Annotated in this window: 51 protein-coding genes (1 of these 51 cut by a window edge); 7 read left to right on the top strand and 44 right to left on the bottom strand. The window is 74.2% G+C overall.

Annotated features, from left to right (window positions below; all coding sequences use genetic code 11):
- Positions 1-460, bottom strand: the 5' portion of a protein-coding gene (locus tag ABD254_RS12445) for a ribosome maturation factor RimP (RefSeq protein ID WP_344248732.1). Its footprint begins 143 nt before the window's first position; the window shows 460 of its 603 coding nt (coding positions 1-460); its start codon is at positions 458-460; its stop codon lies beyond the left edge, outside the window.
- Positions 461-674: 214 nt separating this feature from the next.
- Here ABD254_RS12445 and ABD254_RS12440 point away from each other — a divergent pair, with 214 nt between their 5' ends.
- Complete coding sequence (locus tag ABD254_RS12440) at positions 675-1,778, top strand: DUF4439 domain-containing protein (RefSeq protein WP_344248731.1); 1,104 nt, start codon at positions 675-677, stop codon at positions 1,776-1,778.
- 17 nt (positions 1,779-1,795) lie between these two features.
- On the opposite strand, the gene ABD254_RS12435 is transcribed toward ABD254_RS12440, so the two are convergent.
- A complete protein-coding gene (locus ABD254_RS12435; protein WP_344248730.1) occupies positions 1,796-3,601 on the bottom strand; it encodes a proline--tRNA ligase in 1,806 nt (601 codons plus the stop codon).
- Positions 3,602-3,669: 68 nt separating this feature from the next.
- Here ABD254_RS12435 and ABD254_RS12430 point away from each other — a divergent pair, with 68 nt between their 5' ends.
- On the top strand, positions 3,670-4,563 hold the full coding sequence (locus ABD254_RS12430) for an Fpg/Nei family DNA glycosylase (protein ID WP_344248729.1): 894 nt from the start codon (positions 3,670-3,672) through the stop codon (positions 4,561-4,563).
- Between the two features lie 14 nt (positions 4,564-4,577).
- On the opposite strand, the gene ABD254_RS12425 is transcribed toward ABD254_RS12430, so the two are convergent.
- The 9 genes from ABD254_RS12425 to ABD254_RS12385 form a co-directional block, all read right to left on the bottom strand.
- Positions 4,578-5,768, bottom strand: a complete 1,191-nt coding sequence (locus tag ABD254_RS12425) for a glycine C-acetyltransferase (protein ID WP_344248781.1) — start codon at positions 5,766-5,768, stop codon at positions 4,578-4,580.
- Positions 5,768-6,835, bottom strand: coding sequence for an L-threonine 3-dehydrogenase (tdh, locus tag ABD254_RS12420; RefSeq protein ID WP_344248728.1), 1,068 nt, complete (start codon positions 6,833-6,835; stop codon positions 5,768-5,770). Before tdh ends, ABD254_RS12425 begins: the two co-directional genes overlap by 1 nt.
- Positions 6,832-8,127 (bottom strand): Gfo/Idh/MocA family protein, encoded by a 1,296-nt coding sequence (locus ABD254_RS12415; protein WP_344248727.1) that lies wholly within the window; start codon positions 8,125-8,127, stop codon positions 6,832-6,834. Before ABD254_RS12415 ends, tdh begins: the two co-directional genes overlap by 4 nt.
- Complete coding sequence (locus ABD254_RS12410; RefSeq protein WP_344248726.1) at positions 8,127-9,557, bottom strand: M60 family metallopeptidase; 1,431 nt, start codon at positions 9,555-9,557, stop codon at positions 8,127-8,129. The genes ABD254_RS12415 and ABD254_RS12410 overlap by 1 nt, the downstream gene beginning before the upstream one ends.
- Positions 9,558-9,649: 92 nt before the next feature.
- Positions 9,650-11,887: a galactose-binding domain-containing protein gene (locus tag ABD254_RS12405; protein ID WP_344248725.1), complete on the bottom strand. Its 2,238-nt coding sequence runs from the start codon at positions 11,885-11,887 to the stop codon at positions 9,650-9,652.
- Positions 11,884-13,851 carry a DUF2264 domain-containing protein gene (locus tag ABD254_RS12400; RefSeq protein ID WP_344248724.1) on the bottom strand — a complete coding sequence of 656 codons (1,968 nt, stop codon included), beginning with the start codon at positions 13,849-13,851 and terminating at the stop codon, positions 11,884-11,886. The genes ABD254_RS12405 and ABD254_RS12400 overlap by 4 nt, the downstream gene beginning before the upstream one ends.
- A complete protein-coding gene (locus tag ABD254_RS12395) occupies positions 13,848-15,473 on the bottom strand; it encodes an extracellular solute-binding protein (RefSeq protein WP_344248723.1) in 1,626 nt (541 codons plus the stop codon). Before ABD254_RS12395 ends, ABD254_RS12400 begins: the two co-directional genes overlap by 4 nt.
- Positions 15,474-15,528: 55 nt before the next feature.
- Complete coding sequence (locus ABD254_RS12390) at positions 15,529-16,500, bottom strand: carbohydrate ABC transporter permease (protein WP_344248722.1); 972 nt, start codon at positions 16,498-16,500, stop codon at positions 15,529-15,531.
- Entirely contained in the window at positions 16,497-17,486 is a 990-nt protein-coding gene (locus ABD254_RS12385; protein WP_344248721.1) for an ABC transporter permease, read from the bottom strand. The genes ABD254_RS12390 and ABD254_RS12385 overlap by 4 nt, the downstream gene beginning before the upstream one ends.
- A gap of 156 nt (positions 17,487-17,642) precedes the next feature.
- Between ABD254_RS12385 and ABD254_RS12380 the strand changes: the two genes are divergently transcribed.
- A complete protein-coding gene (locus ABD254_RS12380) occupies positions 17,643-18,647 on the top strand; it encodes a hydroxyacid dehydrogenase (protein WP_344248720.1) in 1,005 nt (334 codons plus the stop codon).
- Entirely contained in the window at positions 18,647-19,714 is a 1,068-nt protein-coding gene (locus tag ABD254_RS12375; RefSeq protein WP_344248719.1) for a LacI family DNA-binding transcriptional regulator, read from the top strand. Before ABD254_RS12380 ends, ABD254_RS12375 begins: the two co-directional genes overlap by 1 nt.
- Before the next feature lie 31 nt (positions 19,715-19,745).
- On the opposite strand, the gene ABD254_RS12370 is transcribed toward ABD254_RS12375, so the two are convergent.
- The 4 genes from ABD254_RS12370 to dxr form a co-directional block, all read right to left on the bottom strand.
- Positions 19,746-20,684 carry a GNAT family N-acetyltransferase gene (locus tag ABD254_RS12370; RefSeq protein WP_344248718.1) on the bottom strand — a complete coding sequence of 313 codons (939 nt, stop codon included), beginning with the start codon at positions 20,682-20,684 and terminating at the stop codon, positions 19,746-19,748.
- Positions 20,685-20,743: 59 nt separating this feature from the next.
- Complete coding sequence (gene ispG, locus ABD254_RS12365) at positions 20,744-21,886, bottom strand: flavodoxin-dependent (E)-4-hydroxy-3-methylbut-2-enyl-diphosphate synthase (RefSeq protein ID WP_344248780.1); 1,143 nt, start codon at positions 21,884-21,886, stop codon at positions 20,744-20,746.
- A gap of 94 nt (positions 21,887-21,980) precedes the next feature.
- A complete protein-coding gene (locus ABD254_RS12360; RefSeq protein WP_344248717.1) occupies positions 21,981-23,300 on the bottom strand; it encodes a M50 family metallopeptidase in 1,320 nt (439 codons plus the stop codon).
- Between the two features lie 68 nt (positions 23,301-23,368).
- Positions 23,369-24,553 carry a 1-deoxy-D-xylulose-5-phosphate reductoisomerase gene (gene dxr / locus ABD254_RS12355; protein WP_344248716.1) on the bottom strand — a complete coding sequence of 395 codons (1,185 nt, stop codon included), beginning with the start codon at positions 24,551-24,553 and terminating at the stop codon, positions 23,369-23,371.
- 199 nt (positions 24,554-24,752) lie between these two features.
- On the opposite strand from dxr, the gene ABD254_RS12350 reads away from it, so the two are divergent.
- Complete coding sequence (locus ABD254_RS12350) at positions 24,753-25,523, top strand: hypothetical protein (RefSeq protein ID WP_344248715.1); 771 nt, start codon at positions 24,753-24,755, stop codon at positions 25,521-25,523.
- Between the two features lie 16 nt (positions 25,524-25,539).
- On the opposite strand, the gene ABD254_RS12345 is transcribed toward ABD254_RS12350, so the two are convergent.
- Positions 25,540-26,781, bottom strand: a complete 1,242-nt coding sequence (locus ABD254_RS12345) for an MFS transporter (RefSeq protein ID WP_344248714.1) — start codon at positions 26,779-26,781, stop codon at positions 25,540-25,542.
- Between the two features lie 70 nt (positions 26,782-26,851).
- Between ABD254_RS12345 and ABD254_RS12340 the strand changes: the two genes are divergently transcribed.
- Positions 26,852-27,235 carry a MerR family transcriptional regulator gene (locus ABD254_RS12340; protein ID WP_344248713.1) on the top strand — a complete coding sequence of 128 codons (384 nt, stop codon included), beginning with the start codon at positions 26,852-26,854 and terminating at the stop codon, positions 27,233-27,235.
- Positions 27,236-27,308: 73 nt separating this feature from the next.
- On the opposite strand, the gene ABD254_RS12335 is transcribed toward ABD254_RS12340, so the two are convergent.
- The 7 genes from ABD254_RS12335 to rpsB all read right to left on the bottom strand — a co-directional run bounded on the left by ABD254_RS12335 (position 27,309) and on the right by rpsB (position 33,443).
- Positions 27,309-27,860, bottom strand: a complete 552-nt coding sequence (locus ABD254_RS12335; protein ID WP_344248712.1) for a DivIVA domain-containing protein — start codon at positions 27,858-27,860, stop codon at positions 27,309-27,311.
- Positions 27,857-29,035 carry a dual-specificity RNA methyltransferase RlmN gene (gene rlmN / locus ABD254_RS12330; protein ID WP_486326996.1) on the bottom strand — a complete coding sequence of 393 codons (1,179 nt, stop codon included), beginning with the start codon at positions 29,033-29,035 and terminating at the stop codon, positions 27,857-27,859. The genes ABD254_RS12335 and rlmN overlap by 4 nt, the downstream gene beginning before the upstream one ends.
- A 25-nt stretch (positions 29,036-29,060) precedes the next feature.
- Entirely contained in the window at positions 29,061-29,960 is a 900-nt protein-coding gene (locus tag ABD254_RS12325; RefSeq protein WP_344248711.1) for a phosphatidate cytidylyltransferase, read from the bottom strand.
- On the bottom strand, positions 29,960-30,517 hold the full coding sequence (gene frr / locus ABD254_RS12320; RefSeq protein WP_344248710.1) for a ribosome recycling factor: 558 nt from the start codon (positions 30,515-30,517) through the stop codon (positions 29,960-29,962). Before frr ends, ABD254_RS12325 begins: the two co-directional genes overlap by 1 nt.
- Before the next feature lie 96 nt (positions 30,518-30,613).
- Positions 30,614-31,360 carry a UMP kinase gene (gene pyrH / locus ABD254_RS12315; RefSeq protein WP_425553771.1) on the bottom strand — a complete coding sequence of 249 codons (747 nt, stop codon included), beginning with the start codon at positions 31,358-31,360 and terminating at the stop codon, positions 30,614-30,616.
- A gap of 203 nt (positions 31,361-31,563) precedes the next feature.
- Entirely contained in the window at positions 31,564-32,403 is an 840-nt protein-coding gene (gene tsf / locus ABD254_RS12310; RefSeq protein WP_344248708.1) for a translation elongation factor Ts, read from the bottom strand.
- Positions 32,404-32,516: 113 nt separating this feature from the next.
- Positions 32,517-33,443, bottom strand: a complete 927-nt coding sequence (gene rpsB, locus ABD254_RS12305; protein WP_344248707.1) for a 30S ribosomal protein S2 — start codon at positions 33,441-33,443, stop codon at positions 32,517-32,519.
- Positions 33,444-34,050: 607 nt separating this feature from the next.
- Between rpsB and ABD254_RS12300 the strand changes: the two genes are divergently transcribed.
- The gene (locus tag ABD254_RS12300; RefSeq protein ID WP_344248706.1) at positions 34,051-34,743 is read left to right on the top strand and encodes a M23 family metallopeptidase; all 693 of its coding nucleotides are present in this window, start codon (positions 34,051-34,053) and stop codon (positions 34,741-34,743) included.
- 156 nt (positions 34,744-34,899) lie between these two features.
- Here ABD254_RS12300 and ABD254_RS12295 read toward each other — a convergent pair whose 3' ends face one another.
- From ABD254_RS12295 to ndk, 21 genes are all read right to left on the bottom strand, one after another.
- Positions 34,900-35,841 (bottom strand): tyrosine recombinase XerC, encoded by a 942-nt coding sequence (locus ABD254_RS12295; RefSeq protein ID WP_344248705.1) that lies wholly within the window; start codon positions 35,839-35,841, stop codon positions 34,900-34,902.
- Between the two features lie 190 nt (positions 35,842-36,031).
- A complete protein-coding gene (gene dprA, locus ABD254_RS12290; protein ID WP_344248704.1) occupies positions 36,032-37,399 on the bottom strand; it encodes a DNA-processing protein DprA in 1,368 nt (455 codons plus the stop codon).
- Positions 37,392-38,930 (bottom strand): YifB family Mg chelatase-like AAA ATPase, encoded by a 1,539-nt coding sequence (locus tag ABD254_RS12285; RefSeq protein ID WP_344248703.1) that lies wholly within the window; start codon positions 38,928-38,930, stop codon positions 37,392-37,394. The genes dprA and ABD254_RS12285 overlap by 8 nt, the downstream gene beginning before the upstream one ends.
- Positions 38,930-39,349 carry a YraN family protein gene (locus tag ABD254_RS12280; RefSeq protein WP_344248702.1) on the bottom strand — a complete coding sequence of 140 codons (420 nt, stop codon included), beginning with the start codon at positions 39,347-39,349 and terminating at the stop codon, positions 38,930-38,932. The genes ABD254_RS12285 and ABD254_RS12280 overlap by 1 nt, the downstream gene beginning before the upstream one ends.
- 123 nt (positions 39,350-39,472) lie before the next feature.
- Positions 39,473-39,772 (bottom strand): DUF2469 domain-containing protein, encoded by a 300-nt coding sequence (locus ABD254_RS12275; protein WP_013838354.1) that lies wholly within the window; start codon positions 39,770-39,772, stop codon positions 39,473-39,475.
- Positions 39,769-40,596: a ribonuclease HII gene (locus ABD254_RS12270; protein WP_344248778.1), complete on the bottom strand. Its 828-nt coding sequence runs from the start codon at positions 40,594-40,596 to the stop codon at positions 39,769-39,771. Before ABD254_RS12270 ends, ABD254_RS12275 begins: the two co-directional genes overlap by 4 nt.
- Positions 40,597-40,691: 95 nt before the next feature.
- A complete protein-coding gene (gene lepB, locus ABD254_RS12265; RefSeq protein WP_344248701.1) occupies positions 40,692-41,516 on the bottom strand; it encodes a signal peptidase I in 825 nt (274 codons plus the stop codon).
- A gap of 158 nt (positions 41,517-41,674) precedes the next feature.
- Complete coding sequence (rplS, locus tag ABD254_RS12260; protein ID WP_344248700.1) at positions 41,675-42,034, bottom strand: 50S ribosomal protein L19; 360 nt, start codon at positions 42,032-42,034, stop codon at positions 41,675-41,677.
- Positions 42,035-42,207: 173 nt separating this feature from the next.
- Positions 42,208-43,002 (bottom strand): tRNA (guanosine(37)-N1)-methyltransferase TrmD, encoded by a 795-nt coding sequence (gene trmD / locus ABD254_RS12255; protein ID WP_344248699.1) that lies wholly within the window; start codon positions 43,000-43,002, stop codon positions 42,208-42,210.
- A 1-nt stretch (position 43,003) separates the two neighbouring features.
- The gene (gene rimM / locus ABD254_RS12250; protein ID WP_344248698.1) at positions 43,004-43,579 is read right to left on the bottom strand and encodes a ribosome maturation factor RimM; all 576 of its coding nucleotides are present in this window, start codon (positions 43,577-43,579) and stop codon (positions 43,004-43,006) included.
- Between the two features lie 128 nt (positions 43,580-43,707).
- Positions 43,708-43,947, bottom strand: a complete 240-nt coding sequence (locus ABD254_RS12245; RefSeq protein ID WP_344248697.1) for an RNA-binding protein — start codon at positions 43,945-43,947, stop codon at positions 43,708-43,710.
- Entirely contained in the window at positions 43,947-44,366 is a 420-nt protein-coding gene (gene rpsP, locus ABD254_RS12240) for a 30S ribosomal protein S16 (RefSeq protein WP_344248696.1), read from the bottom strand. Before rpsP ends, ABD254_RS12245 begins: the two co-directional genes overlap by 1 nt.
- A 207-nt stretch (positions 44,367-44,573) precedes the next feature.
- Entirely contained in the window at positions 44,574-45,686 is a 1,113-nt protein-coding gene (locus ABD254_RS12235) for an amidohydrolase family protein (protein ID WP_344248695.1), read from the bottom strand.
- Positions 45,687-45,763: 77 nt separating this feature from the next.
- A complete protein-coding gene (gene ffh, locus ABD254_RS12230; RefSeq protein WP_344248694.1) occupies positions 45,764-47,398 on the bottom strand; it encodes a signal recognition particle protein in 1,635 nt (544 codons plus the stop codon).
- Between the two features lie 64 nt (positions 47,399-47,462).
- The gene (locus tag ABD254_RS12225) at positions 47,463-49,280 is read right to left on the bottom strand and encodes a [protein-PII] uridylyltransferase family protein (RefSeq protein ID WP_344248693.1); all 1,818 of its coding nucleotides are present in this window, start codon (positions 49,278-49,280) and stop codon (positions 47,463-47,465) included.
- 1 nt (position 49,281) lies between these two features.
- On the bottom strand, positions 49,282-49,620 hold the full coding sequence (locus ABD254_RS12220) for a P-II family nitrogen regulator (protein WP_344248692.1): 339 nt from the start codon (positions 49,618-49,620) through the stop codon (positions 49,282-49,284).
- Positions 49,617-50,927 carry an ammonium transporter gene (locus tag ABD254_RS12215; protein WP_344248691.1) on the bottom strand — a complete coding sequence of 437 codons (1,311 nt, stop codon included), beginning with the start codon at positions 50,925-50,927 and terminating at the stop codon, positions 49,617-49,619. The genes ABD254_RS12220 and ABD254_RS12215 overlap by 4 nt, the downstream gene beginning before the upstream one ends.
- A 173-nt stretch (positions 50,928-51,100) precedes the next feature.
- Positions 51,101-52,255, bottom strand: a complete 1,155-nt coding sequence (ftsY, locus tag ABD254_RS12210; protein WP_344248690.1) for a signal recognition particle-docking protein FtsY — start codon at positions 52,253-52,255, stop codon at positions 51,101-51,103.
- Positions 52,256-52,330: 75 nt separating this feature from the next.
- Positions 52,331-52,663: a hypothetical protein gene (locus ABD254_RS12205; RefSeq protein ID WP_344248689.1), complete on the bottom strand. Its 333-nt coding sequence runs from the start codon at positions 52,661-52,663 to the stop codon at positions 52,331-52,333.
- A gap of 10 nt (positions 52,664-52,673) precedes the next feature.
- Positions 52,674-56,288, bottom strand: coding sequence for a chromosome segregation protein SMC (gene smc, locus ABD254_RS12200; protein WP_344248688.1), 3,615 nt, complete (start codon positions 56,286-56,288; stop codon positions 52,674-52,676).
- Between the two features lie 159 nt (positions 56,289-56,447).
- Positions 56,448-56,921: a nucleoside-diphosphate kinase gene (gene ndk, locus ABD254_RS12195; RefSeq protein WP_344248687.1), complete on the bottom strand. Its 474-nt coding sequence runs from the start codon at positions 56,919-56,921 to the stop codon at positions 56,448-56,450.
- Positions 56,922-57,032: the final 111 nt, after the last annotated feature.

Here is a 57,032-nt window from a genome sequence, read left to right as displayed (position 1 = left end):
CGACCCGGACGCGCGAGCCGTCGTCGAGCACCAGCAGGGCGTCGGACGCCGCGTCGGTCCCGCCGTCTGCCGCACCGTCCGCGACGTCGACCAGGCGGCCGGAGACCGTCGCGCCGTCGTGCAGCCGGAGCGTGACCAGCCGCGTGCGGGCCCGCCTGAAGTGGCGGACCTCGGTGAGCGGTCGCGAGGTGCCGGGCGTCGAGACCTCGAGCGTGTAGGCGCCGTTCACCACGTCCCGCTCGTCGAGCGCCGCGGACAGCGCGCGGGAGGTGTCGCCGAGGGTGTCGGAGTCGAGGCTGCCGACGGCGTCCTCCGGCAGGTCGACGGTGACGCGCACGACGGACCGGCTCCCCGCGCGGGTCACCGCGACGTCCTCGAGGAAGAGCCCCGCGCCGTCGACCACCGGTGCGACGACCGCCCGCACCGCCTCCGCCGTCGTGCGGCCGTGCTGCGTTGCCATCGCTGCCTCCCGTGGGTTCACGCCGTGTGCTCCCCGCGCCGGGACGTCCCGCGGCCGGTGTGTCGTTGTGCAGCGTCCAGCGTAACGAACCTGGCGGACCGCACGAACCGCAACGGGCCCCTGGGGCACCCGACGGCGCCCCGCCGGACGAACGTCACACCCGCCGGTGGCGGCACTCCACCCGCCCGCCGCGGGCGTGACATCATCGGGCTCGATGGACGCGCACCACTCCCCCGGACCGGCCGGCCGGAGCCGGCACCGTCGCCGGCGCTCGTCGGCGGTGCTCGGCGTGCTCCTGGTCGCCGGGCTGACCGCCGGGTGCGGCGTGCGGCTGGAGGCCCCGCCGGTGGCCGAGCCCGTGCCGGACGCCCTCGAGATCGTGCGGCGCACCGCGGTCTCCGACGCGCTGCTCGTCGCCGAGCGTGCCGAGGCCGCGCTGGAGGCGACCCCCTCCGGCCGGGAGCGGTTGATCACGGAGCTGACCCGGATCGCGGCCGACTCGCGCGTCCAGGCGACAGAGCTCGGCGGCGTCTACGACTCGGGCCTCGCGACCGACGAGCCGACGGGCAGCCCGGCGGGCTCGCCGTCGCAGGAGTCCGGCAACGTGCCCGACGTGGTGCAGGCGCTCGTGGACGCCGCCGCCCGCAGCCGGACCGCGGCGGGTACCACCACCGACGGCCCCCTCGCCCGCCTGCTCGCGTCGGTCGGCGCCGCCCAGACCGTGTCGGCCGGACGGCTGGCGGACCTCGCGGATGTGGCCGGGCCGGAGCCGCTCGACCCGCAGGTCCCCGAGCCCACCGGCGAGGGCCGGGCGGCCGAGGAGGCGACGCCGGGCGGGACGCCGTCGGCCGAGGCGTCGCCCATGCCGTCCGCCGACGCGACGAACACCGCGGAGGCCGTCCCCGAGGGGCTCACCGCAGAGCAGCTGAGCACGCTCGTGGCCTCGGAGGACGCCACCGGTTACGCCCTGCGGCTGCGCGCCGCGATCGCGGACGGCACCCGGCGCGCACGCCTCCTCGCGCGGGCGGGAGCCCACGACGACCGCGCCCTCGGCTGGGCCCTCGTGGCCGGCACGCAGGACAGCGCGCAGGACCCGCGCCGCGCCGCGTACACCGTGCCGCGGGTCGACGACCAGGGGGACAAGGCGCTGGTGCGCACCCTCGAGGACGGGCTCGCCACCGACTACGCCACGCTGGTCGGCACGACCGCCGCCGGGACCCGCGGCGTGCTGGTGGACCTGCTCGTGGACGCGGCGGTCGGGCTCGACGACTGGGGCGCCGAGCCCGAACCGTTCCCGGGCCTCCCCGAGCAGGAGTAGCGCGAGGGGGCCGCGGCTCAGGCGCCGAGCAGCTCCTCGACGCGCCGCGCGACGACGCCGACGGCATCGGCCACCGGCACCTGCTCCGCCTGGCCCGCGCGCGGGCGCACCTCGACCACGCCGTCGGCGAGACCGCGCCCGACGACGACCAGCAGCGGCACGCCCAGCAGCTCGGCGTCCGCGAACTTCACCCCGGGCGAGACCTTGGGCCGGTCGTCGTAGATCACCTCGACGCCGGCGTCGGTCAGGCCCGTCGCGATCCGCTCGGCGGCCTCGAAGACGTCCGAGCCCTTCCCTGTCGCCACGACGTGCACGTGCGCGGGCGCGACGTGCGCCGGCCACGCCAGACCCTTCTCGTCGTGGTTGCCCTCGGCGATGGCGGCGACCGCGCGGGTGACCCCGATGCCGTACGAGCCCATCGTGACCGTCACGGCCTTGCCGTTCTCGTCGAGCACCTTGAGGTCGAGCGCCTCGGCGAACTTGCGGCCGAGCTGGAACACGTGGCCCATCTCGATCCCGCGCGCGGTCTCGAGGACGCCGTCGCCGTTCGGGCACGGGTCTCCCGCCCACACCTCGGCCACCTCGATGGTGCCGTCGGCGGTGAAGTCCCGGCCCGCGACCAGGTCGATCACGTGCCGGCCGGGCTCGTCCGCGCCGGTGACCCACCGGGAGCCGGACACGACCCGCGGGTCGACGAGGTAGCGGATCTTCGAGGCGCTCTCCTCGCCGAGCGCGCCGGGGCCGATGTAGCCCTTCGCGAGCTCCGGGTGCGCCGCGAAGTCCTCGTCGCCGAACGGGGCGAACTCCGCCGGGTAGAACGCCGCCTCCATGCGCTTGACGTCGACCTCCCGGTCGCCCGGGACGCCGATGGCGATCGCGTCGACCTGGCCGTCCGGGTGCGTCAGACGGAACAGCACGTTCTTCAGGGTGTCGGCGCCGGTCCACGGGCGGTCGGCGCGCGCGAAACGCTCGTTCAGGTGGTCGACCAGGGAGTCGATGGTGGGCGTGCCGGGCGTGTCCTCGGCGTGCGCCGCGGGCGTGCCGTCGTAGGGCACCGGCTCCGGCACCGGGAGGCGCGCCGCCTCGACGTTGGCCGCGTACCCGCACGTGCGGCACTCGACGTACGTGTCCTCGCCGATCGCGGACTTGGCGAGGAACTCCTCCGACCGCGACCCGCCCATCGCACCCGCGTGGGCGGAGACGACGACGTACTCGAAGCCCAGGCGGTCGAAGATGCGCTGGTACGCGCCGCGGTGGTTCGCGTAGCTGGCGTCCAGCCCGGCGTCGTCGACGTCGAAGGAGTAGGAGTCCTTCATGATGAACTCGCGCCCGCGGATCAGGCCGGCGCGCGGGCGGGCCTCGTCGCGGTACTTGGTCTGGACCTGGTACAGCGCCAGGGGCAGGTCCTTGTACGACGAGTACAGGTCCTTCACGAGCAGGGTGAACATCTCCTCGTGCGTGGGCGCCAGGAGGTAGTCGGCCTGCTTGCGGTCCTGCAGGCGGAAGAGGTTGGGCCCGTACTCCGTCCAGCGGCCGGACGCCTCGTAGGGCTCGCGCGGCAGCAGCGCAGGGAAGTGCACCTCCTGCGCGCCGATCGCGTCCATCTCCTCGCGGACGATCCCCTCGACCTTGGCGAGCACCCGCAGGCCGAGCGGGAGCCACGTGTAGATCCCGGGCGCCGCGCGGCGGATGTAGCCCGCACGCACGAGCAGCCGGTGGCTGGCGACCTCGGCGTCGGCCGGGTCCTCGCGCAGCGTGCGGACGAAGAGGCGGGACAGGCGGAGCAGGTCGCCCTTGTGCTGGCGGGCGGACGCGATCGACATGGGGGCAAGCCTAACGGCGCGCCGACGCAGCGATTGTCGGTGTCGGCGACTGCGGGCAGCATGGGCCCATGCCCGAGCTGCCGGAGGTCCAGGCGCTGGCCGAGTTCCTCGCCGAGCGCACGACCGGGCACGCCGTCGTCGCCGCCGACGTCGCCGCCATCGCCGCTCTCAAGACCTTCGACCCGCCCGTCACCGCGCTCGTCGGGCGCACCGTCACCGGCTGGACGCGCCACGGCAAGTGGCTCGACATGAGCGCCGCGGCCGGCGACGGGGACCGGATCCACCTGATGTTCCATCTCTCCCGCGGCGGGTGGGTGCGCTGGAAGGAGACGGCGCCGACGACGCCCGTCAGGCCGCGGATGGGCGGGTCGTCGCGCGGTCCCGCGCTCGCGCTGCGCGTGCGGCTCGACGACGGGTCGGGCTTCGACCTCACGGAGGCCGGCACCCGCAAGCGGCTGGCGGTGCACGTCGTGCGCGACCCGCAGGAGATCGAGCAGGTGCGCACGCTCGGGGTCGACCCGCTGTCGGACGCCTTCACCCCGGCCGCCGTGGCGGCCCTCCTCGAGGCGAAGAACCAGCAGGTCAAGGGCCTGCTCCGCGACCAGCGCGCGATCGCCGGCATCGGCAACGCCTACTCCGACGAGATCCTCCACGTCGCGCGGTTCTCGCCGTTCAAGCTCTCCCGGTCGTTCACCGACGACGAGGTCCGGGCACTGCACGACGCGACCGTGACCACCCTGCGCGACGCGGTCGCGACGTCGTCGGGCAAGCCCGCCGCCGAGCTCAAGGACGCCAAGCGCGCCGGCATGCGCGTGCACGGCCGCACCGGCCTGCCCTGCCCCGTGTGCGGGGACGCCGTCCGCGAGGTGAGCTTCGCCGACCGGTCGCTCCAGTACTGCGCCACCTGCCAGACGGGCGGCCAGGTCCTCGCCGACCGCCGGATGTCGCGGCTGCTGAAGTAGCCCGTCCGCGCAGGTCAGGCGCTCGCGACCGCCTGGCGCGACGCGACGAACGCGTCCACGCAGGCGCGCACCTGCTCCGGCGTGTGCGCGGCGGACAGCTGGACCCGGATCCGGGCCTTGCCGCGCGGCACCACCGGGTAGCTGAACGCCGTGACGTACACGCCGCGCTGCTGCATCGCGTCGGCCGTGCGCGCCGCGAGCACGGCGTCGCCGAACATCACCGGGACGATCGGGTGCTCGCCGGGCAGCAGGTCGAAGCCCGCGTCGGTCATGAGCCGGCGGAACAGGGCGGCGTTCTCGGTCAGCCGCGCCCGCAGGTCGCCCGAGCGCTCGACGAGGTCGAGCGCCGTGAGCGTGCCGGCCACGATCATGGGCGCGAGCGTGTTGGAGAACAGGTACGGCCGCGCACGCTGGCGCAGCAGGTCGACGATCTCGGAGTGCGCCGCGACGTACCCGCCGGACGCCCCGCCCAGGGCCTTGCCGAACGTGCCGGTGAGGATGTCCACCCGGTCGGCCACCCCGCACAGCTCGGGCGTGCCCCGCCCGCCGGGGCCCATGAACCCCACCGCGTGCGAGTCGTCGACCAGCACCAGGGCCTCGTAGCGGTCGGCCAGGTCGCAGATCTCGCGCAGCGGGGCGAGGTAGCCGTCCATCGAGAACACGCCGTCGGTGACGATCACGACGTGCCGGGCGCCGCCGTCGCGGGCCGCGGTCAGCTGCGCCTCGAGGTCCGCCATGTCCCGGTTGCGGTAGCGGAAGCGGGCCGCCTTGGACAGCCGGATCCCGTCGATGATCGACGCGTGGTTGAGCTCGTCGGAGACGATCGCGTCCTGCGGCCCGAACAGCGTCTCGAAGACTCCTCCGTTGGCGTCGAAGCAGGACGAGAACAGGATCGCGTCGTCCGTCTCGAGGAAGCCGGCCAGGCGCCGTTCGAGCTCGGTGTGCTGGTCCTGGGTACCGCAGATGAACCGCACGCTGGCCAGCCCGTAGCCCCAGGTGTCGAGGGCGTCGCGCGCGGCGGCGAGGATGCGCGGGTCGTCGGCGAGGCCGAGGTAGTTGTTGGCGCAGAAGTTGAGCAGCTCGGCGCCGTCGGCCCGGATGCGAGCCCCCTGCGGCCCGGCGATGCCGCGCTCGTGCTTGGTCAGACCCGCCCGGTCGATCTCGGCGAGCTGGCTCGCCACGTGCTCCTGGAACGTCCCGTACATCACCGCGCCGCCTTCCCGTCGCCCGACCAGTCCGTCCAGTCGAGCACCACCTTGCCGCCGTGCGCCGACGCCGCGGCCGCGAAGCCGTCGGCCCAGCGGCTCGCCGGCAGCCGGTCCGTCACCACCGACGCGATCGCCGAGCGCAGCGTGGCGCTCGTGCGCAGCATCGAGTCCATCGCCTGCCAGGTCTCGAACATCTCGCGGCCGTAGATCCCCTTGAGGGTGAGCATGTGCGTCACGACCGTGCCCCAGTCGACCGCGACGGGCTCCGACGGCAGGCCCAGCATCGCGATGCGCCCGCCGTGGTTCATGTTCGCGATCATCTCCGGCAGCGCCCCCGGCGCGCCGCTCATCTCGAAGCCCACGTCGAAGCCCTCGCGCAGGCCGAGCTCCCGCTGGGCGTCGGCCACCCGGGCGGTGCGCACGTCGAGCGCCGCGTCGGCGCCCATCGCCTTCGCCATCTCGAGCCGGGCCGGGCTGACGTCCGTCCCGACCACGAGGTGCGCGCCCGCGTGCCGGGCCACGGCGATCGCCATGAGGCCGATCGGACCGCACCCGGACACGAGGACGTCCTCCCCGATGACCGGGAACGCCAGCGCGGTGTGCACGGCGTTGCCCAGCGGGTCGAAGACCGCGGCCACGTCGAGGTCGACGTCGGCGTGGTGCACCCACACGTTGGTCGCCGGCAGGACGACGTACTCGGCGAACGCGCCGTCGCGATGCAGGCCGAGGCCCTGGGTGCGGATGCACATCTGGCGGCGCCCGGCGCGGCAGTTGCGGCACGTCCCGCAGACGATGTGACCCTCGCCGGAGACGAGGTCGCCCACGGCGACGTCGTGCACCAGCTCGCCCACCTCGACGACCTCGCCCACGAACTCGTGCCCGGGCACCAGGGGCGCGGCGATCGTGGAGGCCGCCCAGTCGTCCCAGCGCTCGATGTGCAGATCCGTGCCGCAGATGCCGGTGCGCAGCACGCGGATCTTCACGTCGGCGATCCCCGCGGTCGGCTCCGGCCGCTCCACGAGCTCCAGCCCGGGACCCGGGCCGGGCTTGAACAGTGCTCTCATGCAGTAATCTCCCCGGCACCCGTCGTCGCGCGCGTCGTCGCTTGCGTCATCACGGGGGGAACTGTCTCACGATCCGGATCCGCGGCGGCAACTCGCGAGGCGACCCGCGCGCCCGGCTGCCCGGCGTCGAAGTACGCCACGGCCTCGGGGTCGAGCAGCGGGACGTCGAGGGCGCACCCCGACCCGCGCAGCGACTCCGTCGCGCGGATCCCCGCGGCGACCGCCTCGCGCGCGGCCACCGGCGAGGTCGACGTCGTCCCGCCCTCGGCGACGAACCGCACGAACTCCGACACCAGCGCGACGTCCGCCCCGCCGTGCCCGCCCGACGCCTCGGGGACCACGAACACCTCGTCCGGCTCGGCCCGACCGCGGTGCCGGCGGTCCCACAGGTGCACCTCGGCCCCCGACGTGTCGCCCATGTTCTCGATCCGCCCGTGCGTGCCGATCACGGTGTAGTTGCGCCAGTAGTCGGGCGTGAAGTGGCACTGCTGGTACGACGCGAGCACCCCGTTGCCCAGCAGCATGTTCACCTGCGAGACGTCCTCCACGTCGACGACCGGGTGCACCTCCTGCTCCGTCGGGGGCCAGTTGTCGAGGGAGAACCAGTCGGGCATGCGCTCGCCGGAGCGGTCCCGCCGCCCGGTCAGGCCGGCGTACAGGCTCGCCGCCCCCACGGCCTGCACCCGCGCGGAGTAGGCGCCCGCGAGCCAGTGGATGACGTCCAGGTCGTGCGCGCCCTTCTGCAGCAGCAGGCCGACCGACCGGGACCGGTCCGCGTGCCAGTCCTTGAAGTAGAAGTCCCCGCCGTGGCCCACGAAGTGCCGGCACCAGACCGCCTTCACCTCGCCGATGCGCCCGGCCGCGACGAGCTCGCGCATGAGGACCACGACCGGCATGTGCCGCATGTTGTGGCCCACGTACAGCCTGCTCCCGGTGCGGCGGGCCATGGCCAGCATGGCGTCGGTGTCCTCGAGCGACGTGGCGAGCGGCTTCTCGCAGAACACCGCGACGCCGGCCTCCAGCGCCCGCAGGGTCGGCCCGACGTGCCGGTCGTCCGGGGTCAGGACCATCGCGGCGTCGACGCCGGCCAGGGCCTCGTCGAGGTCCGTCGTCAGCAGGGCGCCCGGGAAGTCCGCGCCCGCCTTGGCCAGCGCCGTCTCGCTCGGGTCGCACACCGCCGCGACCACCGAGCCGTCGCCGGGCCGGTGCGCCTCGCGCGCCACGCTCCCGCGCAGGCCGTAGCCCACGACGGCGATCCTCAGGTCCGTCGGTGCCCCCGGGGTCGTCCCCATCAGACCAGGCCGTTCGCGCGCCGCAGGCGCGGCGAGGCCAGCACCTGTGCGGCGAGGGCGGCGCCGTCGTCGTCGCGCAAGGTCGTCGGGTCCACCTCCGGCTCCGGCAGCGCGAGCGCGGCGATCCGGTCGTCGAACGACGGGTCGTACCTCAGGCCCCACCGGGCGAAGAACGTGCGCAGGTCGCGCCCCGCGGCCTTGGAGTAGTACAACGCCAGCATCCCGAGCCGGTAGTCGTTGTCCGAGTAGTCCCCGGAGTCGGGCTGCTCCTCCCGGACCAGCTTGTGCACGGCCGGTTGGAACTGGTCCCCGAACGCCAGGCGCAGCTGCTCGAACATCACGAGCTTCTCCATCACGGTGAACGTGGTGAGGAAGTCGACGTCGGGGGTGCCGATCTTGGGCGGCGCGGACTCCCAGACGGGCACGCCGTCGTTCTCCGGCACGTGCAGCCGCGGTGCCTGCCCGTACTTGGCGAAGGCCGCGTTCACCGCCAGCGAGTAGAGGTTGACCGTCACCTCGGTGAGGTCGGTCGGCTTGTACACGGTCTGCTGGTGCTGGTGGCCGAGCTCGTGGTACGGCCCCCAGCCGCGCAGCCGCAACGCCTCGACCGTCAGCAGCCGGTCCTGGATCGGGGCCGGGAACAGCATGTGGCCGTGGGTGGCGAACGCACCCACGTTCGCGATGCTCTCCGCGCGCGTGACGAAGTGGTAGCGGTGGGTCAGCCGGGCGTGAGTAGGCGTCTTGTCGTCGAGGCCGGCGACGTTGTCCTCGATCCGGACGATCTCCTCCCAGGTCTCCATCAGCTGGGCGTGGTTCTCGCCGCGCCACCGCAGGGCCGCCTCGCGCTGGATGCTGAGCATCGCGTGCGCGCTGACCAGCTGCACGTACGGCGTCTCGCGCCGGTCGAGCTGGTTCTGGAACTCGTCCTCGGTGGTCTGCCCGTAGATGAAGAACGGCATCGGCTGCGCCGTCGGGCCCAGGGTGGCCTTGAGGTATCCCTTGCTGCCGAGCACCTTCCAGTAGACCGGGCCGCCGTACGGGTCGGCGATCGTGACCCGCCGACCGGTGATCGGGTACGTGCGCGAGGCGCGCTTCTCGACGTCGACCTCGGCGTCCGGAGCCCCGACGACGATGCTGGCGCCCTCCGCGGCGCTGTTCGCGGCGACGGTGACCGTCAGCTCGACGTTCGGCGGGAGGTAGTAGCCGGTGGGGTGCAGGTCGCTGGCGGACAGCGACTGGTACGTGCGCAGGATCTCCACGTCGCGGGCCGAGACCTCGGCGGCCACGAACTGGGTGCGACCGGCGGTCGCCGCCGACATCGCCTCGGCCCGGGGAGCCTGGGTCGCCAGCAGGGCGGTGGCGCCCAGCCCGGCGGCGCCGGCGAGCACGCTCCGGCGCGAGAGGGAACGGGACTGCGGGGTGCTCGACATCGTGGTGCGTCCTTTCGTTCTGCGGATGGGGAGTCGTTCGCGGGCTGGGGTACGCGGGTCGGGTGCTGCCGAGCCTCTCGGAGCCGGCACGCTCACCGGCGAGGGATCGGGTGGTCACCCGGTCGGACGGCGACGGACGAGAGCGCGACCGCGCCGTGCGCGCGGCGGACCGTCACGTACCGGCCCGTGGCGCCCACCTCCACGACGGTCGGACGCCGCACGAGGCCGTCGACGGCGACGCTGGCGGTGACGTCGCCGGCCTCGTCCGCGAGCTCCACGACCACCTCCCGCGTGGCCATCGACTCGGCGTTCCACAGCTCGACCGCGCCGACGGCGCGCTCTGCGCCGAGGTCGACGCGCCACCACGAGCCGCGCTCGTCGGCCGTCGCCGTGTCCGTGCTGGTGTCCCGGTCCAGGGCGACGGCGGCGGCGTCCTGGCGGGACGCGACCTCCGGCGCGCCGTCGGACTGGCCCTCGGCGAGGCGCGAGAGGTCCTCCGTGGTGCGGGCGGTGCTCGCGGCCACCGACGACTGCGTCGCCGCGCACCCGCGCGCGAGGTCGACGGCGCCTGGCCAGACGGTCTCGTCGGCCTCCGCACCGGCGGCGACCGCGACCGCGAGCGCCTCGGGCGGGAGGGCGTCGAGCCGGAGGTGGTCGCCGTCCGAGCCCGAGCCCTCGCCGCCGAGCGCGGGCGCGTCCGTGTCGGTCCAGTTGCCGCGCGACCGGTTACGGACGCCGTACGACGCCCAGTTCGAGAGCCACTTGTAGCCGACGCGCGTGACGACGTTCTCCTCGACCCGAAGGTGCGAGGACTGCTCGTCGAGATAGATCCCGTTCCCGTCGCGCTGCGTCCCGCCGTAGCCCGACCGGTCGATGTGGTTGCGGGCCACGACCGTCCCGGGCTGCGCGCCCTGCGTGTAGATCGCGCCGCCGTCGTGCATGCCGGAGGCCGCGCGCATCACGCCGGTGATGCGGTTCGCCGTGACCCGGTTGTCCCGGAGCACGCTCTCGCGCACCTCGGGCTGGTTCCAGCCCCAGCCCAGCGAGATCCCGGAGTACGGCAGGTCCTCGAGGGTGTTGTGGTCGAGGGTGAGCCCGGCCACGTAGCCGGCCCAGATGCCGACCGCGTCCGTGTACCGCTCGCCGGCGCGGCGCACGACGCAGCGGCTCACCGTGTTGCCCACCGACTGCAGGTCGGCGCCCGGGCGCGGCTCGGTGTCTCCGACGTAGAGCGCGCCCGACCCGACGTCCTCGAACCGCGACCGGGTGATGGCACTGTCCCGGGTGCCGTGCTCCAGGACGGCCCCCGCGCCTGCCAGCCTGGTGAACGTGCAGCCCTCGACCGTGACGTGGCGACCGCGCCGGACCACCAGCGCCGCGGCGGGCTTGGTGTAGAAGCGGCCCGCCATGTCCTCCGGGCCCTCGGGGCCGGTCAGGGTGAGGCCGGCCTGCGCGCCGATGTACCCCTCGTCGGTCACGCTCTGCGCGTAGGCGGCGTGGGCGAACGCCAGGCCCTCGAGCCGGACGTGGGCCGCCCCGTCGAGCACGAGCAGGTTCTCGGTCACCGGCACGACGGCGTCGGACCCCTCCAGGTCCTGACCGGGGAGCGGCAGGTAGGTGACGGTCCGCGCGACGGGGTCCCAGACGTGGTCGCCGGGCTCGGTCAGGAGCTCGATCGCATTCTCCACGACGATGCCCCCGGCGAACTGGCGCCCGTCGACGGCGGTGGTGTCCCAGTACGGACCGACCCGCCCGGTGCCTCCCGTGGCGTTGGTCCAGCACGGCTCGGGGAACGTCATGACGTCCCCCTCGACCCCGGCGACAGGGAGGTGGAACGTGCGCCACCGGACCTTGACGACGCACGTGACGGCCTCCGGGCGCGTCCACCGGTCGATGCCGAACGCCCGCGCGCCGGTGAGGCCCGCCTCCACCGCGAAGCTGACGTGCGCCGGCTGCGGGGCGCTGCGGGCGCGGGGGCTGCGGCGGCCGTCGACGAACAGGTCGGTCGGGGTGATGCCGTCCGGGACGGTCGCCAGCCAGCGCCCGTCGTCGCCGGGGCGCCACCGGAGCGGAACGCCTCCGCAGAGCAGCGCACCGGGCCCGGACCACGTCACGGTCCGGCGCTCGTCGCCAGAGTGCTCGGGGCCGAGGCGCACCGGCTCGGCGAGCCGGTAGGTCCCGGCGGCCAGGCGGACCTCGACGTCCCGGTCGGGTTGCTCCGCGAGCGCCGAGGCGAGCCGGTCGGCGGTCTCCGGGAGCGACTCGTGCGGGGCGACGCGGAGCACCACGGGCACCGCCAGGCCGGTCGTGTCGGTCGTGGGGGCGGTCATCGGGGCCCTTCTGGTGCGGTCGCGCCGTCCCAGGGGACGAACGAGGCGAGGTCGGTGGTGGTCTCGGCGCCGTCGTCGGCCCAGCGCACCCGCACGGCGGTGCCCTCGACGGCGACGTCGACGACGTCGTCCAGGTCCGCGGACGCGAGGTCCTCCGCCGTCGAGCCGGGATCGAGCCGGAGCAGGTGGAGCGCGACGTGGACGTGGTCGCCGGCCGGCTGCGTGCCGGTGACGTACGGCGTGGCGGAGCAGGTGCCGAGGGCGTTGGTGCCCTCGTCGCGGCGCAGGCCGGAGCCCGCGTACCCGTGCAGCGGAGCGACGGCGGAGAGCACGCCACGGGCGCCCCGCGCCCAGCGACCCCCGCCGGCCCAGGTGCCCGACTCCGGCGGCGCGTCGGCCGCGACGGCGTGCGCGCCCTCGCGCACGGTCCGCTCCTGGGCCGTGCGGACGAGGTGGCAGCGCACCTCCCACGGCCCGTGGACCACGCTGACCGTGCGGACGGCGGCGCCGGGGACCGGCCGGCGGTCGAGGTGCGGCAGGTGCACGGAGCCGCTGACGGGGCCGTCGACCCGGATCCCGCGCAGGTGGGTGCGGCGTGAGGCCGTCCCGTCCGCGTCGAGGATCGCGAGGTGGCCGTCCACGTTCGCGGCGAACGCCTCCCCCGTGCCGGGCGCGGTGTGCGTGGAGTAGGACAGCTTGGCGTAGTGCGGGTCGTCCACGTCGGGGGTCGGGTCGAACGCCATCGTGCCGTGGTCCGACCCGTGGTTCACGAGCCGGCTCACGCCGCCGGCGCGCACGACCGTCCACCCGAGGTCACGGAGGGGCATGACGTCGTCGGCCACCTCGCCGTCCTGCTCGACGGCGGTCCACACCTCGGCCTCGGGCGGCAGCGCCAGCCCGAGGAACCCGACGCCTGCGTAGTACGGCGACCCGAAGCCGCTGTACGACTGGGTGGTGCCGTCGTGCGGCCCGTACCAGCCGAGCGAGGGCGGGCCGTGGGTGCCGACCCCGTGGTCGACGAAGTCCTTGAGCACGCCCGACGCGAGGCGCCGCCACCGGCCCGGGGCCAGCGGGGACACGCCGGAGATCTCGGCGCACCAGCCGGCCGCCAGCGCGGCCGTGCGGTAGGTGAGGGACCGCCCCACGTGCAGCAGCGCCCCGTCCGGCGCGACGAACCGCTCGAACGACGCGGTGAACGCGGCGAGCCGCTCGAGGTGCCGCTCGCCCTCGGCGGTGCCCGTCGCGTCGTTCATCCGGTACCAGGCCCACAGATACGGGTGGATGGCCCAGGCGCTGTAGTAGTCGAACCGGTGCTCGGGGCCGTCGGTGTACCAGCCGTCGCCCACGTACCAGCCCTCGACGCGCGCCACGCGGCGCGCGCCGTGCCCGGGCGTCTCCTCCCCGACGGAGCGGAGGAACCCCTCCGCCATCGCGGGGAAGAGCTGCCAGTTGTTCTCCCAGGCGTCGAGGCGCGCGTGGTGGCGCAGCCACCGGGCGACCTGATCCTTCTCCGCCGGCGCCAGCGGGTCCCACAGGCGCGCCCGGGCGAGATGCAGCGCGAACGCCGCGTTGGCCGTCTCGACCAGCGGCTGGGTCAGGCCGACCAGGGGCGGACGGCACGTGACGGCGAGCGGCCACTCCTCCGGCCCGCCCGGCGTGGTCCCGGCGACGAGGGCGTCGCGGTACCAGGCGGCGATGGCGGCGGCCGCGGCGTCGTCCGGTGCCGCACCCGCGATGCGGGCGGCGGCCAGGACCATGCTGCGGCAGACCGTCTCCATGCTCTCCCGGCGCTCGCCGTCGCGGGTGACCCGGCCCGGCAGTCGCGGGAGCGCGCGACCTGGCGAGGCGTGGTCCCGGACCCACCCGAGCCAGTGGTCCGCGACGCCCGACCAGTGGTCCCGGGTCCAGCCCGTGACCGGGGCGGCGAGGGCGTCGGCTCCTGGCAGCCGGAGGGAGCGGGTCACGCCGCGAGGCCCTGCTCGTACTCGCCGCGGATGGTGTCGCCGCCCTTGGACGCCCAGGTCGCGATCGCCTTCTCGAGGTCTTTCATCGTCTTCCGGCCGGCGATGACCTCCTGGGCGGTGTCGGAGACTGGCTGCGACAGCGTTCCGCCCTTGTCGGTGTTGGTGGGGCTGTAGATGCTCGCGACGGGGTTGGGCACCGAGATCGGGATCAGGGCGGAGTACCCGCCGTGCACGGCCCGGGTCTGGTCCTCGTGGCCGGGGAAGTAGACGGCCTGCTGCGGCGCGGCGAGGTACTTCCACGGCACGGCCACGTCGGACAGCCCGCGGTCCGTCGGGATCGGGTTGTTGCCCGCGTCCATGTCGTAGTCGACGCCCTCGACGCCGTAGTTGAGCAGGAGGTACTCCTCGGAACCGAACGGAGCGGCGAGGAAGTTCGCGACCCGCAGGACCCGCTCGATCTGCTCGGGCTCACCCTTCTTGAGCATGACCGGGCTGAACAGGACGTTGTCCTGGTGGGTCTGGGCGGCGCCGCCGTCGTGGCCGAACGGGACGAACGGGGCCGGCGCGAACGTGTCGCTCGCCGAGGGCGCGTAGGTGGCGTACCCGGGGAGGCCGTCGTAGATGATCGCGGTCTGGCCGCCGACGAACTTGTTGACCATCTGGTTCTTCTCCCAGGCCTCCGAGCCCGGGACGAAGTACCCCGCCTCGCGCACGCCCGCGACGTACTCGATCATCGCGAGGTACTCGTCGGTCTCGAAGTCCTTGACGAGCTTGCCGCCGTCGACCCGCCACTCGTAGGGCACGCGGAAGACGTGGCGGAAGGGCGTCAGCCCGAAGCTGGTGGACCCGAGCGCCCACCGGTTGCGCGACGGGTCGGTCAGCTCGCCGAGCAGGTCGAAGAACGTGTCGGCGTCCGCGATCTCGGCGGTGTCGGTCACGCCGACCTCCTCGAGCCGCTTCGCGTTGAAGAAGCCGGAACCGCCCGTCACGGCGCGCGGGATGGGGAGGTAGTAGAGCTTCCCGGCCATGACGCACTGCTCCCAGAACAGCTCGGGGATCGCCGCGAGGTTGGGGTACGCCTCGATCGCGTCGCCGCCCAGGTGCGGGGTGAGGTCCTCGCACGCCTTGTCCAGGAAGCCCGCGTGGTCCTGCATCGTGGTCGCGTACAGCATCATGTCCGGAAGGTCCCCGCCGGCGACGGTGGTCGAGAACCGCGACTCGTAGTCGGCGTCGGAGACGGCGTTGATGTCGAGCGTGCCGCCGAGCCGCTTCTCGACCTCCTGCCACGCGGGGTTGTCGGCGCGGCCGTTGGGCACCGTCGCGAAGAACATCGAGATGGCGCTGATCGTCTCCCCGGTCAGCGGGACGTCGCTGACCGACCGGAACGGCTCCGGGTAGGAGAAGAAGCCGGGCGGGACGCCGTCGGCGGTCCCCGGGAGGTCGGGGGTCAGCCCCTGGAGCGGCACGTGCTTCGGGAGGAGGGCGTCCTCGGCGTTGGAGACCTGGCCGGTGCCCTCGGAGCGGGTCCCGCAGGAGGCCAGGGTCACGGCGAGGGCCCCGGCACCGGCCAGCCCGAGGAAGTTTCGGCGCGACAGGGCCGAGGCGGAGATCGCGGCAGACATCTGTGGTGCTCCGTTCGTAGTGAGGATCGTGGCGGCGGCGCAGCGGTACGGCCGGTCAGCCCTTGACCGCGCCCGTGATGACGCCCTTGGTGAAGTAGCGCTGGAGGAAGGGGTAGACGACGACGATCGGGACGAGGCTGACGACGACGACCGCCATCTGGATCGCCTGCGTCGGTGCGGCCATCTCGGAAGCCATGGCCGCGTTGTCCGCGACGGGCTGCCCCAGGAGGACGTACTGCCGCAGGATCATCGACAGCGGCCACTTGTCCATGTCGAGGTAGAGCATGGCGTTGAAGAAGGCGTTCCAGTAGGCGACGCCGTAGAACAGCGAGACGACGGCGAGGACCCCCTTCGAGAGGGGCAGGACCATCGTCAGGAGGATGCGGAAGTCGCCCGCGCCGTCGATCCGCGCGGCTTCGAAGAGCTCCTGCGGCAGCCCCATGAAGAAGCTGCGGACCACGACGAGGTTGAACGCCGAGATCAGCACGGGAAGGACCAGCGCGGCATAGCTGTCGAGCAGCCCGAGCTCACTGACCACGAGGAAGTTCGGGATGATGCCGGCCGAGAAGAACATCGTGAAGAGCACGGACATCAACCAGAAGCGTCCGCCGACCACGCGCGGACGGGAGAGTCCGTAGGCCATCAGCACCGTGAAGGTGACGGAGCAGAGCGTGCCGATGACGGTGATGCCGATGCTGCGCAGCAGCGCGTCGGTGACGACGCCGCCGCTGAGGATCTGCTCGTACGCGGCGAACGTGGGGCTGTCCGGCCACAGGACGAGCCCGTTCTTCTCGACGATCTCCTCCTGCGACGCCAGGCTCGTGGCGAGCACCGCGAACATGGGATAGATCGCGAGGAAGCTGATCGCCGTGAGCGCGAGCCCCTTGAGGGCGGTCGCGGGGAGGCTGGGCTCTTCGTCCCAGACCGGGCGGCGGCTGTTCCTGCGCGCCCGCGGGCGAGGCCGTCGCGGCTCGGCGACGGGGCCCGGCGCGCTCTCGGTGCGGGGGTCGCGGGTCGTGATGGTCATTTGCGGTAGATCCCGTCCTGTCCGAAGAGGTGCGCGAGCTTGTTGGACCCGAGGACGAGGGCGAACCCGATGATGCCCTTGACCAGGCCGACGGCGGTGGCCGGACCCCACTCGCCGTCCTGGATGCCGTGGTAGTAGACCCACGTGTCGAGAACCTCGGCGGCCTCGGGGCCGACGGCGTCGCGCTGCAGGATGATCTGCTCGAACCCGACCGAGAGGATCGTCCCGATCTGGAGGATGAGCAGGAGGATGATGACGGGCATGATGCCCGGGAGGGTCACGTGCCACGTGCGACGCCACTTGCTGGCGCCGTCCATGGCAGCCGCCTCGTAGAGCTCGCTGTTGATGTTGCCCAGCGCCGCGAGAAAGATGATCGTCCCCCAGCCGGCGTCCTTCCAGATGGTCTCGATGACCATGAGGAACGGGAAGAACGCCGGCGAGGTCATCGCCGAGAAGGGCGGGAGGCCCAGGGCCTCGAGCAGGTTCGGCACCACGCCCATCGGGCCGAGGAGCTGGGTGAAGATCGAGACCAGCAGGACCCAGCCGATGAAGTGCGGCAGGTACACGACGCTCTGGACGAAGCTCCGCACCTTCGGGCTCATGATGCTGTTGAGCAGCAGCGCGAGCGCGATCGGCACCGGGAAGAAGAGCACCAGCTGCAGCACCGTGATGACGATGGTGTTGCGCAGCGCGGCGTAGAAGGTCGGGTCGCTGAAGACCGTCGCGAAGTTCTCGAAGCCCACCCAGACGCTGTTGATGAACCCGATGTAGGGCTGGTAGTCAAGGAACGCGATGACGTTGCCGAACAGCGGCAGCCACTGGAACACGGTGAAGTACAGGAAGCCCGGGACGATCATCGCGAGCAGGACCTTGTCGCGGCGGATCCGCGTGAGGAGCGGCACCTTGTGCGCCTGGGGCGGCTTCCCGACCGACCGTGGTCGGCTCGAGCTGCCGACCGTCGTCGGCTCCACTGGCACCGTCGCCATCGCACGTCCTCTCTGTCGCGCCGCGGACCATCATGGTAACCGCTTGCTATGGTTGAGCACCGTAGGGGATGGATTTCTGGGTGTCAACGGGCGAAACAAGCCCGAAAACTAGCAAGCGGTTGCTATCCTTCAGGCTCCACCGCGCAAAGGAGACACATGGGCGACCACCGGCCATCGGCGCTGCTGCTGATGAACGCCGCAACGTACGACGAGGCGTTCCGGGACGACGCCCGCACGGAGCTGGAGACCCTGCTCGACCTCCGTGTGCCCCTCCCCGTGACCCACCTCGACCTTCCCGACGACGTCGTCGAGCGCGTGGAGATCCTGGTGACGAGCTGGGGCGTCCCCCGCCTCGACGACGAGGCGCTCGCCCGCATGCCGAAGCTCCGGGCGATCTTCCACGCGGCGGGGACCATCCGGCCCTTCCTGTCCCCGGGTGCGCTCGAGTCCGGGGTCACCGTGTGCGCCGCGGCCGACGCGAACGCCGGCCCGGTGGCGGAGTTCACCTTCGCCCAGATCATCCTCGCCCTCAAGCGCGTGGGGCGGCTCGCGGACCGGTACCGCACCCAGCGCCGGCCCCGCGACCTCAGCGGCATGCCGGTCCTCGGGACCCACGGGGTCACGGTGGGCGTCGTCGGGGCGTCACGGGTGGGCCGGAAGGTCGTCGAGCGGCTGCACACCATCGACGCGCGCGTGCTCCTCGCCGACCCGTACGTCGAGGCGTCCGAGGCCCGCGAGCTCGGCGCCGAGCCGGTGCCGCTCGACGAGCTGTGCGCCCGCAGCGACGTGGTGACCTTGCACGCACCGCTCACACCCAGCACGATCGGGCTCGTGGGAGAACGACAGCTGGCCCTGATGCGCGACGGCGCCGTCCTGGTGAACACGGCACGGGGGGGCATCGTGGATCACGCGGCGCTGACCCCGCACGTGGTCTCGGGGCGTCTGGACGCCTGGCTCGACGTCACCGATCCCGAGCCCCTGCCTGACGACTCGCCGCTCTGGGACCTGCCGAACGTCGCCCTCACGCCACACCTCGCGGGCGCGCTCGGCAACGAGGTCTCGCGCCTGGGGGACCAGGCGATGGCCGAGCTCCGCCGTTACCTCGACGGGAGGCCGTTGCGGCACCAGATCCAGGCGGCCGACCTCGCGAGGATCGCCTGATGCCGTCCAGCCGGGGCTCCGGGATCACCCTCGCCGACGTCGCCGCGGCCTCGGGCGTCTCGACGGCCACCGTCTCCCGTGTCCTGTCGGGCAACTACCCGGTGGCGACCCGCACCAAGGCGCGTGTGACGGAAGCCGTGGCGGAGCTCGGTTACGTCATGAACGCGAACGCGCGGGCGCTCGCGCGCTCCCGTGCCGCGACGATCGGCATCGTCGTGCAGGACGTCGTCGACCCCTTCTTCGGCTACATCGCCCGCGGCGTGGAGCGTCGTGCCGCTGAGCTCGGTCTCGCCTGCCTGATCATGGCCTCCCAGGGCTCCAAAGAGCGTGAGCTCGAGCTCGTGGACCTGCTGCGCGCCCACCGGGCCGGCGGCGTGATCCTGGTGGGCGGCTCCGCGGACGACCGTGGGTACCGCACCAAGATGGCCCAGCGTGCCCGCGCCCTCGCCGACGAGGGCGGGAACCTGGTGCTGTGCGGGCGGCCGCCCCTGGGCGAGGGCCTCCCCACCCGGAGCGTCAGCTACGACAACGAGGGCGGCGCGTTCGCCATCACCAGTCACCTGCTCGCCCGGGGTCATCGCAGGATCGCGTACGTCGGCGGCCCGCACCGGCTGTCCACCCACACGTTCCGCCTCGCCGGGCACCGCCGAGCCCTGGAGCAGCACGGGGTCGCGTGGGACGACGACCTCGTCCACGTCGGGCAGTTCAGCGCCGCCTTCGGACGCACCACCCTCACCGAGCTGCTGCGCCGAGGGCTCGACGCGACGGCGGTCTTCGCCGCCAACGACGCCGTCGCCGTCGGCGTGTACGAGGCCGCCGAGGACGCGGGGATCTCCGTCCCGCACGACCTCTCCGTGGTCGGCTACGACGACGTCCCCGTCGCCACCCAGCTCCGCCCCCGGCTCAGCACCGTCTCCGTCCCGCTCGAGGAGCTCGGCCGCCGAGCGGCCGAGCTCTGCATCACCGAGTCCGACGCCCCCGACGCCGACTCCATCGTCGGCACCCACCTCGTCCTGCGCGACTCCGTCTCGGCCCCGCGCGAGGCACGGATCCTGCGCGCCGGCTAGCGCCCCGTGCGGGGCGCCCGCCGCCGACGCCTCAGAACAGGACGGTCGCGAAGGTTCCGACCTGCTCGAAACCCACGCGCCGGTACGTGGCCAGAGCGGGAGCGTTGTACGCGTTGACGTACAGGGACACCACGGGCGCGACGTCGCGTCGCGCCGCGACGACGACGGCGGCCATGCCGGGCGCGGCGAGGCCGCGGCCGCGGAGCACCGGGTCGACCCACACGCCCTGCACCTGGGCCACGCCGCCGGCCACGGCGCCGAGCTCGGCCTTGAACACCACCGGGGAACGGGCCGCGGCACCAGCGCCGGGCTCGAGGTGCACGAACGCGCGCCCCTCCGCCACCAGGGACCGCACGCGCAGCGCGTACGCGCTACCCGGGGTCGCCACGGGCGCGTAGCCGACCTCCTCGGCGAACATGCGCACGCACGCGGGCAGCACGACGTCCACGTCGGCGAGGGTGGCGCGGCGCACCAGCGGGTCCGGCTCCACCAGGGGATCGCCGTCGATGGCGAGCGACGGCTGGTCGGGCCGCACCTCGCGGGCGGGCGGCCACACCGCGGCCAGGCGTTCCCAGAGCGCGAGCGCCACGGTCCGCTCTCCCACGATCGACGACGACCGGCGGCCCTGCAGCCGCGCCAGCGCCGCGAAGGCGTCCACGGCGTCGACGGCGTCCTGGCCCGTCACCGCCGGCGGGACGACGGGCACGAGGTTGGCCCCGGACCAGCACACGGCCGCGAGAGGTCCGGTGGCGGGGAAGCCCCACGCCTGCCCGCCCGCGGCCTCGAGGCCGACGAGGGCGGCCACGTCGAGCCGCGCGGCGGCCAGCACGCCCGTCACCGGGTCGAGCGCGCACACACGCCGTGCCTCGTCGAGGTCGTCGGCCGTGAGCAGGCGACCCCGGGGCGTGCCGCGGCGCGGCAGCTCCTCGGGGCGCCCTCGCGCGCGCACCGCCGACCGCCAGCCGCTCATCACGCCCCCATCGCCGTCATGCGCCCAGTCTCCTCCCGCAGGGGTGGTGGCTCTCCGCCTCAGCCCACCGAGACGACGGGCGCCCCGGCCTGCGCGTCGTTCTCCGGCGCGGGCATCGACTCGGCGATCCGCATGGCCTCCTCGATGAGCGTCTCGACGATCATCGCCTCCGGGACGGTCTTGACGACCTCGCCCTTGACGAAGATCTGCCCCTTGCCGTTGCCGGACGCGACGCCGAGGTCGGCCTCGCGCGCCTCGCCCGGCCCGTTGACGACGCAGCCCATGACCGCGACGCGCAGCGGCACCGTCATGCCCTCGAGGCCCGCGGTGACCTTCTCCGCGAGCGTGTAGACGTCCACCTGGGCGCGGCCGCACGACGGGCACGACACGATCTCGAGCTTGCGGGGACGCAGGTTCAGCGCCTGCAGGATCTGCGTGCCGACCTTGACCTCCTCGACCGGCGGGGCCGAGAGCGAGACGCGGATGGTGTCGCCGATGCCCTGGCTGAGCAGAGCGCCGAAGGCGGTCGCGGACTTGATGGTGCCCTGGAACGCCGGCCCGGCCTCGGTGACGCCCAGGTGCAGCGGCCAGTCGCCGCGCTGGGACAGCAGCTCGTAGGCGCGCACCATGACGACCGGGTCGTTGTGCTTGACCGAGATCTTGAAGTCGTGGAAGTCGTGCTCCTCGAAGAGGCTCGCCTCCCACACGGCCGACTCGACCAGCGCCTCGGCGGTGGGCTTGCCGTACTTCTCCAGCAGGCGCTTGTCGAGCGAGCCGGCGTTGACGCCGATGCGCAGCGACACCCCGGCGGCAGAGGCCGCCTGGGCGATCTCCTTGACCTGGTCGTCGAACTTGCGGATGTTGCCCGGGTTCACCCGGACCGCGGCGCAGCCGGCGTCGATGGCCGCGAAGACGTACTTGGGCTGGAAGTGGATGTCGGCGATCACCGGGATCTGCGACTTCTTCGCGATGGCGGGCAGCGCGTCCGCGTCGTCGGACGTCGGCACCGCGACCCGCACGATGTCACAGCCCGCGGCGGTGAGCTCCGCGATCTGCTGCAGCGTCGCGTTGATGTCGGTGGTGGGGGTGGTCGTCATCGACTGGATGCTGATCGGTGCGTCGCCGCCCACCGCGACCTTGCCCACCTGGATCTGGCGGGTCTTGCGGCGCGGGGCCAGCGTGGGTGCGGGCGAGGCGGGCATGCCGAGGTTCAGTGCGGTCACCGTGCCAGTATCGCGCGTCTCACCGGGTGCTACCCACACGAGCGCCGGGCCACCGGAGCCCGTCGCCCGGTCGTCACGACAGCTGCACAGGATCCACGACGTCCGCGATCATGAGCAGCGCGCCGGTGCCGATGAGCACGACGAACATCACGTAGGCGACGGGCATCATCCGCGCGACGTCGGCCGGCGCGGGGCGCGGCAGCCCCCGCAGCCGCGCGACGGTGCGCTTGGCGCCCTCGTACAGGGCGTTCACCACGTGCCCGCCGTCCAGCGGCAGCAGCGGGATGAGGTTGAACACGAAGAGCGCCACGTTCAGGGACGCGAGCAGGCTCAGCAGGATCTGCAGCGTCGCGACGACAGGCGCGTCGGCCGCGACCACGTCGACCGCGAGCCGTCCCACCCCGACGATGCTCACGACGCCGTCCGCCGACCGCTCCTCGTCGGTGAAGGCCTGGACCGCCGTCTGCGCGACCTGCACCGGCAGGGTCACGATGATCGCCGCCGTCCCCGAGACCATCCGCCAGGTCTCCGCGGGCACGCTCGACAGCGGCAGCGGCTCGTACTCCTGGGTGGGGGTCACGCCGAGGAAGCCGGCGGTCTGGGTCACGGGCTCCCCGGCCGCGTCGACCTCGGCCTCGCCCTCCGCGTCGACGACGGCGACCTCGCGCTCGGCGGTCGTCACGGTGAGCGGCACCTGCGCGCCGTCGCGCTCGACCACCACCGGCACCTGCTGGTCCGGGGAGCCAGCGATCAGGCCGGAGAGCTGGTCCCAGGACGTGACGGCCTCGCCGTCCCACACGACGATCTCGTCGCCGGGCTGCAGCCCCGCCGCGGCGGCGGGCGAGGGGGCGGCGTCCGCCCCGCACACGGGCTCGCCCTGCGCCGTCGTCGAGGTCGGGGTGCACGCGCTCACGGCGCCGACCGTGGTCGTGACCGTCGGCACGCCGATGGCCACCAGCACGACGAACGTGAGGACGAGCGCGATGAGCAGGTTCATCACCGGCCCGCCGAGCATGACCACGAGCTTCTTCGGCGTCGACAGGTGGTAGAAGGCGCGGGGTTCCTCGCCCGGGCGGATCTCGCTCACCGACGCGTCGCGCGCGTCGGCGATCACCTGGCCGAAGAAGCCGCGCGAGGGCCGGGTGCCGGCCGGCGCGGGCGGCATCATGCCGACCATCCGCACGTAGCCGCCGAGCGGGATCGCCTTCACGCCGTACTCGGTCTCGCCCTTGCGGCGCGACCACAGCGTGGGCCCGAAGCCGACCATGTACTCGCTGACCCGCACGCCGAACTTCTTGGCGGGCACCATGTGACCCACCTCGTGCAGCGCGATCGAGACCACGATCCCGAGCAGGACCACGGCGATGCCGACGACGACGGAGAGAACGTCCACGGCCACGAGCCTAGGTCACCCCGGCCCGCCCGCCGTACCCGCGTCGGGCCGCCCGCGTGCAGGAACCGTCAGGAGCGCGCGAGGATCTCGTCGGCGCGTGCACGCGCCCACGCGTCGGCGGACAGGACGCCCTCGACGCTCGATGCGTCACCGCCGTCGTGCTCCTCGACGACCCGCTGGACCGTGTCCACGATGCCGAGGAAGCCGATCGCACCGGAGTGGAAGGCATCGACACCGACCTCGTTCGCCGCGTTGTACACGGCCGGGAAGGTGCCGCCCGCCGCGCCGACCTGCCGCGCGAGCCGCACCGCGGGGAACGCTTCGTCGTCGAGAGGCGCGAAGTCCCAGGACGCCGCCTGTGTCCAGTCCATCGGCGCGTCCACGTCCGCGAGCCGGTCCGGCCAGGACAGGCCGAGCGCGATCGGCACGAGCATCCGTGGCGGGCCCGCCTGCGCGATCGTGGAGCCGTCCTGGAACTCGACCATCGAATGGATCCACTGCTGCGGGTGCACCACCACGTCGATCGCCGAGAACGGGACGTCGAACAACAGGTGCGCCTCGATGACCTCCAGGCCCTTGTTCACCAGGGTCGCCGAGTTGGTGGTCACGACCCGGCCCATCGAGAAGTTGGGGTGCTTCAGCGCCTCGGCGGGCGTGACGTCGCGCATCTCGGCGCGCCCGCGCCCGCGGAACGGCCCGCCCGACGCCGTGACGACCAGGCGGCGCACCTCGCCGTGGGATCCCGAGCGCAGCGCCTGCGCGATCGCCGAGTGCTCGGAGTCCACCGGGACGATCTGCCCGGGTCGCGCCGCGGCCTTCACCAGCGATCCGCCCACGACGAGGGACTCCTTGTTCGCGAGCGCCAGCGTGGAGCCCGCCTCGAGGGCGGCGAGCGTGGGCCGCAGGCCCACCGAGCCCGTGATGCCGTTGAGGACGACGTCGTCCCCCCGCCCGGCGAGCTCGGCGGCGGCGCCCGGGCCGGCGAGCACCTCGACGCGCGCCGCGTCCGCGCCGAGGCGCGCGACGAGGGCGTCGCGCAGGGCCTCGGCCCGGCCGGCGTCCGCCACCGCGACGGCGCCCACGCCCAGCTGCGCGGCCTGCTCCGCCAGGAGGCCGACGTCCGAGCCGCCGGCGCTGAGCGCCGTCACCCGGAACCGCTCCGGGTGCGCCAGGACGACATCGATCGCCTGGGTGCCGATGGAGCCGGTGGAGCCGAGGAGGGTCACGGTGCGGGGGGTCGTGGCGGCAGGCATGCGGCCCATCATCCCAGGCCCGCCGTGCCGCCCGAGCACTCCCGGCGCTCTCCGCGACGCGCCTCCGAGTTCGCGGGAAATCACCCGCGTCGGTGCTTGACTTCTGGACGACGGCCTCCCGCTCCGCTCGCGCCCGGCTGTGAGGCCGGTTACGTTCGCAAACATGCGTACTTATGGCGCGATAGTCGGCAGGCGTCCCGTGGCGGCCCTCGCCGGGCTCGTCGTCCTCGTGACCGGCGCGGTCGTCGCACCGGCCGCACCGGCCGCCGCCGACCGGGACGGAGAGACGCACCGCATCTTCGCGACCCGTGAGGGCCTGGTGGGAAAGCGCACCGCGAACGGCCACAAGATCAGGAAGCTGGACCACTTCGTCGCGCTGCCCTCGCGCCGGGCCCTCTCCGCGAAGGGGTCCGGCGCGTACAGCGTGCGCGTCTGCCGGGCCGACAGCACGCGCTGCGAGTACGCGCCGGTGTGGGACGTGGGCCCGTGGAACACGAAGGACGACTACTGGAGCGCCACCCGGCACGTCGCACGGGACCTGCCGAAGGGCACGCCGCAGGCCTCGGCCGCGTACCGGCTCGGGCACAACGGGGGCCGGGACCTGTTCGGGCGGAAGGTCACCAACCCGGCCGGCATCGACCTGGCGAACGGCACCTTCTGGCACGGCCTGCGCCTGCACGCGAACGCCTGGATCGACGTGACCTACCTGTGGCAGGGTTCCGCGCGCACGGGGATCGTCGTCACCGACGGCAGCCCGCTGAACGTGCGCACCGGCCCCAGCACGTCGTACGCGCGGAGAGGGCTCGCCGCGAACACCGCCCGGGTCCCCCTCCTGTGCCACGCCCGCGGCCAGTGGGTCTCCGGCACCCGCGGCACGACCAACCTCTGGTACCGGGTCGGAGCCAGGAACTGGGTGTCGGACGCCTATCTGAACACCGGCACCGGCGCCGCGATCGCTCCCCGCTGCTGACGCCGGCCGCCGCCGCTCAGACCCCGGCGGCCTCCGGGGCCGCCACACCGTCCCCGGCGCGGACCTCGCCGGGGCGCGACCACGCCCGCGCCCCGGCGGCGAGCGCGACCACGGTCACCCCCACCACGACGGCGGCCGGCACCGGCAGGGCGCCGACGCCGCCCCGGGCCACGACCAGGGACGCGAGCGCCGCGCCGACCGCGATCCCCCCGTTGAACACCACGGGGATGAGCGCCCCGGCGGTCGCCCGCCGGCCGGGCCCGCCCAGCTGCAGGACGAGCGTCTGCGCCAGCGGGGGCAGCGCGCCCGACGACACGCCCCACAGCACGACGACCGCCACCCCGAGCGCCGGGTGCGCGTCCACCGTCACGAGCCCGAGCAGCCCGAGGGCCGTGCCCGCGGCGCCCACGACGAGCGCTGGGGCGGTGCGCGCCCCGAACCGGCCCGCCAGGACGACGCCCAGCGCGGACGCGAGCCCGAACACCAGGAGCAGCGTGCTCACCCCGCCGGGAAGCGCGGACGCCGGGGTCTCGACCATCCGCGTGACGTAGGTGTACGCGCCGTAGTGCCCCACCAGCAGCACCCCCACGACCGCCGTGACCGCGACCATCGGCCCCGCGCCGGACCACGGCCCGGCGCCAGGCTCGACGGCGCGTCCTCCGGCCGAGGCCCCGGCAGTCTGCTCGGCCCCGGCGACGATCGCCCGGACCAGCACCGCGACGACGAGGGTGAGCACGGCGAGGCCGGCGAACGCGGCGCGCCAGCCCACGGCGCGCGTCACGAGGCTCGCCAGCGGGGTGCCGACGACCATGCCGAGCGTCGCGCCCCCGAGCACGACGGCCACCGAGCGGGCCAGCAGCCGGTCCGGCACGAGGTCCGCGACGTGCGCGTTGGCGGTGGCCCACAGCAGGCCGACGGCCGCCGCGCCCACGAGGCGCGCGCCCACCGCGACGCCGTACGCCGGCGCGAGCGCGGTCCCCGCCGCAGAGGCAGCCAGGACGACGAGCGCGACCGCGATCACGGTCCGCCGGTCCCGCCCCGCGACAAGTCGCACCAGCGGGAAGCTCGCGACCACCACGACGGCGGCCCAGACGGAGACGAGCAGGCCTGTGCGGGACTCGTCCACCCCGAGCCCCGCGCTCATCTGCGGCAGCACGGCGGTGGGCAGCATCTCCGCCGTGACCATGGCGAACGTGGCGGCCCCGAGCACGAGCAGGGACGGCCACGGGAGGGCATCGGTCGAGGCTTTCGTCGTCATGCCGACGACGCTAGAGTTTGACATTGATGTCAATGTCAAGTGTGACTCGGATCATGACCGGAGGTGCCGGATGAAGATCGGCGAGGTCGCCCGGCGCACGGGCGTGGCCCCGCGCCTGGTGCGCTACTACGAGCAGCAGGGCCTGCTCACGACGGACCGCGCGGCCAACGGCTACCGCACGTACTCCGACGACGACGTGGAGCGCGTGTCGCGGGTCGCGAGCATGGTCCGCGCCGGCATCCCCACCCGGCTCATCAAGGTGCTCCTCGACATGGAGGAGGCGCAGGCGGCCGACTTCCCCACGTGCCCCCGCACCGTCGCCGAGATGCTCGCGTCCGAGCTCGAGGGCATCGAGGAGCGCATCGCCTGCCTCACCCGCAGCCGGGACACGATCCGCGACGTCCTCGCCCGCACCGAGCACGCGGCGCTGGTCTCGGAGGCCGGGGCGCGCTGACGGCGCAGACGACGGGAGGGCCGCCGACTTCTCGTCGGCGCCCCTCCCGCGGTTATCCTGTCGCCCTCGGGCGTCACTCCACGCCGAGCAGCACCTCGGTCGCGCGGGCGAGGAACCGGTCGACCGGCGCCTCGGCGTACCCGTCCGTGCCCTTCGCCCGGCCGAACGTCGCCGAACGGATCTCCGCGGACGTCAGGGGCTCCTGGCGGTCGAAGTACGCCACGAGCCGGTCGCAGATCGCGTCGACGTCGTCCTTGTCGTACCCCTGCTTGCCGCGCTCGGCCGACGCGAACTTCTCGCCGTCGGGCCGCCCGAGGCGCCCGTAGAGCGTGCGCGCGCGGTCGGCCAGCGCCGCCATCCACGCGTCCTGGCCGTGGGCCGACACGTACTCCGCGCGCTGCCGCGCGATGAACGCCGCCTCGAGGCGGTCCAGGGCGGAGTCGACCTCGTGCGTGTTGTACCCGCCGCGCACCAGGTCGAAGGTCGAGGCCTGGATCGCCGCGTGGGACAGCGGCTCGGGGGTGCGGCCCTCGTAGGCCTGGCGGGCGTGGTCGAAGAACTCGTCGACCTCGTCCTTGTCGTACCCGGTACGCAGCGCGGTGACCGTGCTGAACAGGGAGCTCACTCGTCGTCCTCCTCGGCGGCCAGCTGCCCGCAGGCGCCGTCGATGTCGCTCCCGCGGGTGTCACGGATCGTGGTGGGGATGCCGTGCCCGCGCAAGCGTGCCACAAACTCGTCCTCGACGGCACGCTCGCTCGCGGTCCAGATCGATCCGGGGGTCGGGTTGAGCGGGATGGGGTTGACGTGCACCCAGCCGCGGCCGCGGGCGTTGAGCTTCTCCCCGAGCAGGTCGGCGCGCCAGCCGTGGTCGTTCATGTCCTTGATGAGCGCGTACTCGATGGACACGCGCCGCCCGGTCACCTCGAAGTAGTGCCGCGCGGCGTCGAGCGCCTCGTCGACGCTCCACCGGGTGTTGATCGGCACCAGCTCGCTGCGCAGGTCGTCGTCCGGCGCGTGCAGGCTCAGCGCGAGCGTCACGGGGATGCCCAGGTCCGCGAGCTTGAGCATGGCCGGGACCAGCCCCACCGTGGACACGGTGATGTTGCGCGCCGACATGCCGAAGCCCTCGGGCTGCGGCGCGACGAGGGTGCGGACCGTCTCGATCACGGCCCGGGGGTTCGCGAGCGGCTCGCCCATGCCCATGAAGACGAGGTTGTTCAGGCGGGTGGGGCCGCCCGGGATCTCGCCGGCGTCCAGCGACCTGAAGGCCGCCCGCACCTGCTCGAGGATCTCCGCCGTCGTGAGGTTGCGCGTGAGGCCGAGCTGCCCGGTGGCGCAGAACGGGCAGGCCATCCCGCAGCCCGCCTGCGACGAGACGCACAGCGTGGTGCGGTGCGGGTAGCGCATCAGCACCGACTCGACCTTGGCGTCGTCGAACAGGTGCCACAGCGTCTTGACCGTGGTGCCGCCGTCCGCCTCGAGCTTGCGCGTCGCCCGGATCAGCGGCGGGAACATCGTGGTGGCCAGCGCCTCGCGCGTCGCCTTCGGCAGGTCCGTCATCTGCTCGGGGTCCGACGTGTAGTGCTGGAAGTAGTGCGTCGCGAGCTGCTTGGCCCGGAACGGCTTCTCCCCCATCGCCTCGACCGACGCCGCGCGCTCGGCGGGCGTGAGGTCGGCGAAGTGCTTCGGCGGCTTGCCGCGCCGGCGTGGCGCCATCTGCAGCGCCATGGGCGCGGTCTCGTCCGACGGGCGGACGGCGGGGACGCCGAGGTCCGTCGGGGACGCGGAGGGTGCAGTCATGGGGGAAATCCTTCAGGTGATCGTTCTAGGCGCTCGATGTCGCCATCGTGAGCACGAGGTACACGAACGGCGCGGTGACGACCAAGGAGTCGAGGCGGTCCAGCACACCCCCGTGGCCCGGGAGCAGCGAACCCATGTCCTTCAATTCTAGGTCGCGCTTGATGAGGGACTCGGCGAGGTCGCCCACGGTGGCCGTCACCGCGGTGAGCACGCCGAGCACGACGCCGAGCAGGGGGCCCGCGTCGAGCACGAGCACCGCTCCCGCGACGCCCACGGCGGTGGTGAGCGCGACGGACCCGGCGAGCCCCTCCCACGTCTTCTTGGGGCTCACGGTCGGCGCCAGCGGGTGTCGTCCGAACGTCACGCCGGCGATGTAGCCGCCGGTGTCGTTCGCGACCGCCAGCAGGATGAACAGCGCAACCCGCAGCTCGCCCTGCGGCTCGGCGAGCAGCAGCAGCACGAACCCCGCGAGGAACGGCAGGTACGTGGCCGCGAACACGCCGGCCGCCGCGTCCCGCAGCGCCTGCGGGCCGGAGCCGTCGAGCACGCGCCAGACGACGACGGCCCCCACGGTGAGCACGAAGGCGACGAGCAGGGCCTCCGGGCCGGCGGCGTACGCCGAGACCAGCATCCCCGCGGTGCCCACCAGGAGGGGCAGCAGCGGGATCCGGATGTCCCGCCGCGCGAACGCCTGGCGCAGCTCCCACAGCGCGGCGCCGACCGCCACGACCGCGAGGGCCACGAACGGCTCGGGACGGAACCACAGCGACGCGGCGACCGCGACCAGCAGGAGCACGCCCACGGCGATCGCGGCGGGAAGGTTGCGGCCGGCGCGCGACCGGGCCTCGGACGGGCCGACGGGCGCGCCACCCGCGGGGTCGAGCGGCCCCGGGCCCCCGGCCGGATCGAGCGACTGGTCGGCCATCAGACCTCGAGCAGCTCGCTCTCCTTGCCGGCGAGCAGCTGGTCGATGGTCTCGACGCGCTTCTTCGTCAGCACCTCGAGCTCCTTCTCCGCCCGGGTGACCTCGTCCTCGCCGGCCTCGCCGTCCTTGACGATGCGGTCGAGCTCCTCCTTGGCCTTGCGACGCACGTTGCGCACGGAGATGCGCGCGTCCTCGGCCTTCGTCTTGGCCAGCTTCACGTAGTCCCGGCGCCGCTCCTCCGTGAGCGCCGGCATGACGATGCGGATCGCGTTGCCGTCGTTGGAGGGGTTGACCCCGAGGTCGGACTCCCGCAGCGCCTTCTCGATGGTCGTCATCGAGCCCTTGTCGAACGGGGAGATGAGCACCGTGCGGGCGTCCGGGATGTTGAACGACGCGAGCTGCTGCAGCGGCGTGGGCGCGCCGTAGTAGTCCACGGTGATCTTCGAGAACATGCCCGAGCTCGCCCGACCCGTGCGGATCCCCGCGAACTCTTCCTTGGCGACGTCGATCGCCCTGTCCATCTTCTCCTCGGCCTCGAGGAGGGTGTCGTCGATCACCCGGTGCTCCTTGTCATGGTCTGCCGTCGTGTGGTGACGCCGTGTGGTGGCGCCGGTGTCCTGCGGCCGCGTGCTGCGGCGGTCGGCCCGTCGCCGTCAGCTGGTCGTGACCAGTGTGCCAATCTTCTCGCCCAGCAGGGCGCGGGTCACGTTACCGGTCTCCTCCAGGCCGAAGACGCGCATGCGCACGTCGTTGTCCCGGCACAGCGAGAGCGCGGTGGCGTCCATGACGTTGAGGCCGCGCACCAGGGCGTCCGTGTACGTCAGGTGCTCGAGCCGCTCGGCGTCGGGGTCCGTGCGCGGGTCGGCGCTGTACACCGCGTCGACGCCGTTCTTGCCCATGAGGACCTCGTCGCAGTGCGTCTCCAGGGCGCGCTGCACCGAGACCGTGTCGGTCGAGAAGTACGGCATGCCCGCGCCCGCGCCGAAGATCACCACGCGGCCCTTCTCCAGGTGCCGGATGGCGCGCAGCGGGATGTACGGCTCCGCGACCTGACCCATCGTGATGGCGGTCTGCACGCGGGTCTTGACGCCGTCCTGCTCGAGGAAGTCCTGCAGGGCGAGGCAGTTCATCACGGTGCCGAGCATGCCCATGTAGTCGGCGCGCGCCCGGTCGAGGCCGGCCCGCGAGAGCTCGGCGCCGCGGAAGAAGTTGCCGCCGCCGGACACGATCGCGACCTGCACGCCCTGCCGCACCGCGTCGCCGATCTCCTGCGCGATCCGGCGCACGACGTCGGTGGCGAGGCCGACGCTGCCGCCCCCGAACGTCTCGCCGGAGAGCTTGAGCAGGACGCGCCGCGTCCCGGGCTCGAGGGTGCCGGCGGCTCCGGTCGTCTGGGTCAGGTTCGTGTCGGTCACGTGCGCCACCGTCCGTCTCGTCTGACCGGGCCGTGCCACCCACCCGGTCGGTCGTCGAAGTGCTCCCCGCGCATCCTGGCACCGGACGGCGGTTCCCGCCGGAGGAACGAACCTGCGGGCGGGGCGGATACGCACAAGGCCCGGCCGCACCGCGCGGGGTGCGGCCGGGCCTGTGCGCTACGAGGTCGTCAGCTGCCGACGCGGAAGCGGACGAAGCCCTGCAGGGCCCCACCCGTCGCGGCGACGTGCTTGCCGACCGTCGTCTTGGTGTCCTTCGCCAGCGGCTGGTCCACGAGGACCGCGTCCTTGAAGAAGCCGTTGAGGCGACCCTCGACGATCTTCGGCAGCGCGGCCTCGGGCTTGCCCTCGGCGATCGAGACCTCGCGGGCGATCTCCCGCTCCTTCGCGACGACGTCGGCGGGGACGTCCTCGCGCGTGAGGTACTTCGGCGCCAGGGCCGCGACGTGCTGCGCGACGTCCTTGGCGGCGGCCTCGCCGGCCTCGTCGGTGACGACGAGCACGCCGATCGACGGCGGCAGGTCCTTGGCCGTCTTGTGCAGGTAGGTCGTGACCTTCGGGCCCTCGACGCGCGCGACGCGACGCAGGACGACCTTCTCGCCCATCGTGGCGCCATGCGCGGCGATCGTGTCGGCCACGGTGCCCTCGGCGGCCGGGGCCGCCAGCGCGGACTCGGTGTCGGAGGCGCCGGCGGCCGCGACGGCCTCCAGGACGGCCTCGGACAGCGCGAGGAACTTCTCGTTCTTGACGACGAAGTCCGTCTCGGCGTTCAGCTCGATCATCGTGGCGACCTGGCCGGCGGCGGAGTCGGAGACCTTGACGGCGACGAGGCCCTCGGAGGTCGCGTTGCCCTCGCGCTTGGCCGCGCGGGCGAGGCCCTTCTTGCGGATGAGCTCGACGGCCTTCTCGGCGTCGCCGGCGGCCTCGTCGAGGGCCTTCTTGACGTCGAGCATGCCGGCACCGGTGCGCTCGCGCAGCGCCTTGATGTCAGCGGCGGTGTAGTTCGCCATGGGATGTCCTTAGGTGCTCGTTCGGTCCCACCGGGCCCCGGGTCGGGCCGACGGGAGGAAGGTGTGCCGCGAGGGCGCGGGCCGGCCGCCACAGGCGACCGGCCCGCGGGACCTCACTCGGACTTCTCGGCGGCCTGCTCGGCCTGCTCCGCGGGGGCCTCCTCGACCGGGGCGGCCTCGGGGGCGGCCTCGGGGGCGGCCTCGGCGGGAGCGGCCTCGACGGCCTCCTCGGCGGGAGCAGCAGCCTCGGCGGCCGGAGCGGCCTCGCCCTCCGCGCCGGCCAGGAGCTCGCGCTCCCACTCGGCCAGCGGCTCGGCCTCGGCCTGCTCGGCCTCGCCCTTCTTGCCCGAGTGGCGCTGCAGCAGGCCCTCGGCCGCGGCGTCGGCGATCACGCGGGTGAGCAGCGTGACGGAGCGGATCGCGTCGTCGTTGCCCGGGATCGCGTAGTCGACGTCGTCGGGGTCGCAGTTGGTGTCGAGGATGGCGACGACCGGGATGCCCAGCTTCTTCGCCTCGTTGACGGCCAGGTGCTCCTTGTTGGTGTCGACGATCCAGACCGCGGACGGCGTCTTGGCCATGTCGCGGATGCCGCCGAGCGTGCGGGCGAGCTTGTCCTTCTCGCGACGCAGGACGAGGAGCTCCTTCTTCGTCAGCGAGGAGCCGGCGACGTCGTCGAAGTCGATCTCCTCGAGCTCCTTGAGGCGCTGGAGGCGCTTGTGCACGGTGGTGAAGTTGGTGAGCATGCCACCGAGCCAGCGGTGGTTCACGTACGGCATGCCGACGCGGCCGGCCTGCTCGGCCACGGGCTCCTGCGCCTGCTTCTTGGTCCCGACGAACAGGACGGAGCCGCCGTGGGCGACGGTCTCCTTGACGAACTCGTAGGCGCGGTCGATGTACGACAGCGACTGCTGGAGGTCGACGATGTAGATGCCGTTGCGCTCCGTGAAGATGAACCGCTTCATCTTCGGGTTCCAACGGCGGGTCTGGTGCCCGAAGTGGACACCGCTCTCGAGGAGCTGGCGCATGGTCACGACGGCCATGACTGGTCCTTTCGCCGCGTGCCCGGGATCATCCCGCGTGCACGCGCGTCAGGCGACCGGCCGCCTGGTCTGGCGGGGCCCGGTCGCAGTGCTCGGTTGTCGGTGGCGGGCATCGGGCCCGGCACCCCTGGCGTCACGCCGGGCCGGCACCGCCCCTGTCGACCAGGAGCGGACCGCTGCCGACGCGGCCACGCCCGCGCGCCGGAGCCCCGGCACGCACGGCGCGTACGTGACGCGCGATGTCGACCTGTCGCGCGTCACGCCCGGACACACGTCTCCGCCGGGGCGGGTCGGTACGGGAGCGGGACGGCACGAGCCGGTCGCATCAGCCAGTCTACCCGACCGCCGGGTGTCGCACGGCGGCGCGGCGACGTGCCGTCGGCCACGTCGGGCTCGCCCCCCACAGACCCCTTGGGAGGGTGCCGACGACGTCGCTCGGCCGGCGCCGCGGCGGCGGCCGTGCGCGCTCACGGAAGGTCCCCCTCATCCCGGGACGACAGGCCCGCGCACCGCGGACGCTGCCCCCCGACGCCGCTCGGAGCGCGTCGTCCACAGGCGAGCGTCATGGCGCCCCGGCCACCCCGCCAGCCGTGCGACGGTGCCCGCCATGACCGCTACGACGTGCAGCGACACCGACCGAGACCGCACCCGCGACGCGGGAACCGACGACCGCACCCGCGGCCGGGCTCCTGACCGGAGCTCCCCGGGCCCGGTTCCCGACGGCGCCGGCGCTCGAGGACCCGGCCGCACCGGCGACCGTCTGGTTGCGCGCGTCGCGGTCGTGCTCGCCGTCGTCGCGATGCTCGCGCTCGGCACGAGCCGGGCGCTCGCGGACGGGGACGGCGTCCCCGCCCCCTCCGGCGCGGTCACGGCGGGCTGGGTGCGGCCCGTGCCCGGCGAGGTCGCGCGGCCGTTCGACCCGCCCGCTCAGGAATGGTCGGCAGGGCACCGCGGAGTCGACCTGGCGGCGGGCGCCGACGCGGCGGTCCGCTCCCCCGCCAACGGGACCCTGACGTTCGCCGGCACGGTGGCGGGGAAACCGGTCGTCGTGGTCGCTCACGCGGGCGGCCTGCGCTCGACGTTCGAGCCCGCCGTGGCCGCCGTCCCGCGCGGGTCCCTCGTCACCGCCGGGCAGGTGGTCGCCCGGACTGCGTCCCCGGGGGCGAGCGAGAGCGGGCCTGCCGGTCATTGCGCCCCCGGGGTCTGCCTGCACTGGGGCGTCCTGCGCGGTCAGACGTACCTCGACCCGCTGCTCCTCCTGGGCGTCGAGGCGCCGATCGTCCTGCTGCCGACCGGCTGAGCGCCCACGACCGCGAGCTGGCTGAGCTGCCGACCGGGTCAGCGCCCACGACCACGAGCTGGCTGAGCACACCCGGCGGCTCGAAGGAGCCCGACGAGGGACGCCCCCGGCTCGGGGCGGTCCTGCGGGCCGCGGCCGCCACACGGCCTGGGGCCGTCACGCGCGCGGGAACGCCTGGACGAAGACCTTCCGCAGCCGCTCGCCGTCGACGTGGGTGTACCGCTGGGTGGTACCGAGGTCGGCGTGCCCGAGCACCTCCTGGACGGACCGCAGGTCCGATCCGCCCTGCAGCAGGTGGGTCGCCGCCGAGTGCCGCAACGCGTGCGGCGCGACGTCGTCCACCCCGGCGCGCCTGGCGAGGCGGTGCACCGCGTCCCGCACCTGCCGCTGTCCCCACCGCCCGCCGCGGTTGCCGAGCAGCAGCGCCCGGTCGGTGCCCGCCCGGACGAACGCCGGTCGGCCGCCCTCGATCCACGCGGTCACCGCGCGGCCCGCCGGGACGCCGAACGGGACGACCCGTTCCTTGCCGCCCTTGCCCAGCACGCGGACGAGCCGTCCGCCGAGGTCGACGTCGCCGACGTCGACCTGTGCCAGCTCCCCCACGCGGATCCCGGACCCGTACAGCAGCTCGGCGGCCGCCCAGGCCCGCAGGGCCGCCGGCCGCGCGTCGGGCTCCGCGGCTGCGGCGTCGTCCCGGGCCGTGTCGAGCATCCGGGCGGCCGCCTCCGGGCTCAGCACCGTGGGCAGCGTGCGCGGCAGCTTGGGGCTCGCCAGCCGGACCGACGGGTCGCCCTCCACGAGCCCGGCCCGCTGCGCCCAGCGCAGGAACGCACGCGCCGAGGCGCCCCGGCGGGCGACCGTGGACCGGGCGAGGCCCCGGTCGGCCTGGGCGGCGAGCCACCCGCGCAGGGTGCCGACGTCGATCGCGGGCAGCGTGTTCACCCCGTGCCGGACGGCGTACCGCAGCAGCGACGTGACGTCCGCGCGATAGGCGCGGCGCGTGTGCGCCGAGTGTCCCCGCTGGACGGCGAGGTGCTCGTCGAACCTCGCCACGGCCGTGGCGAGGTCCGCGGGCAGCGGCGGGAGGTCGGGGTCCATGTCGGCAGTCTGGCGCTGCCCGCACTGCTCGGCGGTCAAGCACCTCGGCGTGGTGCGAGCCCGGCGAGATGCCCGGTAAAGAACCCGGCCCGGCCCGGCCCGAGGCCGGCGACGCCAGCCCCCTGCGCCGGCAACTCACCCCCCTCGCCGCGGCCGGGGCCGGCCCCAACGGCCACCTGCGCCCGGTGGCTCATCCCCCTCGCCGCGGCCTGTGCCGGCGCCACCGCGCCCCGTCGGGCTCGGCGAGGCCGTGCTGCTCGAGCAGGCCGAGCCCGGCGAGCGTCTCCCGCACGGACAGCCCCGCGGTGCGGCAGATCGACTCGGGCGACGCCGACGCGCGCACCGGGAGCGCGTCCCACACCAGCCGAGCGGGGTCGCCGAGCTCCGCGGCCCGGTCCGCCGCCGCCCGACGTTCGCGGGAGGCCCGCCCCTCCCGCCCGTCGCCGGCCGCTACGCCGCCGCTCGAGGCGCCTGGGTCCGAGGCACCGCCGGCCGGAGCTTCCCCGATCGCCGTGGCGAGCTCGACCACCTCGTCGGCGTCGGTCACGCAGGTCGCGCGCCCGTCGCGGAGCAGCACGTGGCACCCGGTCGACGTCGCCGAGGTCACCGGGCCCGGCACCGCGCCGAGCGGCCGGAACAGCTCGGTCGCATGGCGTGCGGTCGACAGGGCGCCCGACCGCCACGCGGCCTCGACCACGACGGTCGCGCGCGAGACCGCGGCGATGAGCCGGTTCCGGGCGAGGAACCGCTGCTTGAACGGCGCCGACCCGGGCGGGACCTCGCTCACCACCGCGCCCGCGCCGTCGGCGATGCGGCGCAACAGGTCCTGGTTGCCCGGCGGGTAGAACCGGTCGACCCCGCCGGCCAGGAACGCCACCGTGGGACCGCCGGCCGCGACCGCGCCCCGGTGCGCTGCCGCGTCGATGCCGTACGCGCCGCCGGACACGACCGTGAAACCGCGGTCCGTCAGGCCCGCGGACAGGTCTGCCGCGACGTGCTCGCCGTAGCTGCTCGACGCCCGGGCGCCGACGACCGCGACCGACCTCGCCGTCAACCCGGCCAGCTCCGTGCGCCCCCGCACCCAGAGCGCGAACGGCGCAGCGGTGCCGAGGTCTGCCAGCCCCGCCGGCCAGTCCGCGTCCCCCGGGCACAGGAGCGTGCCTCCGAGGCGGTCGAGCACGCGCAGCTCGCGACGCGGGTCCAGCCGGTCGAGCCGGGGCAGCCACCGCGCGACGGCGTCGAGCAACCGCGCCGTCGCGACGCTCGAACCGAGGTCGGCGAGCGCCCCACCGCGCAACGTGCGCGCCGGGTCGCGGGCCGCCTCGGCCAGCCACGCCAGGGCCCCTGCCGCCCCGAGGTGCGCGACGAGCGCACCGGCGACCTCGTCACCGGGCTCGGCCACACGGCTCCAGGCCGCGGCCGCCAGGCGGGGCTCGTCGACGTCGAAGGGCAGGTCGACGCCGCGGGCATCGGGTCCGACGTCGCGGAGCCCCGGCGCCGGGCGTGCGGGCGTCCGCCCGGCGCGCACGTCCGGCACGTCGAACGGCGGCTCAGCCATGGTTGCCCCGGGTGCGCAGCGTGAGGGCGGTGGCGACGTCCGTCGCATCAGGGACGGCCCGCCCGTCGAGGTCGGCCAGGGTCCAGGAGACGCGCAGCACGCGGTCCGCGCCGCGCAGAGTCAGCGCACCGCGGTCGATCATCTGCTCGACCGGGCCGAGGACCGGCCGGCCGGGACCGAGCCGTTCACGCAGCCACGAGCCCGGCACCTCGGCGTTCGTCGTCCATGGCGTACCCGACAGTCGCTCGCGCGCGGCTCCGCGCGCCACCGCGACCCGCCGGGCGACCTCGTCCGACGCCTCGCCGGACGCGCGCGTCAGGCGGTCCGCCCGGGTCACCGGGTGCACGTCGACCTGAAGGTCCACGCGGTCGAGGAGCGGGCCGGACAGCCGCCCGAAGTACCGCCGCTTCGCCGTCGGGGTGCAGGTGCAGTCCAGGCCCTTGTTGAGCGACGCCATCCCGCAGGGGCACGGGTTGGCGGCCAGCACCAGCTGGAACCTCGCGGGATAGCGCGCCGCGCCGCCCGACCGGTGCAGCACGAGCTCGCCCGCCTCGAGCGGCTGCCGGAGCGTCTCCAGCACCCGGGACGGGAACTCCGGCGCCTCGTCGAGCAGCAGCACGCCGCGGTGCGCGCGGGAGACGGCACCGGGACGGGCGATCTGGCTCCCGCCGCCGACGATGGCGGCCGGGGTCGCCGTGTGGTGCGGGTCCTCGAACGGGGGCCGGGTGATCAACCCACCCCCGGGGTCGAACGTGCCCGCCACGGAGTGCACCGCCGTGACCTCCACCGCCTCGGCGGGCGTGAGGTCCGGCAGGATCCCCGGCAGCCTCGACGCGAGCATCGTCTTGCCCGCGCCGGGCGGGCCGACGAGCAGCAGGTGGTGGCCGCCCGCGGCCGCGACCTCCAGGGCCAGGCGAGCCTGCGCCTGACCGACGACGTCCGCGAGGTCGCCCGCGGCGCGGCGCAGCGCCGGCTGCCGGGCGGGCTGCACCGGGTCCACGTCGGGCACGTGCTCCAGCTCGCCGCCGTGCAGCAGCACGACCTCGGCGAGGCTCGCGGCGCCGCACACCCGGGCGCCGGGGACGAGCCGAGCCTCGTCGGCGTCCCCCGCCGCGACGACGACGTCGCGGTACCCGGCCGCCACGGCGGCCGCGACCGCGGGGAGCACCCCGCGCACGGGCTGCAGCCGCCCGTCGAGCCCGAGCTCCCCGAGGTGCACGACCCGTTCGAGACCTGCGGCCGGCACCACCCCGTCGCCGGCGAGCACCGCGACCGCGACCGACAGGTCGAACGACGAGCCGCCCTTGCGCAGGGACGCGGGCGACAGGTTCACCGTGATCTTGCGGTGGGGCCACCTGATGCCCGTGGACAGCACCGCCGCGCGCACGCGCTCGCGCGACTCGTGCAGGGCGGCGTCGGGCAGCCCGACGAGCGTGAAGCCGGGCACCGACGCGGCGAGCTGCGCCTGCACCTCGACCACCTGCCCGGCGAGACCGGTGAGCGCGACCGCTGCGGTCGTGCCGAGGCCCATCAGAGCACCCCCACCAGATGCTCGACCTGGGCAGCGCCCGCGCGCGGCAGCACCACGGCGATCACATCCACCCGCACCTCGGCGAACCGCGGGACCGGCGGCCCGGATCTCGACCCGACCCCCGGCCCGGGGCCGTCCACGGCACGGTGCTCAGCGCGGTGCTCGGCGAGCCACTGTCCGGTCAGCCTGCGGATCCGGCCGAGCTTGGCCTCGGTGACCGCCTCCGCCGGGTGGCCGAAGGCCGTGCCCCGCCGCGTCTTGACCTCGACCGCGACCAGCACGTCGCCGTCCCGCGCGAGGATGTCGAGCTCTCCGCCGGCCCCGCGCCAGTTGCGGTCCAGCACCTCGATCCCCTGCTGCTCCAGGTGGCGTGCCGCCACCCGTTCCCCGTATCGCCCGACGGCGTCCTTCGCTCGCACGGAACCACCTCCGCGAGCGAGCCTGCCGCGGCGCCGACGGCGGCGGCCGTGCCTCGGTCGAGGCTGTGGAGGAGGGAGTCGCCGCGGGGGCTGTGGACGCGCTCGGACAGCGTCACGACGCCGTCAGAGCGCGAGCTCCGCCTTCGCCAGCTCCTCGACGTTGACGTCCTTGAACGTCACGACCCGCACCGACTTCACGAAGCGCGCGGACCGGTACACGTCCCACACCCACGCGTCCGCGAGCCGCAGCTCGAAGTACACCTCGCCCGCGGCCGACCGGACCTGCAGGTCGACCTGGTTCGCCAGGTAGAACCGGCGCTCGGTCTCCACGACGTACGAGAACAGCCCCACCACGTCCCGGTACTCGCGGTAGAGCGCGAGCTCCATCTCGGTCTCGTAGTTCTCGAGGTCTTCGGCGCTCACCGGGCCATCATCCCATCGAGCGCCACGAGCGTCGTCGCCTCGCCCGCGGCCAGGGCAGAGGCGGCGTCGAGAGAAGCCGCGGCGCCTTCGCCGGCCGACGGGTCGTCCGCGAGCGCCCGCAGGTTCCACGACCGCCGATGCTGGGGCGTCGCGCCGTGTCGCCGCAGCGCCTCGAGGTGCGCGGGCGCCGAGTAGCCCTTGTTCTGGTCCCAGGCGTAGACGGGGTACTGCCGCGCGAGGCGGACCAGCAGCTCGTCGCGCTCCACCTTGGCGAGGACGCTCGCGCCGGCGACCGAGGAGCACTGCAGGTCGGCCTTCACCAGGGTCCGCACGGCCGGCTCCGGCACGTCGGGCCCGAGGACCGGGTCGGACGCCGCGGCCTCGAACAGGTCGATGTCGCCGCGGCTCAGCCAGTCGTGCGACCCGTCGAGCAGCACCACGTCGACGTCCCCGCAGGCGCGCCGCACCTGAGCGAGCGCCCTCCGCCCGGCCAGGCGCAGGGCCGCGACGATGCCGTGCGCGTCGATCTCCGCCGGCCCGGCGTGCCCGACGGCCCACGCCACGGCCCACCTTTGCACGTGCGGCACCAGGGCCGTGCGCGCCGCGGGGGTGAGCAGCTTGGAGTCCGCGAGTCCCTGCGGCGCGGTGCGCGTCGCGGCGTCCACCACTACGACGCCGACGCTCACCGGGCCGGCCAGCGACCCCCGGCCGACCTCGTCCATCCCGGCCACCAGCCGGGCGCCGCCCGCGAGCAGGGAACGCTCCTGGCGCAGCGTCGGGCTGCGCCGCGCCTTCCCGGCCCCGCGGGTCGCACGGGCGGGCACGGCGGGGTCGGTCGCGCCGGCCGTCGCCGTCGTGCCGGGCGCACCGCTACGCCGCCGCGGCGGCGTCGGACGGCGGACGGACTCGGGCAGCGACGTCACGGCTCCGGGACCTCCGCGAACACGTCGCCGGGGTTGCGCAGCAGGGTCGCGTCGGTCAGCGGCCACACCGTCGCGAACGCCGAGCCGACGACGTTGTCGACCGGCACGAACCCGCCCCCGGGGTTGCCCTCGTTGTACCGGGAGTCCTTCGAGTTCTGCCGGTTGTCGCCCATGACGAACAGCATGCCCTCGGGCACGACCTTGTCGAACGGGTCCTGGCTGGGCACCGAGCCCGGCCGGATGTACGACTCCTCGTCGATCGCGACGCCGTTCACCTCGACGAGCCCGTCGGCGTTGCAGCACGTCACGTGGTCGCCCGGCGTGCCGATGACGCGCTTGATCAGGTGGTCCCCCGTCTCGGCGGGCATCAGGCCGACGAAGGTGAGCACGTCGGCGACGGCCTCCCCCACCGGGGTGCGCTCCGGCGGCTCGTACGGCGGCAGCCAGCCGCCGGGGTCGGTGAACACCACGATGTCGCCGCGGTGCACGTCGAGGACGTCCGGCACGAGGCGGGAGACCATGACGCGGTCGCCGATCTCGAGGGTGTCCTCCATCGACCCGCTGGGGATGTAGAACGCCTGCACGAGGAGAGTCTTGATGAGCCACGACAGGACGAGGGCGCTGGCGACGATGATCGCCGTCTCCCGCAGCAGCCCGAGGCCCCGCCGGCGCGGCGCCGGCTCCGCCGCCGTGCCCGCGCCGCCGTCGTTCCCGGCGTCCGCGACCGCCTCCGGGACGCCCGCGAGCGCGGGGGCGTCGTGGTGCGGTGGACGGGGCTCGCGCGCGCTGGGTCGGTCGGTCACGGGGTCGGAGTCTGCCACGAGCCCACTCTGTCACCCGGCGGTGTCCACCGCGAAACCCGAGGCCGCGGGACTACAGGCGCCGCAACGACGACGGGCGGCCCCTGCAATGCAGGGACCGCCCGTCGTGGTGCGGAACGTGGTGCCGAGCCTCGGCGCGAGCCGGACCCGGCCCGGCCTCACTTGGCGGCCGGCGTCTCCCGCTTCTCGCGGATCTTCGCCTTCTTGCCGCGCAGGTTGCGCAGGTAGTACAGCTTGGCGCGGCGGACGACACCGCGCGACACGACCTCGATCGTCTCGATGGTCGGGGCGTGCAGGGGGAACGTGCGCTCCACGCCGACGCCGAAGCTGATCTTGCGGACGGTGAACGTCTCGCGGACGCCGCCGCCCTGGCGCGCGATGACGATGCCCTGGAACGCCTGGACGCGCGAGCGGTTGCCCTCGACGACCTTGACGTTGACCTTGACGGTGTCGCCGGCGCGGAAGTCCGGGACGTCGGAGCGCAGCGAGGCTGCGTCGACGGAGTCGAGCGTGTGCATGGTTGTCTCCCCGCCCTTGCCACAGGTCAGGAGCAAGCTCGTGGCCCGCGCAGCCGCGGGTCCGGTTCGTTTCTGTCGAGGTGGTGCGTCGGAATCTCGGCCGGGCACGATGCCAGGGCTCCCCTGTGGCAGAGACCTGGATGGTGACGCCCGGCCGGCGACACACCGAGGATCTATTCTGCCACAGGCCGCAACCGGCCGCTGTCCACCGTCCACCCCTGCTCGGCGAGCACCGTGAGGTCGGCCTTGTCGAGGCCCGCCACGTCCAGCGCCGCGATCATGTCCGGCCGCCGAGCCGCCGTCCGGGCGAGCGCCTGGTCGCGCCGCCAGCGCTCGATGCGTGCGTGGTGCCCCGACAGCAGCACGTCCGGGACGTCGAGCCCCTCCCACGCCGGCGGCTTCGTATACACGGGGTACTCGAGCAGCCCGGCGGCCCCGTGCGACTCCTCGACGAGCGAGTGCGGGTTCCCCACGACGCCCGGCAGCAGCCGGCCGAACGCCTCGATCATCACGAGGGCGGCCACCTCCCCGCCGTTGAGCACGTAGTCGCCGATCGAGAACTCGCTTACCCGGTGCCCGGCGGCCCGGGCGCGGTCGACGACCCGGGCGTCGATGCCCTCGTAGCGCCCGCAGGCGACGACGACGTGCTCCTCGCCGGCGAGGGCCTCCGCGTGCCGCTGCGTGAAGACCTCGCCCGACGGCGTCGGGACGACGAGGTGCCCGGGCGCATCGTCGTCGGCCGACCCGAGCACGTCGTCGAGCGCCCGACCCCACACGTCGGGGCGCATGACCATCCCCGCGCCTCCGCCGAACGGCGTGTCGTCGACGGTCCGATGCCGGTCGGTGGTCCAGTCGCGCAGGTCGTGCACGCGCAGGTCGAGCAGCCCGGCCTTGCGCGCCTTGCCCACCAGGGACAGGTCCAGCGCGGCGAGGTAGTCGGGAAAGATCGTCACGACGTCGACGCGCACGTCAGCGCCCCTCGTCCCTGGTCTCGACAGGATCGACCGACGGCTCGTCGACCACGACGGCGGCGGCGTCGCGCGCGAGCAGGCCGCCCGGCGGCGTCAGCACCACACGCCCTCCGGCGACGTCGACGACCGGGACGATGGCGCGCACGAACGGCACGAGCGTCCGCACCGCGCCCGCGTCGAGCGGCTCGCGGACGACGAGCACATCGTGGGCGGGCAGGTGCTCGAGCGCCACGACCTCGCCGACGACGGTGCCGTCCTCCAGCTCGGCGCGCAGGCCCTGCAGCTCGTGCGGGTACCAGGCGTCCTCCTCGTCCGAGGCATCCTCCTCGACCACGAGCTCGACCCCGCGCAGCGCCTCCGCCGCAGTCCGGTCGGCCACCTGGGCGAACGACACCAGCCACCGCTCCTGGTGGACCCGCACGCCCGTGATCGTCAGCGGCCCCGCCGACGCCGGTTCGGTGTCCAGCGCGGCGCCTACCGCGAAACGCTCCTCGGGCACGTCGGTGCGCAGGTCGAGGGCGACCTCGCCCTTGAGCCCGTGCGCACGGCCCACGCGCGCCACCACCAGCTGCATGTCGTCTCCTTGATCGAACTACCTCAGGTCAAGTGTGCCGCCGGACGCGACGAGGCCCGGCCCCACCGTCATGACGACGGTGGGCACCGGGCCTCGTGGCAAGCCTGCGGCGGGGTGCCGGCGACCGGTCAGCGCCGGTCGACGTCGACGACGTCGACCCGCACCGGGCCGTCCGTCGCGAGCGCACCGACCACGGTGCGCAACGCCTTCGCCGTCCGTCCGCCCCGGCCGATGACACGGCCCAGGTCGTCCGGGTGCACCCGCACCTCGAGCAGGTCGCCCCGGCGCTGCGTTCGCGCGGCCACCTGGACGTCGTCCGGGTGGTCCACGATGCCGCGCACCAGGTGCTCGAGGGCCTCGGGAAGCATCAGGCCCCGGCCTCGGCCTCGTCGGCCTCGGCGGCCGGCTTCTCGGTCTTCTTCTCGGCAGCCTTCGCCTTGGCCTTCTCGGCCTCGGCGGCGACGGCCTCGACCGCAGCGGCGCTGTCGGTCTTGGCGACCTTGGTCCGAAGGGTGCCCTCGGCGCCCTCGAGACCCTTGAACTTCTGCCAGTCACCGGTGATCTTCAGCAGCACGGCCACCTGCTCGGTGGGCTGCGCGCCGACGCCGAGCCAGTACTGCGCCCGGTCGGACTTGATCTCGATGAACGACGGCTCCTCGGTCGGGTGGTACTTCCCGATCTCCTCGATGACGCGACCATCGCGCTTGGCGCGCGAGTCGGCCACGACGACGCGGTAGTACGGTGCCCGGATCTTGCCGAGACGCTTCAGACGAATCTTGACGGCCACTTGGGTGGTGTCTCCTGGTTCTGGTGGGGTCGACGCACGCGCTCCGCCGGGTGGGGTCCTGGCGGGCCGGGTGGTCAGGACACGGCCTGCGCAGGAGAGAGGGGCCTGGGCACGCCGAGTACCGGGCCATTGTGCCAGACGACGGCCGCCCGCTCCAACCTCCGACGCACGACCTCACACCTCGACGTCATGTCTCGACGTCGGCTCTCAACCGACGACCACCTGGCCGCGCAGCACGACCGCCGTCGGGTGCCGCAGCACCTCGACGTCCTCGCGCGGGTCGGCCGGGTAGACGACCAGGTCGGCGCTGGAGCCCTCGACCATGCTGCCGACACCGAGGAACTGCCGGGCCCGCCAGCTCGCCATCGCGACGACGTCGGCGGCCGGGATGCCGGCGGCCACCAGCTCGGCGCACTCGTCGGCGATGCGCCCGTGCCCGATGGTGCCGCCCGCGTCGGTGCCCACCAGCAGGGGCACCCCCGCGTCGTACAGGGCGCGGACCTGCTCGTAGCGACGGGCGTGCATGCGGCGCATCCGCGCGGCGTACGCGGGGTACCTGCCGTCGGCCCGCTGCGCGATGGCCTCGAACTGCGCCACCTGCAGCAGGGTGGGCGTCACCGCGACCCCCCGGGCCGCGACCTCGTCCATCAGGTCGGCCGGGATGCCCGTGCCGTGCTCGATGCCGTCGACCCCGGCCGCGAGGAGGTCGCCGACGACCTCCTCGCTGAAGGCGTGCACGGTGACCCGCGCCGCCTCGCCGTGCGCCGCGGCGACCGCCTCGGCCAGCACGTCGCCCGGCCACAACGGCCGCAGGTCGCCGCCGGACGGCAGGTCCCGGTCGATCCAGTCGCCGACGAGCTTGACCCAGCCGTCCCCGGCCCGGGCCTGGGCACGGACGGCCTCGGGCAGGTCGGCGACGTCGTCCAGCTCCAGGCCGAAGTCCCGCAGGTAGCGCTTGGGGCGGGCCAGGTGGCGCCCCGCGCGCACGAGCCGCGGCAGGTCGGGGCGCTCGTGCACCCAGGCGGTGTCGAGCGGCGATCCCGCGTCGCGCAGCAGCAGCGCTCCGGCGTCGCGGTCGGCGAGCGCCTGCGTGACGGCGACCTCCGGGTCGACGGCGCCGCCGGAGCCGAGGCCCACGTGGCAGTGCACGTCGACGAGCCCGGGCAGCATCCAGCCGGTGAGCTGGCGCGTGGCGCTGCCCTGCGGCGCGGGCCGGGTGAGGCTCACCCGGCCGTCGCGCACCCAGAGCTCCCCCACCTCGCGGTCGTCGCCGAGCAGGACGTGGCCGGTGACGTGCAGGGGAACGTGCGGGACGGACATGGGTCCGAGGGTACCGCCGGGTCGCCCGGGCGGGACCCGGCGCGGACCCGGCGCCGAGCCGGACGGACGGCGATCGGTCAGCGGCCGCCGAGCAGCTTGTCGAGCCCGCCGGGGAGCTGCAGGTTCGCGAGGTCCTCCTCGGAGGGCTGGTCCTGCCCCCCGCCGACCCCGAACGCCGAGCCCGGGGCGGCCGGCTTGGTGGTTCCGCCTCCCAGCGCGCGCTGCATGGCCTCGCGCTCCTGCTGGGCGCGCTTCGCCGGGTTGCCCGACTTGCCCTTGACCTTCTTCGACGGGGCCTGCTTGCCGCGCGCCTTCTTGCCGCCCCCCGGCATCCCGGGCACGCCCGGCATGCCCCCGGGCATCCCGCCCGGCATCCCGGGCATCCCACCGCCCTTGCTCATCTGGCGCATCATCTTCTGCGCCTGGGTGAACCGGTCGAGCAGGCCGTTGACGGCGGTGGTGGTCTGGCCCGAGCCGCGGGCGATGCGGGCGCGGCGCGAGCCGTTGATGATCTTCGGGTTCTCGCGCTCGCCCGGCGTCATCGACTGGATGATGGCCTGCACGCGGTCGACCTCGCGCTCGTCGAAGGCCTCGAGCTGCTCGCGCATCTGCGCCATGCCCGGCAGCATGCCGAGCATCTTCTTCATCGAGCCCATCTTCTTCATCTGCTGCATCTGCACCAGGAAGTCGGACAGGGTGAAGTCCTCGCCCGCGCTGACCTTGGCCGCCATCTTCTCGGCCTCGTCGGCGTCGAAGGCGCGCTCGGCCTGCTCGATGAGGGTGAGCACGTCACCCATGTCGAGGATGCGCGAAGCCATCCGGTCGGGGTGGAAGACCTCGAAGTCGGTGAGCTTCTCGCCCGTGGAGGCGAACATGATCGGCCGGCCGGTGACGGTCGCGACCGACAGCGCGGCACCGCCGCGCGCGTCGCCGTCGAGCTTGGACAGCACGACGCCGGTGAAGTCGACGGCGTCCTCGAACGCCTTCGCCGTCGCCACGGCGTCCTGGCCGATCATCGCGTCGATGACGAACAGGACCTCGTCGGGCGTCACGGCGTCGCGGATGTCCGCGGCCTGCTGCATCAGCAGGCGGTCGACGCCCAGGCGGCCCGCGGTGTCGACGATGACGACGTCGTGCTGCTTGGCCCTCGCCTCGGCGACACCGTCGCGGGCGACGCCGACCGGGTCGCCGATGACGGCGTCCGTCTCGGCGCCCTGGTTCCCCGGGTGCGGCGCGAAGACCGGGACGCCTGCCCGCTCGGCGACGACGGACAGCTGGGTGACGGCGTTGGGGCGCTGCAGGTCGGCGGCGACGAGCAGCGGGGTGTGCCCCTGCTCCTTGAGCGCGAGGCCGAGCTTGCCGGCGAGCGTCGTCTTTCCGGCGCCCTGCAGACCCGCGAGCATGATCACGGTGGGCGGCGTCTTGGCGAGCTGCAGCGCGCGCGTCTGCCCGCCGAGGATGCCGACGAGCTCGTCGTTGACGATCTTGACGACCTGCTGGGCGGGGTTGAGCGCCCCCGAGACCTCCGCCGAGAGAGCGCGCTCGCGCACCGCGGCGGTGAACTCGCGCACGACGGGGACGGCGACGTCGGCGTCGAGGAGGGCGCGGCGGATCTCCCGCACCGTCGCGTCGATGTCCGCCTCGGAGAGCCGTCCCCTGCCGCGCAGGTTCTTGAACGTCGAGGTGAGCCGGTCCGACAGGGAGTTGAACACCAGGCAGGTCCTTCAGGTCGATGTCCGCAAAGACGTGGTGCGTGACGATGTGCGGTCACCCAGCCTACCGGCCGCCCGGCCCGGCACCCTTCGCGCCAGCGAGCGCCGCGCGGGCCCGCGTCGTGAGCTCGTCGACCAGCCCGGCCCGCCAGGCGGTCCACCCGGCCGGGCCCAGCGACGACGCGTCCGCCTCGGTGATCACCCGCAGCGCCTCGAGGAGGTCCGCCCGGCCCGCGACGGCGTCGAGCAGCTCGGCGAGGGTCGCCGGGTCCTCGGGGTCGGCCGTCGTGGCGAGCCGCGCCAGCGTGAGGTGGTGGCGCACCAGGAGCCCGACGTCGTGTCCGACCGCGTCGTCGAAGCCGAGCCGGTGCACCACCTCCGGCGCCACGCGGGCACCCTCGGTGGAGTGGTCGGGGCCGTGGGCCCCGCGCCGCTTGCCGATGTCGTGCAGCAGGGCACCGAGCAGCACCAGCTCGGGGGGCGCCGCCGTCACGCCCGACGACGACGCCACCTGCCGGCGCACGCGAGACGCACGCGCCGCCGTCTCGACGAGGTGGCGGTCCACGGTGTGCCGGTGGATGGCCGCCCGCTGGGGCTTGTTGCGGACCCCGGCCCACTGCGGGATCCAGGTGGTCACCACGCCCGCGAGGTCGAGGGCCTCCCACACCGGCACCTGGGCCTGCCCGGCACCGAGGAGCGTCAGCAGCGCGGCGCGCGCAGGCGCCGGCCACGGGACGGGCGGCGGCGGGCACAGCGCGAGGGAGTGGACCGTCACCGGGGAGAGCGCCAGCCCGGTCCGGGCGGCCGTGGACGCCGCGCGCAGCGCCAGCAGCGGGTCGGCGGCGGGGTCGGCCCCGACGGCGAGCACCAGCTCGCCGTCGTGCTCGACGAGCCCCTCGCCCACGGACCGCAACCGCGGCGCGGAGCGCCGGCCGCGCACCAGGACCGGGCGGCGCAGGGCGGGGCGCTGCAGCGCCTGGCGGGCCCGTCGCACGGTGGAGTCCAGCGCGTAGGAGATCTCGCGGCCGGCCTCCGCCAGGCTGGCGAGGAGCTCGTCAGGGTCGTCGTGGCCGCACCGGGCGGCGACGTCGTCCAGGTCGGCCAGCAGCAGCCGGGTGGTGCGGCGTCGCGTCACGACCTGCAGGGTGTCGCGCACGTCGAGGAGGTGGGCGTACGCCTGGTCGACCCGGCCGTGCGGGCGGTCGGTGAGCCAGGTCGCCGCGAGCGCGGTGAGCAGCACCGCGTCGCGGATCCCGCCGCGCGCCTCCTTGAGGTCCGGCTCGATGAGGTACGCCAGCTCCCCCGCCCGCTCGGCGCGCTCGCGGGCCGAGCCGAGCAGCTCGGGCAGCCGGCGCCGCGACGCCGAGCGCCAGTCGGTGAGGATGGCCGACGCCGCGCGGTGCACGACGACGGCGTCGCCCGCGACGGGGCGGACGTCGAGCCACCCGACCGCGGCCGGCAGGTCCGTGGAGGCGAGCTGGCGGGTCTGGCTCAGCGAGCGGACCGCGTGGTCGAGGTGCACGCCCGAGTCCCACAGCGGGTACCAGAGCCGCTCGGCGACGCGGGCGACCTCCTCGGGCCGGTGGGTGCGTCCGTCGTGCACGAGGACGAGGTCGAGGTCGGAGGCGGGCCCGAGCTCGCCGCGGCCCAGGCTGCCGACGGCGGCGAGCGCGAGGCCCGCCGGGTCGACGCCGTCGGTCGCGTCGGCGTACAGGGCGGACAGCCGATCGGTGACGAGCTGCTGCAGGGCGGAGCGCCGCGCCACGCCCGAGCGCCCCGGGCCGGTCAGGTCGTCGGCCGTCGCGAGCAGGTCCTTGCGCAGCCCACCGACCGAGCCCCGCCCCCCGGTGACCGGGGTGCGGGGCTCGTGGTCGTGCGGCACCTCAGAGCGCCGCGTCGCCGTGCTCGCCGGTGCGTACCCGCACGACGTCGTCGAGCGAGGTGGTCCACACCTTGCCGTCGCCGATCCGGCCGGTCTGGGCGGCCTTCACCACGACGTCCACGACGGTCGGCGCGTCCTCGTCGGCGACGAGGACCTCGACGCGGACCTTCGGCACCAGGTCGACGGTGTACTCCGCGCCGCGGTAGACCTCGGTGTGGCCCTTCTGGCGGCCGTACCCGCTGGCCTCGCTGACCGTCATGCCGCGGATGCCGGCGGCCTCCAGGGCGGACTTCACGTCGTCCAGGCGGTGGGGCTGGATGACTCCGGTGACGAGCTTCATGCGCGGATCTCCTTGATGACCGAACCCTGCTGGATGGACTCGTACGCGGTCTCGCCGTGGACGGCGGAGTCGATGCCCCCGACCTCGACGTCCTCGGAGACCCGCCAGCCCATGGTGACCTTCAGCGCGAGGCCGATGAGGTAGGTGACCACGAAGCTGAAGACCACGGCGACCACGGCGACGATGATCTGCGTGAGCAGCTGCGTGAAGCCGCCGCCGTAGAAGAGGCCGTTGAGCGCACCCTCGGGGTACCAGACGCCGAACTGCTCGGCGTTGTCGGTGGCGAAGAACCCGATCAGCACCGTGCCGACGAGGCCGCCGACCAGGTGGACGCCGACGACGTCGAGCGAGTCGTCGTAGCCGAACCGGTACTTGAGCCCGACGGCGAGGGCGCACAGCACGCCCGCGACTGCGCCGATGGCGATGGAGCCGTAGGTGTCGACCGCGGCCGCGGCCGGGGTGATGGCGACCAGACCCGCGACGACGCCGGAGGCGGCGCCGAGGGACGTGGCGTGCCCGTCGCGGAACTTCTCCGTCGCGAGCCAGGCCAGCATGGCGACGCCGGTGGCGACGAGGGTGTTGATCCAGGCGCGCCCGGCCGTGCCGTCGGCGGCGAACTCCGAGCCGGCGTTGAAGCCGAACCAGCCGAACCACAGCAGCGCCGCGCCCAGCATGACGAACGGCAGGTTGTGCGGGCGGATCGGCTCGCGACCGAAGCCCTTGCGCCGGCCGAGCAGCAGCGCGAGCGCCAGGCCCGCGGCGCCGGCGTTGATGTGCACGACGGTGCCGCCGGCGAAGTCGATCGGCACCGACAGGGCCGAGGTGATGCCGTCGGCCCCGAGCAGCCCGCCGCCCCAGACCATGTGCGCCATCGGGATGTAGACGATCGTCACCCAGATCGCGGCGAACACGAGCCACGTCCCGAACTTGGCGCGGTCGGCGATCGCGCCGGAGATGAGCGCCACCGTGATGATGGCGAAGGTGGCCTGGAATCCCGCCGCGACGGTCGCCGGGACGCCGACGGCCGCCATGAGCGACTCGGAGTCGGGGATCGCGAGGCCGAAGTAGTCGGCCGGGTTGCCGATGATGCCGCCGATGTCCGTGCCGAACGTCATCGAGTATCCGTAGAGCACCCAGATGAGGCCCGCCACGCCGATGGCGCTGAAGCTCATCATCATCATGTTCAGGACGCTCTTGCCCCGCACCATGCCGCCGTAGAAGAACGCCAGGCCCGGCGTCATCAGCAGCACGAGCGACGACGCCATGATCATCCAGGCAGTGTTACCACTGTCCAGCTCGAATTCCATCCCGATCCCCTTATCGCCCGTCCGGCCACCGATGACCGGTCGGTGACAACCGTGGGCGAGCGGCGTTTCCACTGGACGTGAGTCCTGTTACGCCGGTGTGACAAGCGCCGCGCCGGCGTAAACGTTGCGTGACGCGGCGCCCGCCGGGGTGCGGGGTCGGCTGCCGGGTAGGCCTACCCGAGCAGGCCGTCGACGAACTGCCCGGCGTCGAAAGGTGCGAGGTCGTCGGGCCCCTCGCCGAGGCCGACGAGCTTGACCGGGACGCCGAGCTCGCGCTGCACGGCCACGACGATGCCGCCCTTGGCGGTGCCGTCGAGCTTGGTGAGCACGATGCCGGTGACGCCCGCGACCTCGCCGAAGACGCGCGCCTGGTTGAGGCCGTTCTGCCCGGTCGTGGCGTCGAGCACGAGCAGCACCTCGGACAGCGGGGCCTCGCGCGTGATGACGCGCGTGATCTTGCCCAGCTCGTCCATGAGCCCGGCCTTGTTCTGCAGCCGGCCGGCCGTGTCGACCAGGACGACGTCGGTGTCGTCGGCGCGCCCCTTGCGCACCGCGTCGAACGCGACCGCGGCCGGGTCGGCGCCGTCGCGGTCCGCCCGGACCGTCTCGACCCCGACACGCGCGCCCCAGGTCTGGAGCTGGTCGGCGGCGGCGGCCCGGAAGGTGTCCGCGGCACCCAGGACGACCGAGCGGTCCTCGGCGACGAGCACGCGTGCGAGCTTGCCGACGGTCGTCGTCTTGCCCGTGCCGTTGACGCCGACGACGAGCACGACGGCGGGCACGTGCGCACCGTCGTCGCCTGTCGCGGGCCGGGTGGCGAGGGCGCGGTCCATCGTCGGGTCCACGACCTTGAGCAGCTCCTCGCGCAGCAGCGCGCGGACGGACGCCGCGTCGCGCACGCCCAGCACCCGCACGCGGGTGCGCAGCGCGTCGAGCAGCTCCCCCGCCGGGCCGGCGCCGATGTCGGCCAGGAGCAGGGTCTCCTCGAGCTCGTCCCAGTCGTCCTCGGTGAGATGGTCGCGCGAGAGGACGCTCAGCAGGCGGGCGCCCAGGGGCGAGCCCGACCGCGCGAGCCGGTCGCGCAGGCGGACCATGCGCCCGGCCACGGGCTCGGGCGTCTCGACGGCGGGGGCGGCAGGTTCGACGACGGGCGGCTCCGCGACGGCGGCGTCGGCCGCCGGCGCAGCGGGCGGCGCCTCGACGACCGGGGCGGGCGCCTCCGTCGTCGAGCCACGGCGCCTGCGCGCGCGCGGGACGAGCAGGGCGGCGCCACCGCCCACGACGACGAGGACACCGAGCAGGATCCAGAGCCAGAGCAGATCAGTCACGCGCACAGTCTCCCAGAGAGCGCACGCGTCACGGCGTCGACGGCGGCCGCCACGGGCGTGTCGACGGCCGGCGCGTCACTCGGGCTTGTGCACCGTCCCGACGTGCAGCGTGGTGCGGGCCTGGGCCCTGGCCCGCTGCAGCACGTCGGAGAGCTCCTCCGCGTCGACGTACGCGGGCGCGGACTCGATCGTGGCCGCGAAGAAGTCGTCCATGTCGGTGTCCACGGGCGCGGCCGGCCCGCTCCGCCGGTCGCGCCGACGGAGCCCGGAGACGAAGTCGCGGACGAAGCGGCGCAGGCCGGGGGCCTCGTCGGTGCTGGGGTCCCGGCGCTCCATCACGTTGGCCACCAGGAAGACCACCGCGGCCAGCACGAGGGACCCGAGGACCCAGACGACGAACGTGATCATGGCGCTATTCTCACAAGGCTTCGGCGCTCTCGCGCATTCGTTGGGAGATGACGGTGGTCACACCGTCGCCACGCATCGTCACGCCGTACAGGGCGTCGGCGACCTCCATGGTGCGCTTCTGGTGCGTGATGACGATGAGCTGGGAGTCTTCCTGCAGCTCGCGGAAGATCTCGAGCAGCCGGCCGAGGTTCACGTCGTCCAGCGCGGCCTCGACCTCGTCCATGACGTAGAATGGGCTCGGCCGCGCCTTGAAGATCGACACGAGGAACGCCACCGCCGTCAGCGACCGCTCCCCGCCGGACAGCAGCGACAGCCGCTTGACCTTCTTGCCCGCGGGCCGCGCCTCGACCTCGATGCCGGTGGTGAGCAGGTCGCCGGGGTCCGTGAGCACGAGCCTGCCCTCCCCGCCGGGGAAGAGCCGGGCGAACACCCGCTCGAACTGCGCGGCGGTGTCGCGGTACGCCTCGGCGAACACCTGCTGCACGCGGTCGTCGATCTCCGCGACGATCTGCAGCAGGTCCTCGCGCGAGGACCTCAGGTCCGCGAGCTGGGTCGTGAGGAACTGGTGGCGCTCCTCGAGCGCGGCGAACTCCTCGAGCGCCAGCGGGTTGACGGTGCCGATGCGGGCGAGGGCCCGCTCCGCGGTCTGCAGCCGCCGCGCCTGCTCGTCCCGCACGTACGGCTTCTCCGCCGCGCCGGCTGAGCCTGTCGAAACCCCGCCGGCGTCGATCGCGGTGGTTTCGACAGGCTCAACCACCGGAATCATCCGGTGCGGGCCGAACTCCTCCACGAGCGCGTCGGGGTCGGTGCCGAGCTCGTCGACGGCGCGGGCGCGCAGCTGCTCGAGCCGCGTCTCCTGCTGGGCGCGCGCCACCTCGTCCCGGTGCGCCACGTCGGTGAGGTCGCGCAGCTCGCCGGTGAGCCGCTCGGCGCGGGCGCGGACCTCGTCGACCTCGGCCTGCCGCGCCGTGCGCTCCGAGTCCGCGGCGGCGCGTTCCGCCTGTGCCCGCTCGACGGAGCGCGCGAGCGCCGCAAGCGCGCGTCCCGCGTCGTCTCGGACGGACGCGGCGGCCCGTGCCTCGGCGGCCCGCTCCAGGGCGCGCCGCTCCGCCTTCTGGCGCGCCGCGCGCTCCTGCGCCGCCGCCCGGGCGAGCCCCTGCGCCCGACCCGACACCGCACGCGCCCGCTCCTCGCCGGTACGCAGCTCGAGCCGAGCCTCCGTCTCTCGTGCGCGTGCCTGCGTCGCGGCGGCCTGCGCCTCCTCGCGAGCGGCCTGGGCGGCCGTGACCTGCTCCTCCGACAGCGTCGGCGAAGCCTCGGCCACCTCGAGCCGGCGGGACAGGTCCGCCAGCTCCGCCTGGTCGGCGTCGCGCCTCTCGGCCGCCTGGGCGAGCGCCGCCCGGTGCCGCTCGGCCTCGGCCGAGGCCGCGCGGTGCGCGGCGCCCAGCGTGCCCAGCTGCTCGGCGACGGCGGACAGCGCGGCGTCGGACTCGTGCAGCAGGGCGAGCGTCTCGTCGTGGGCGGCGTCCGCTGCTTCCAGTCGCTCCCGGGCCCCCACGAGCTCGAAGCGGCAACGCTCCTGCCGGCCCGCGGCGTCGTCCAGGCCGGCGCGCGCCTCGTCGAGGGCGGAGGTGAGGTGCAGCACGCTCGGCGCCGCGGCGGACCCGCCCCACGCCCGAGCCGCGCCCAGCAGGTCCCCGGCCCGCGTCACCGCCACGACGCCGGGAGCGCGCTGCACGAGCGCCCGCGCCCCGGCCAGGTCCTCGACCACGACGACGTCCGCCAGCAGGGTGCGCAGCGCGCCCGCCGCAGGCCCGGAGACGGTGACGACGTCGAGCGCCCACCTGGCGCCCTCGGGCAGCACTCCCGCCGGTTGAGCTCGTCGAAAGCTGGTCTCGTCAGGCTCGACCGACGATGCCGAGCCGACGACGAGCCCCGCGCGTCCGGCGTCGTCGTCGCGCAGGCGCCGCAGCGCGTCGACGGCGGCGTCGAGGTCGGCCACCGCGACGGCGTCGGCCACGGGGCCCAGCGCCGCCGCGACCGCGTCCTCGAACCCCGCCTCGACGCCGAGCAGCGCAGCCACGGACCCCAGCACGCCGGCGGTGTCCTCGGCGAGCAGCGCGCCCGCGCCGTCCTTGCGGTCCAGGCTGAGCTCCAAGGCTTCGACGCGCGCGCTCCAGGTGGCGCGGTCGCGCTCCGCCTCGGCGGCCAGCCCGGTGAGCCGGTCCACGGCGGCGCGCGCGTCCTCGAGCTCACCGGTGGCCGCCTCGTGGCGGGCGTCGAGGTCCTCCTCGCCCTCCTCGGCGCCGACGACCTGCACCTCGAGGGCGCTGAACTCGCGGGACGCCCGCTCGGCCCGGCGCTCGGCCTCGTCGACGGCCGCCCGCAGCCGTTCCAGCTCGGCGTCGGCGGCCTCGACCCGGCTGCGCCGGGCGGCGACCTGGCCGGACAGCCGGGCCAGGCCCTCCCGGCGGTCGGCCGCGCCGCGGTGCAGCGTGGCGAGCTCCTTCTCGGCGGCCTCCGCCGCCTCCTCCGCGTCGCCCCGGGCCGAGACGGCGTCCGCGAGCGCCGTCCGCGCGAGCTCGACCTCGTGGGTGAGCTCCGCCTCCGACGCCCGAGCCCGCTCGGCCTGCGCCTCGAGCTGCTCCGGGTCCTGGCCGCGCTGCTCGGGCTCGGCGGTGCCGAGCAGCCGGACCCGCTCGTCGGCCAGCCGCGCGAGCCCCTGGGTCCGCTCGCGCAGGGCACCCAGCGCGTGGAAGGCGTCGGCCGCCCGGCTCGCGGTGGTCGTGGCGGCGGCCGCCGCGACCTCCAGCCGAGCGAGCTGCTCGCGCGCCCCGCCGAGCTCCTGCTCGGTCTCGCGCTGCCGCTCGCGCAGCGCGGCCTCGTCGGCGCGCTCCGCGGCGAGCTGCGCCGTGAGCTGGGCGAGGTCGTCGGCCAGCAGCCGCGACCTGGCGTCGCGGAGCTCGGCCTGGACGGTGCGCGCCTTGCGCGCGGCTGCCGCCTGGCGCCCGAGCGGTCCGAGCTGGCGGCGCAGCTCGGCCGTGAGGTCGGTGAGCCGGGCGAGGTTGCCCGCCATCGCCTCCAGCTTGCGCAGCGCCTTCTCCTTGCGCTTGCGGTGCTTGAGGACACCCGCGGCCTCCTCGACGAACCCGCGCCGGTCCTCCGGGGTGGCGCGCAGGACCTGATCCAGCTGTCCCTGCCCCACCACGACGTGCATCTCGCGCCCGATGCCCGAGTCGCTCAGCAGCTCCTGGATGTCCAGCAGCCGGCACGAGCTGCCGTTGATCGCGTACTCCGACCCGCCGCTGCGGAACAGCGTGCGGGAGATCGTCACCTCGGTGTAGTCGATCGGCAGCGCGCCGTCGGAGTTGTCGATCGTCAGGGACACCTCGGCCCGCCCCAGCGGCGGGCGGCCCGACGTGCCGGCGAAGATGACGTCCTCCATCTTGCCGCCGCGCAGCGACTTGACCCCCTGCTCCCCCATGACCCACGACAGCGCGTCGACGACGTTCGACTTGCCGGAGCCGTTGGGGCCGACCACGCACGTGATGCCCGGCTCGAGGCTCAGCGTCGTCGCCGAGGCGAACGACTTGAAGCCCCGGAGCGTGAGCGTCTTGAGGTGCACGCGGCGAGCCTAACCGCCGGGCGTCGCTTTTCCGCGGAACTGCGGCGGCCTGCCCGGGAAGGGTCGTACGGGGACGAGGCCCGGTGACGACGACGGCCGGCGCCCTCGTCGGGACGCCGGCCGGTCGGTCGGACTGGGTGGGGTGTCGACCCCGGTCGCTCAGAGGCCCGGGAACCAGAGCGCGATCTCGCGCGCCGCGGACTCGGGCGAGTCAGAGCCGTGCACCAGGTTCTGCTGGACCTTCAGGCCCCAGTCGCGCCCGAGGTCGCCGCGGATGGTGCCGGGCGCGGCCTCGGTCGGGTTGGTCGCGCCGGCGAGGGAGCGGAACCCGGGGATCACGCCCTGTCCCTCGGCCACGACCGCCAGCGTGGGGCCGGAGAGCATGAACTCCACCAGCGGGGCGTAGAACGGCTTGCCCTCGTGCTCCGCGTAGTGCGCGGCGAGCAGCTCCGGGGTCGCGTGCTTCAGCTCCACCGCGGCCAGGGTGTACCCCTTGGTCTCGATGCGCCGCAGCACCTCGCCGGAGAGCCCGCGGCGGACGCCGTCGGGCTTGACGAGCACGAGCGTGCGCTCGACGGGCTGGGCGGGGGTGGAGGGCGCGGCGGGCAGGGTGGTCTCTGCGACGTCGGTCATGCCCCGAAGCCTAACCGGGCTCGGTGGCTCCCCGGACCGCTCCCTTCGCCGTCGAAGTCCCCTTGAGAACGTCCGTCCTTCGAGAACGCCCTCGCGGACGAATGACGGGGA

It is taken from the genome of Isoptericola hypogeus (assembly GCF_039531145.1).
GTDB lineage: Bacteria > Actinomycetota > Actinomycetes > Actinomycetales > Cellulomonadaceae > Isoptericola > Isoptericola hypogeus.
Note: the sequence above shows the minus strand (reverse complement) of the source record. Positions and strands in the feature narration are given on the sequence as shown.

Excerpts from the sequence above, each read along its gene's own strand:
- ABD254_RS12440 (WP_344248731.1), top strand. The coding sequence starts at position 675 with ATGGACGCGCACCACTCCCCCGGACCGGCCGGCCGGAGCCGGCACCGT.
- ABD254_RS12435 (WP_344248730.1), bottom strand. The coding sequence starts at position 3,601 with ATGTCGATCGCGTCCGCCCGCCAGCACAAGGGCGACCTGCTCCGCCTG.
- ABD254_RS12430 (WP_344248729.1), top strand. The coding sequence starts at position 3,670 with ATGCCCGAGCTGCCGGAGGTCCAGGCGCTGGCCGAGTTCCTCGCCGAG.
- ABD254_RS12425 (WP_344248781.1), bottom strand. The coding sequence starts at position 5,768 with ATGTACGGGACGTTCCAGGAGCACGTGGCGAGCCAGCTCGCCGAGATC.
- tdh (WP_344248728.1), bottom strand. The coding sequence starts at position 6,835 with ATGAGAGCACTGTTCAAGCCCGGCCCGGGTCCCGGGCTGGAGCTCGTG.
- ABD254_RS12415 (WP_344248727.1), bottom strand. The coding sequence starts at position 8,127 with ATGGGGACGACCCCGGGGGCACCGACGGACCTGAGGATCGCCGTCGTG.
- ABD254_RS12410 (WP_344248726.1), bottom strand. The coding sequence starts at position 9,557 with ATGTCGAGCACCCCGCAGTCCCGTTCCCTCTCGCGCCGGAGCGTGCTC.
- ABD254_RS12405 (WP_344248725.1), bottom strand. The coding sequence starts at position 11,887 with ATGACCGCCCCCACGACCGACACGACCGGCCTGGCGGTGCCCGTGGTG.
- ABD254_RS12395 (WP_344248723.1), bottom strand. The coding sequence starts at position 15,473 with ATGTCTGCCGCGATCTCCGCCTCGGCCCTGTCGCGCCGAAACTTCCTC.
- ABD254_RS12390 (WP_344248722.1), bottom strand. The coding sequence starts at position 16,500 with ATGACCATCACGACCCGCGACCCCCGCACCGAGAGCGCGCCGGGCCCC.
- ABD254_RS12385 (WP_344248721.1), bottom strand. The coding sequence starts at position 17,486 with ATGGCGACGGTGCCAGTGGAGCCGACGACGGTCGGCAGCTCGAGCCGA.
- ABD254_RS12380 (WP_344248720.1), top strand. The coding sequence starts at position 17,643 with ATGGGCGACCACCGGCCATCGGCGCTGCTGCTGATGAACGCCGCAACG.
- ABD254_RS12375 (WP_344248719.1), top strand. The coding sequence starts at position 18,647 with ATGCCGTCCAGCCGGGGCTCCGGGATCACCCTCGCCGACGTCGCCGCG.
- ABD254_RS12370 (WP_344248718.1), bottom strand. The coding sequence starts at position 20,684 with ATGAGCGGCTGGCGGTCGGCGGTGCGCGCGCGAGGGCGCCCCGAGGAG.
- ispG (WP_344248780.1), bottom strand. The coding sequence starts at position 21,886 with ATGCCCGCCTCGCCCGCACCCACGCTGGCCCCGCGCCGCAAGACCCGC.
- dxr (WP_344248716.1), bottom strand. The coding sequence starts at position 24,553 with ATGCCTGCCGCCACGACCCCCCGCACCGTGACCCTCCTCGGCTCCACC.
- ABD254_RS12345 (WP_344248714.1), bottom strand. The coding sequence starts at position 26,781 with ATGACGACGAAAGCCTCGACCGATGCCCTCCCGTGGCCGTCCCTGCTC.
- ABD254_RS12340 (WP_344248713.1), top strand. The coding sequence starts at position 26,852 with ATGAAGATCGGCGAGGTCGCCCGGCGCACGGGCGTGGCCCCGCGCCTG.
- rlmN (WP_486326996.1), bottom strand. The coding sequence starts at position 29,035 with ATGACTGCACCCTCCGCGTCCCCGACGGACCTCGGCGTCCCCGCCGTC.
- ABD254_RS12325 (WP_344248711.1), bottom strand. The coding sequence starts at position 29,960 with ATGGCCGACCAGTCGCTCGATCCGGCCGGGGGCCCGGGGCCGCTCGAC.
- tsf (WP_344248708.1), bottom strand. The coding sequence starts at position 32,403 with ATGGCGAACTACACCGCCGCTGACATCAAGGCGCTGCGCGAGCGCACC.
- rpsB (WP_344248707.1), bottom strand. The coding sequence starts at position 33,443 with ATGGCCGTCGTGACCATGCGCCAGCTCCTCGAGAGCGGTGTCCACTTC.
- ABD254_RS12300 (WP_344248706.1), top strand. The coding sequence starts at position 34,051 with ATGACCGCTACGACGTGCAGCGACACCGACCGAGACCGCACCCGCGAC.
- ABD254_RS12295 (WP_344248705.1), bottom strand. The coding sequence starts at position 35,841 with ATGGACCCCGACCTCCCGCCGCTGCCCGCGGACCTCGCCACGGCCGTG.
- dprA (WP_344248704.1), bottom strand. The coding sequence starts at position 37,399 with ATGGCTGAGCCGCCGTTCGACGTGCCGGACGTGCGCGCCGGGCGGACG.
- ABD254_RS12285 (WP_344248703.1), bottom strand. The coding sequence starts at position 38,930 with ATGGGCCTCGGCACGACCGCAGCGGTCGCGCTCACCGGTCTCGCCGGG.
- rplS (WP_344248700.1), bottom strand. The coding sequence starts at position 42,034 with ATGCACACGCTCGACTCCGTCGACGCAGCCTCGCTGCGCTCCGACGTC.
- rimM (WP_344248698.1), bottom strand. The coding sequence starts at position 43,579 with ATGCAGCTGGTGGTGGCGCGCGTGGGCCGTGCGCACGGGCTCAAGGGC.
- ABD254_RS12245 (WP_344248697.1), bottom strand. The coding sequence starts at position 43,947 with ATGCTTCCCGAGGCCCTCGAGCACCTGGTGCGCGGCATCGTGGACCAC.
- ABD254_RS12235 (WP_344248695.1), bottom strand. The coding sequence starts at position 45,686 with ATGTCCGTCCCGCACGTTCCCCTGCACGTCACCGGCCACGTCCTGCTC.
- ABD254_RS12220 (WP_344248692.1), bottom strand. The coding sequence starts at position 49,620 with ATGAAGCTCGTCACCGGAGTCATCCAGCCCCACCGCCTGGACGACGTG.
- ABD254_RS12215 (WP_344248691.1), bottom strand. The coding sequence starts at position 50,927 with ATGGAATTCGAGCTGGACAGTGGTAACACTGCCTGGATGATCATGGCG.
- ABD254_RS12205 (WP_344248689.1), bottom strand. The coding sequence starts at position 52,663 with ATGATCACGTTCGTCGTCTGGGTCCTCGGGTCCCTCGTGCTGGCCGCG.
- ndk (WP_344248687.1), bottom strand. The coding sequence starts at position 56,921 with ATGACCGACGTCGCAGAGACCACCCTGCCCGCCGCGCCCTCCACCCCC.